At 68.4% G+C, this 44325-nt stretch carries 45 protein-coding genes and 7 pseudogenes; 24 read left to right on the top strand and 28 right to left on the bottom strand.

All coding sequences use genetic code 11. The annotated features are described in order from the left end of the window. The first annotated feature begins 234 nt into the window (after positions 1 to 234). Positions 235 to 555 carry a helix-turn-helix domain-containing protein gene (locus ACZ4EG_RS44320; protein WP_467794729.1) on the top strand — a complete coding sequence of 107 codons (321 nt, stop codon included), beginning with the start codon at positions 235 to 237 and terminating at the stop codon, positions 553 to 555. 62 nt (positions 556 to 617) lie between these two features. Here the strand turns inward: ACZ4EG_RS44320 and ACZ4EG_RS44315 are convergent. Next, positions 618 to 797, bottom strand: a pseudogene (locus ACZ4EG_RS44315) (transposase); the annotation flags it as partial. Positions 798 to 1208: 411 nt separating this feature from the next. Here ACZ4EG_RS44315 and ACZ4EG_RS44310 point away from each other — a divergent pair. Together ACZ4EG_RS44310 and ACZ4EG_RS44305 are read left to right on the top strand one after the other, a co-directional pair. Next, positions 1209 to 1640, top strand: a complete 432-nt coding sequence (locus tag ACZ4EG_RS44310; RefSeq protein ID WP_467794728.1) for an NfeD family protein — start codon at positions 1209 to 1211, stop codon at positions 1638 to 1640. Positions 1641 to 1644: 4 nt separating this feature from the next. Further along, a complete protein-coding gene (locus ACZ4EG_RS44305) occupies positions 1645 to 2691 on the top strand; it encodes an SPFH domain-containing protein (RefSeq protein ID WP_467794725.1) in 1047 nt (348 codons plus the stop codon). Between the two features lie 197 nt (positions 2692 to 2888). On the opposite strand, the pseudogene ACZ4EG_RS44300 reads toward ACZ4EG_RS44305, so the two are convergent. After that, positions 2889 to 4123 (bottom strand): annotated as a pseudogene (locus tag ACZ4EG_RS44300) (IS701 family transposase). A 172-nt stretch (positions 4124 to 4295) separates the two neighbouring features. On the opposite strand from ACZ4EG_RS44300, the gene ACZ4EG_RS44295 reads away from it, so the two are divergent. Beyond that, positions 4296 to 4826 (top strand): hypothetical protein, encoded by a 531-nt coding sequence (locus ACZ4EG_RS44295; RefSeq protein WP_467794724.1) that lies wholly within the window; start codon positions 4296 to 4298, stop codon positions 4824 to 4826. Positions 4827 to 5439: 613 nt separating this feature from the next. On the opposite strand, the gene ACZ4EG_RS44290 is transcribed toward ACZ4EG_RS44295, so the two are convergent. Both ACZ4EG_RS44290 and ACZ4EG_RS44285 read right to left on the bottom strand, forming a co-directional pair. Further along, the gene (locus ACZ4EG_RS44290) at positions 5440 to 5895 is read right to left on the bottom strand and encodes a hypothetical protein (protein ID WP_467794723.1); all 456 of its coding nucleotides are present in this window, start codon (positions 5893 to 5895) and stop codon (positions 5440 to 5442) included. A gap of 390 nt (positions 5896 to 6285) precedes the next feature. Next, on the bottom strand, positions 6286 to 6786 hold the full coding sequence (locus tag ACZ4EG_RS44285; protein ID WP_467794722.1) for an SRPBCC family protein: 501 nt from the start codon (positions 6784 to 6786) through the stop codon (positions 6286 to 6288). Positions 6787 to 6949: 163 nt separating this feature from the next. Here ACZ4EG_RS44285 and ACZ4EG_RS44280 point away from each other — a divergent pair, with 163 nt between their 5' ends. Together ACZ4EG_RS44280 and ACZ4EG_RS44275 are read left to right on the top strand one after the other, a co-directional pair. Further along, positions 6950 to 7231, top strand: a complete 282-nt coding sequence (locus ACZ4EG_RS44280; RefSeq protein ID WP_467794721.1) for an amidase domain-containing protein — start codon at positions 6950 to 6952, stop codon at positions 7229 to 7231. Positions 7232 to 8452: 1221 nt separating this feature from the next. Then, positions 8453 to 9520: pseudogene (locus ACZ4EG_RS44275) on the top strand (IS630 family transposase). Positions 9521 to 9530: 10 nt separating this feature from the next. Here the strand turns inward: ACZ4EG_RS44275 and ACZ4EG_RS44270 are convergent. Beyond that, complete coding sequence (locus tag ACZ4EG_RS44270) at positions 9531 to 9860, bottom strand: hypothetical protein (RefSeq protein WP_467794720.1); 330 nt, start codon at positions 9858 to 9860, stop codon at positions 9531 to 9533. A 269-nt stretch (positions 9861 to 10129) separates the two neighbouring features. Here ACZ4EG_RS44270 and ACZ4EG_RS44265 point away from each other — a divergent pair, with 269 nt between their 5' ends. The 3 genes from ACZ4EG_RS44265 to ACZ4EG_RS44255 are packed head-to-tail and all read left to right on the top strand — an operon-like array spanning position 10130 to position 12378. Then, on the top strand, positions 10130 to 10492 hold the full coding sequence (locus ACZ4EG_RS44265) for an effector-associated constant component EACC1 (protein ID WP_453561614.1): 363 nt from the start codon (positions 10130 to 10132) through the stop codon (positions 10490 to 10492). Continuing rightward, positions 10476 to 12161, top strand: coding sequence for a caspase, EACC1-associated type (locus ACZ4EG_RS44260; RefSeq protein WP_453561612.1), 1686 nt, complete (start codon positions 10476 to 10478; stop codon positions 12159 to 12161). Before ACZ4EG_RS44265 ends, ACZ4EG_RS44260 begins: the two co-directional genes overlap by 17 nt. A 40-nt stretch (positions 12162 to 12201) precedes the next feature. Further along, the gene (locus tag ACZ4EG_RS44255) at positions 12202 to 12378 is read left to right on the top strand and encodes a DUF6207 family protein (RefSeq protein ID WP_453561619.1); all 177 of its coding nucleotides are present in this window, start codon (positions 12202 to 12204) and stop codon (positions 12376 to 12378) included. On the opposite strand, the gene ACZ4EG_RS44250 is transcribed toward ACZ4EG_RS44255, so the two are convergent. Both ACZ4EG_RS44250 and arsM read right to left on the bottom strand, forming a co-directional pair. Next, entirely contained in the window at positions 12356 to 12541 is a 186-nt protein-coding gene (locus ACZ4EG_RS44250) for a hypothetical protein (RefSeq protein ID WP_467794719.1), read from the bottom strand. The genes ACZ4EG_RS44255 and ACZ4EG_RS44250 overlap by 23 nt on opposite strands. Positions 12542 to 12857: 316 nt before the next feature. Beyond that, positions 12858 to 13671: pseudogene (gene arsM, locus ACZ4EG_RS44245) on the bottom strand (arsenite methyltransferase); the annotation flags it as partial. Positions 13672 to 13822: 151 nt separating this feature from the next. Between arsM and ACZ4EG_RS44240 the strand changes: the two are divergent. The 3 genes from ACZ4EG_RS44240 to ACZ4EG_RS44230 are packed head-to-tail and all read left to right on the top strand — an operon-like array spanning position 13823 to position 15942. Next, positions 13823 to 14185 (top strand): MarR family winged helix-turn-helix transcriptional regulator, encoded by a 363-nt coding sequence (locus ACZ4EG_RS44240; protein WP_014173936.1) that lies wholly within the window; start codon positions 13823 to 13825, stop codon positions 14183 to 14185. Beyond that, complete coding sequence (locus ACZ4EG_RS44235; RefSeq protein ID WP_467794718.1) at positions 14182 to 15615, top strand: MFS transporter; 1434 nt, start codon at positions 14182 to 14184, stop codon at positions 15613 to 15615. The genes ACZ4EG_RS44240 and ACZ4EG_RS44235 overlap by 4 nt, the downstream gene beginning before the upstream one ends. Before the next feature lie 33 nt (positions 15616 to 15648). After that, complete coding sequence (locus ACZ4EG_RS44230) at positions 15649 to 15942, top strand: DUF1330 domain-containing protein (protein WP_467794717.1); 294 nt, start codon at positions 15649 to 15651, stop codon at positions 15940 to 15942. Here the strand turns inward: ACZ4EG_RS44230 and ACZ4EG_RS44225 are convergent. The 3 genes and pseudogenes from ACZ4EG_RS44225 to ACZ4EG_RS44215 form a co-directional block, all read right to left on the bottom strand. Further along, positions 15870 to 17645: an RICIN domain-containing protein gene (locus tag ACZ4EG_RS44225; protein WP_467794716.1), complete on the bottom strand. Its 1776-nt coding sequence runs from the start codon at positions 17643 to 17645 to the stop codon at positions 15870 to 15872. The two genes, ACZ4EG_RS44230 and ACZ4EG_RS44225, sit on opposite strands and share 73 nt — an antisense overlap. A gap of 1097 nt (positions 17646 to 18742) precedes the next feature. After that, positions 18743 to 19720, bottom strand: a pseudogene (locus tag ACZ4EG_RS44220) (FG-GAP repeat domain-containing protein); the annotation flags it as partial. A 106-nt stretch (positions 19721 to 19826) separates the two neighbouring features. Further along, complete coding sequence (locus ACZ4EG_RS44215; RefSeq protein WP_467794715.1) at positions 19827 to 20093, bottom strand: hypothetical protein; 267 nt, start codon at positions 20091 to 20093, stop codon at positions 19827 to 19829. Between the two features lie 546 nt (positions 20094 to 20639). Between ACZ4EG_RS44215 and ACZ4EG_RS44210 the strand changes: the two genes are divergently transcribed. After that, positions 20640 to 21614, top strand: a complete 975-nt coding sequence (locus ACZ4EG_RS44210) for an endonuclease/exonuclease/phosphatase family protein (protein ID WP_467794714.1) — start codon at positions 20640 to 20642, stop codon at positions 21612 to 21614. Between the two features lie 526 nt (positions 21615 to 22140). Beyond that, the gene (locus tag ACZ4EG_RS44205) at positions 22141 to 23661 is read left to right on the top strand and encodes a lysyl oxidase family protein (protein WP_467794713.1); all 1521 of its coding nucleotides are present in this window, start codon (positions 22141 to 22143) and stop codon (positions 23659 to 23661) included. Between the two features lie 162 nt (positions 23662 to 23823). On the opposite strand, the gene ACZ4EG_RS44200 is transcribed toward ACZ4EG_RS44205, so the two are convergent. Beyond that, positions 23824 to 24330: an allene oxide cyclase barrel-like domain-containing protein gene (locus tag ACZ4EG_RS44200; protein ID WP_467794712.1), complete on the bottom strand. Its 507-nt coding sequence runs from the start codon at positions 24328 to 24330 to the stop codon at positions 23824 to 23826. Positions 24331 to 24513: 183 nt separating this feature from the next. Here ACZ4EG_RS44200 and ACZ4EG_RS44195 point away from each other — a divergent pair, with 183 nt between their 5' ends. Beyond that, complete coding sequence (locus ACZ4EG_RS44195; protein WP_467794711.1) at positions 24514 to 25212, top strand: recombinase family protein; 699 nt, start codon at positions 24514 to 24516, stop codon at positions 25210 to 25212. A gap of 8 nt (positions 25213 to 25220) precedes the next feature. On the opposite strand, the gene ACZ4EG_RS44190 is transcribed toward ACZ4EG_RS44195, so the two are convergent. Further along, positions 25221 to 25598 carry a hypothetical protein gene (locus ACZ4EG_RS44190; protein ID WP_467794710.1) on the bottom strand — a complete coding sequence of 126 codons (378 nt, stop codon included), beginning with the start codon at positions 25596 to 25598 and terminating at the stop codon, positions 25221 to 25223. Positions 25599 to 25672: 74 nt separating this feature from the next. Then, positions 25673 to 26002: a hypothetical protein gene (locus ACZ4EG_RS44185; protein ID WP_467794709.1), complete on the bottom strand. Its 330-nt coding sequence runs from the start codon at positions 26000 to 26002 to the stop codon at positions 25673 to 25675. Positions 26003 to 26449: 447 nt separating this feature from the next. Between ACZ4EG_RS44185 and ACZ4EG_RS44180 the strand changes: the two genes are divergently transcribed. From ACZ4EG_RS44180 to ACZ4EG_RS44170, 3 genes are all read left to right on the top strand, one after another. Continuing rightward, positions 26450 to 27019, top strand: a complete 570-nt coding sequence (locus ACZ4EG_RS44180; protein WP_467794708.1) for a hypothetical protein — start codon at positions 26450 to 26452, stop codon at positions 27017 to 27019. Between the two features lie 96 nt (positions 27020 to 27115). Next, the gene (locus ACZ4EG_RS44175) at positions 27116 to 27289 is read left to right on the top strand and encodes a hypothetical protein (protein WP_467794707.1); all 174 of its coding nucleotides are present in this window, start codon (positions 27116 to 27118) and stop codon (positions 27287 to 27289) included. Positions 27290 to 28811: 1522 nt separating this feature from the next. Beyond that, complete coding sequence (locus ACZ4EG_RS44170; protein WP_467794706.1) at positions 28812 to 29030, top strand: hypothetical protein; 219 nt, start codon at positions 28812 to 28814, stop codon at positions 29028 to 29030. A gap of 92 nt (positions 29031 to 29122) precedes the next feature. Here ACZ4EG_RS44170 and ACZ4EG_RS44165 read toward each other — a convergent pair whose 3' ends face one another. From ACZ4EG_RS44165 to ACZ4EG_RS44125, 9 genes are all read right to left on the bottom strand, one after another. Next, positions 29123 to 29527: a Ku protein gene (locus tag ACZ4EG_RS44165; protein WP_467794705.1), complete on the bottom strand. Its 405-nt coding sequence runs from the start codon at positions 29525 to 29527 to the stop codon at positions 29123 to 29125. A 267-nt stretch (positions 29528 to 29794) separates the two neighbouring features. Continuing rightward, the gene (locus ACZ4EG_RS44160; RefSeq protein ID WP_467794704.1) at positions 29795 to 30715 is read right to left on the bottom strand and encodes a cytochrome c biogenesis CcdA family protein; all 921 of its coding nucleotides are present in this window, start codon (positions 30713 to 30715) and stop codon (positions 29795 to 29797) included. 7 nt (positions 30716 to 30722) lie between these two features. Beyond that, positions 30723 to 31283 carry a peroxiredoxin family protein gene (locus ACZ4EG_RS44155; RefSeq protein ID WP_467794727.1) on the bottom strand — a complete coding sequence of 187 codons (561 nt, stop codon included), beginning with the start codon at positions 31281 to 31283 and terminating at the stop codon, positions 30723 to 30725. A 119-nt stretch (positions 31284 to 31402) separates the two neighbouring features. Next, positions 31403 to 32122, bottom strand: a complete 720-nt coding sequence (locus ACZ4EG_RS44150; protein ID WP_467794703.1) for a Crp/Fnr family transcriptional regulator — start codon at positions 32120 to 32122, stop codon at positions 31403 to 31405. Positions 32123 to 32310: 188 nt separating this feature from the next. Continuing rightward, positions 32311 to 32796: a hypothetical protein gene (locus ACZ4EG_RS44145; protein WP_467794702.1), complete on the bottom strand. Its 486-nt coding sequence runs from the start codon at positions 32794 to 32796 to the stop codon at positions 32311 to 32313. Positions 32797 to 32910: 114 nt separating this feature from the next. Then, positions 32911 to 33699: a class I SAM-dependent methyltransferase gene (locus ACZ4EG_RS44140; protein ID WP_467794701.1), complete on the bottom strand. Its 789-nt coding sequence runs from the start codon at positions 33697 to 33699 to the stop codon at positions 32911 to 32913. Positions 33700 to 33711: 12 nt separating this feature from the next. Beyond that, positions 33712 to 35265 (bottom strand): radical SAM protein, encoded by a 1554-nt coding sequence (locus ACZ4EG_RS44135; protein WP_467794700.1) that lies wholly within the window; start codon positions 35263 to 35265, stop codon positions 33712 to 33714. Between the two features lie 31 nt (positions 35266 to 35296). Continuing rightward, positions 35297 to 35569: a hypothetical protein gene (locus ACZ4EG_RS44130; RefSeq protein ID WP_467794699.1), complete on the bottom strand. Its 273-nt coding sequence runs from the start codon at positions 35567 to 35569 to the stop codon at positions 35297 to 35299. Positions 35570 to 35588: 19 nt separating this feature from the next. Further along, positions 35589 to 36044 (bottom strand): MauE/DoxX family redox-associated membrane protein, encoded by a 456-nt coding sequence (locus ACZ4EG_RS44125; protein ID WP_467794698.1) that lies wholly within the window; start codon positions 36042 to 36044, stop codon positions 35589 to 35591. Positions 36045 to 36126: 82 nt separating this feature from the next. Here ACZ4EG_RS44125 and ACZ4EG_RS44120 point away from each other — a divergent pair. The 4 genes and pseudogenes from ACZ4EG_RS44120 to ACZ4EG_RS44105 form a co-directional block, all read left to right on the top strand. Then, positions 36127 to 37137: pseudogene (locus ACZ4EG_RS44120) on the top strand (DUF3179 domain-containing protein); the annotation flags it as partial. A 76-nt stretch (positions 37138 to 37213) separates the two neighbouring features. Then, positions 37214 to 37864: a hypothetical protein gene (locus ACZ4EG_RS44115; RefSeq protein WP_467794730.1), complete on the top strand. Its 651-nt coding sequence runs from the start codon at positions 37214 to 37216 to the stop codon at positions 37862 to 37864. 89 nt (positions 37865 to 37953) lie between these two features. Further along, complete coding sequence (locus ACZ4EG_RS44110) at positions 37954 to 39324, top strand: dihydrolipoyl dehydrogenase family protein (RefSeq protein WP_467794726.1); 1371 nt, start codon at positions 37954 to 37956, stop codon at positions 39322 to 39324. A gap of 36 nt (positions 39325 to 39360) precedes the next feature. Continuing rightward, a protein-coding gene (locus ACZ4EG_RS44105; RefSeq protein ID WP_467794697.1) for an IS5 family transposase occupies positions 39361 to 40199 on the top strand; the annotation gives its coding sequence in 2 pieces (ribosomal slippage) (positions 39361 to 39694 and positions 39694 to 40199; 840 coding nt in all). A gap of 14 nt (positions 40200 to 40213) precedes the next feature. Here the strand turns inward: ACZ4EG_RS44105 and ACZ4EG_RS44100 are convergent. Both ACZ4EG_RS44100 and ACZ4EG_RS44095 read right to left on the bottom strand, forming a co-directional pair. Then, positions 40214 to 40561, bottom strand: coding sequence for a hypothetical protein (locus ACZ4EG_RS44100; RefSeq protein WP_467794696.1), 348 nt, complete (start codon positions 40559 to 40561; stop codon positions 40214 to 40216). Between the two features lie 117 nt (positions 40562 to 40678). Beyond that, positions 40679 to 41326 carry a peroxiredoxin-like family protein gene (locus ACZ4EG_RS44095; RefSeq protein WP_467794695.1) on the bottom strand — a complete coding sequence of 216 codons (648 nt, stop codon included), beginning with the start codon at positions 41324 to 41326 and terminating at the stop codon, positions 40679 to 40681. A gap of 116 nt (positions 41327 to 41442) precedes the next feature. Here ACZ4EG_RS44095 and ACZ4EG_RS44090 point away from each other — a divergent pair, with 116 nt between their 5' ends. Beyond that, entirely contained in the window at positions 41443 to 42042 is a 600-nt protein-coding gene (locus tag ACZ4EG_RS44090; protein WP_467794694.1) for a TetR/AcrR family transcriptional regulator, read from the top strand. Between the two features lie 48 nt (positions 42043 to 42090). Here the strand turns inward: ACZ4EG_RS44090 and ACZ4EG_RS44085 are convergent, their stop codons facing one another. Next, positions 42091 to 42522 (bottom strand): SRPBCC family protein, encoded by a 432-nt coding sequence (locus ACZ4EG_RS44085; protein WP_467794693.1) that lies wholly within the window; start codon positions 42520 to 42522, stop codon positions 42091 to 42093. Between the two features lie 280 nt (positions 42523 to 42802). On the opposite strand from ACZ4EG_RS44085, the gene ACZ4EG_RS44080 reads away from it, so the two are divergent. Next, positions 42803 to 43474, top strand: coding sequence for a CDP-alcohol phosphatidyltransferase family protein (locus ACZ4EG_RS44080; protein ID WP_467794692.1), 672 nt, complete (start codon positions 42803 to 42805; stop codon positions 43472 to 43474). A gap of 8 nt (positions 43475 to 43482) precedes the next feature. Here ACZ4EG_RS44080 and ACZ4EG_RS44075 read toward each other — a convergent pair whose 3' ends face one another. From ACZ4EG_RS44075 to ACZ4EG_RS44065, 3 genes and pseudogenes are all read right to left on the bottom strand, one after another. After that, positions 43483 to 43803: a DUF427 domain-containing protein gene (locus ACZ4EG_RS44075; protein ID WP_467794691.1), complete on the bottom strand. Its 321-nt coding sequence runs from the start codon at positions 43801 to 43803 to the stop codon at positions 43483 to 43485. Positions 43804 to 43876: 73 nt separating this feature from the next. Then, positions 43877 to 44077: pseudogene (locus tag ACZ4EG_RS44070) on the bottom strand (heavy metal-responsive transcriptional regulator); the annotation flags it as partial. Between the two features lie 48 nt (positions 44078 to 44125). Beyond that, positions 44126 to 44254, bottom strand: a complete 129-nt coding sequence (locus ACZ4EG_RS44065; protein WP_467794690.1) for a hypothetical protein — start codon at positions 44252 to 44254, stop codon at positions 44126 to 44128. Positions 44255 to 44325 lie beyond the last annotated feature (71 nt).

The following is a 44325-nucleotide window of genomic DNA, read 5'->3' as shown; positions in this document are numbered from 1 at the left end:
CTCGTCCGACAGGATCAACTCGGCCTTCGGCCGCCCAGTACGCGCCACCCCACAACCCTACACATCTGAACAGAATTCCTGACTCAGAAGACTAGGAGCGACGCACGAGGGGCTGACCAGCACGCGCTGAAATTTCGACCCCCGCAAGATGGACGGCCACCCCGATCGCGCCCGGAGCGGTCCGACGCCCACCGCGACTGGCAGGCCGGTCCACGACCGGCCTGGTCCCAGGGAGTGGCACCCTCCCGAAAGGCGCCAAGCGCGCGGGTGCCCTTGAGGCTTCCGAGCCGCTCACGGCGCCCACGTAGCAGTTTCGCGAGGTGCTCGGCGGTCGCTCTGGAGTGGCTGGTTCCGCAGATCGCCGAGGAGCTGAGGTGCAGCCAGAAGACGGTGCGCCGCTGGCTGCACCCCTTCAATCGCTCGGGGCTGGAGGGCCTGGAGGATCTGAGCGGGCAGGGCCGCAAACGAAGGATCACCGAGGCCGAACGCTTGCGGATTATCGGCATGGTCAAGCAGACCTCGCCCGGGCGGCTCGAGGTCCAGCCGTACGAATGAGACGTGGGCGCCAAACGAGGCCGGGCCGGCGGTGTGGCCTCGCTCACCGGGACGTCCTTCGTGCTCTTGATCATGGCGCCGCTCTGGCCGCGGCGGATCCGCTCGGCCCGCACCCAGTTGCGCAGCGTCTCCCGGCTGATCCCCAGGTCCTTGCCGATGCCCTCGAAGGTGTAGCTCGGGTCCGACAGGTACAGCGCGACCGCGTCCGCCTTGAACTCGGGCGAGCAGACCTTCATCACCATAGGAGATCCCTCCTCCCCAGCCCCTGGCGGTGCCGGGCTCAGAGGTGTCCACCACTCGGGGACAGGTCCCAGTCTCCGCAACCTGACCATCGACCTCCATCGGCAAGACGGCCAGAAGAACATCGCAGCCGCCCTCCGACGAACGGCCCGCGACTACCGTCGGCCCCTGGTCCTCCTCGGCCTCACCGGATGAAACCGGACAAGATCACTTCACGTAAAGACCCTGGGCTGAGACCAGCCTCCGAGCCCTGCCGTAACGTACTCGTCTGCATTGGAGGAGCAAATCTTGCGCATATGGGTAAAATTGCAGTAAAAGCGTGAGGTAGTCGCCTGGGTTCGGCAGGTTTTTCACTCCAGGCATTCCGCGGCCGTCCCATGTCGGGTATGCGCACCGCTCAGAAGAGGCACGCAATGGATCTATGGCTGTTCTGGTTGATCATCGCAGCTGTGTTGGCTGTGGCGGAGATCTTCACCCTGACTGCTGCGCTCGGAATGCTGAGTGCGGCCGCGTTGGTCACGGCAGGGGCCGCCGCGGTCGGGCTGCCGCTCCCCTTCCAGTTCTTGGTGTTCACCGTCGTCGCTACGGTCACCGTGCTGTTCGTGCGGCCCATTGCGCTGCGCCACGTGCTCCAGCCCCAAGCGGCGCGATTCGGCGTAGACGCACTGGTCGGCAGGGCCGCCTATGTCGTCTCGGAGGTGACGGGCCTGGGCGGCAGGGTCCGTATTGACGGCGAGGAATGGACGGCCCGCTCCTACGACGAGACGCTGGTGATTCCTGCTGGAAAGACCGTTGATGTCATAGAAATCCGCGGTGCCACCGCGATCGTCTACCCCCGGGACTGAGATCATGGAAACCTCGGCGTTCCTCATTGCCGGCCTGATCGTCGCGCTGTTCGCGGTTTTCACCGTGGTGCGGGCGGTCCGTATCGTGCCCCAAGCGCGGGCTCGTAATGTCGAGCGACTCGGCCGCTACCACCGGACCCTGAATCCTGGCCTCAACCTCGTCATCCCGTACATCGACCGCGTTTATCCGATGATCGACCTGCGGGAACAGGTCGTCTCCTTCAAACCCCAGCCGGTCATCACCGAGGACAACCTGGTCGTCGAGATCGACACCGTCCTGTATTTTCAGGTAACCGATCCGCGAGCCGCTTTCTATGAGATCGCGAATTTCCTTCAGGCGGTTGAGCAGCTCACCGTCACCACCTTGCGCAACGTCGTGGGATCCATGGACCTGGAAAAGACTCTCACCTCACGGGACACCATCAACAGCCAGCTGCGTGGGGTGCTGGACGAAGCCACCGGCAAGTGGGGGCTAAGGGTCAACCGGGTGGAGATCAAGGCCATCGACCCTCCGCAGACCATCAAGGACGCGATGCAGAAGCAGATGCGAGCCGAGCGGGACAAGCGGGCCGCGATTCTCGGGGCCGAGGGGCAACGCCAATCGCAGATTCTCACCGCCGAGGGTGACAAGCAGGCCGCGGTCCTGCGCGCGGAGGGTAACCGGACCGCTGCGATCCTCCAGGCCGAGGGCCAGTCCCAGGCCATCGACGAGGTGTTCCAGGCCGTGCATCGCAACGACCCCGACCCCAAGCTGCTCGCCTGGCAGTACCTCCAGATGCTCCCCCAACTCGCGCAAGGCCCGGGCAGCACCTTCTGGGTGATCCCCAGCGAGGTCACCTCCGCACTCCAGGGCGTATCCCGCGCCTTCAGTGAGGTGCTGCCCCCGTCACAGGCCACCCGCGAGAAGCCCACAGACGACATGGCCGCCCAGGCTGCCAACGACACGGCTCAGGCCGCAGAAGCTGCTGCCGCCGCCCTCGCCGACGCGGCCAAGGCCGAGGCGTCTCCATCGACGCCCTCCCGCCCTGCCCCCTTCCCTGACGGCGGGTGACCATTACCGGACTTCGACATGCCATCAGCCGATCTCGGGCATCAGATGTCGGAAAACAATCCGCTGCGCATAGGGACTTCGACCAATCCGCGAATCACACCCAGAATCGTCAGCGGCACCACGGTGACCGCCAGGACGCCGGTATTCGGGAGCGGCCACTCCCCTTCTCCAAGTACTCCAGTTGTAGATCGCGATCTTCATCGTTGATGGGCTGCCTGCCGTTCGTAGTGGCAGGCCCGGGACCGGGCTTGATGGCGTCGTCGCCAGGCGGACCAGCCGAGGTGATGCGCGGCTGGGCGCACGGTGGTGACGAGTGCGGCGAACAGGTGCTGGATCTCGTTGCAGGTCAGCGGAATCAGCTCGTCTGGTGCCGGGCGGTGGTCGTGTTCGTGGGCGGTGGCTGCGGCCAGGACGGCATGGGCGAGCATCGGGAGGGTGACCCAGCGGTGCCGGGACGTCCAGCGTCTGACCTGGTGCTCGTCCAGCCCGGCCAGGCCCTTGGCGGCCTGGAACGTCTCCTCGACGATCCACCTGCGCCCGGCCACCCGCACCAACGTGGCCAGCGGCACCGGGGTGGCCGAGTAGCAGCGGTAGAAGGCGAGTTTGCCGCTGTTGCGGTTGCGGCGAACGAGTAGATGGCGGTGACCGGGCTGGCCGTCGGCAACGTCGGCCAGGGCCCAGTCGTAGAAGCGGTGCCCCTTGGCGCCGGCGCCTGCGGATAGCTTCCGCCAAGCCCGTTTCGGCAGCTTCTTGACCAGTGCGTCGGCCCGCACCTTGCCCGCCTGGGTGGCGATCTGGTGATCGCAAGCCACCGCGAGGACGTAGCCGACCTGGCGCTCTTCCAGCGCGCCCCGCAGTTGTGGATTGCCTCCGTAGACCTCGTCTGCGGCCACCCGGGCGGCACTGACCCCGGCGTCCAGGGTCCGGTCGATCATGCGGACGGCGAGCGCTGGCTTCGTGGCGAAGCCGACCTCCTCGGGAATCCCGGCCATCCGGCAGCGGGCCGCATCCGTGATCCACGAGCCCGGCACATACAGTTCCCGGTCGATCGCCGCGTGCCCGCGTCGGCTGGAATGGGCGAGGTAGACGGCGACCTGGCTGTTCTCGATGCGTCCGGCTGTGCCGGTGTACTGGCGCTGCACGCCTACCGTGGCGGTTCCCTTCTTCAGGTCGCCGGTCTCATCGACCACCAACACCGCGTCCTCGTCATGCAGTTGCTCGACGACGAAGCTGCGCAGGTCATCCCGGACCGCATCGGCATCCCACTTCGCCTCAACAGCAGATGCCGCAGGCCGTACGGGGTGGCATCGCCGGCGTGCGCGGCCAGCGTCCAGCAATTCTTGCGTGGCAGGTCCGACAAGAGCCCGAGCACGAACTTCCGCGCCCGCCGCCGTGGTTCCACTCGGGTGAACCGTCCCGCGATGCGGCCCATCAGGGCCTCGAACATATCCTGCCAGTGGGCGGGATCTATGCTATGGCCTGCGGCGGCCGCCTGATCTTCTTGTCTTCACACACCGATGATCAACGGTGGCCGCACTTGCGCCGCTCGCCCCCTGTCATGCGGGGGCAGGAGGCGCCTACGTGCGCCGGGCGGGGGGCTCATCATGTGGTCAACCACTTCACGGCCGGTGTTCCGGCGCTTCGTCGGTGCCGTCGTGGTCGGCGTTGCCTTGGCCGCGACCTCAGGATGCACGGTCCCCGTCGATGCCGTTGCCGGCATCTTCGTGACGGGCGACGGCCATCTGCTCGGTGTCATGATGATCTGCGGACATCAGATCGATGGCGCGACCCGCTACGTGGACAGCGATGACGTCGACGAGCAGGTGACGGTCGGTTCATGGATCGCCGATCGCCCCCTCACGGCCGGTCTCGCCACCTGGCCCCTCGATTCTCCCGCTGCCGGCTGGGCCGCGACCAGATCTCTCGCTCGGCTCACCGCCAAGACCTCCTATGTCCTGTACGGCTGGACCAAGGACGACTCGTGGTCGTCGAGCAGCGTCTCCTTCACCCTGGCCGACCGGGACCGGCTCACCTCGGGAAAGGTCCGCTACGACAACATCTCGGACAACGGCGACGAGTCCGCAATCACCGTCTCCATAGCGGAGTTCAAGAGCAGGGCCTGCCAGAACACGTAACGCCACGGCGCCCTCGGTCAGACCGAGGCACTCCCGTTACCGAGAAGCACGCGCTCAACCTTCACCGCCACAAGACACAAGATCACGATCTACAACTGGAGTACAAGGAGGCGACCTGTTTGTCCAAGTCCTCGAGAGCCTCGTCAGTCTGGTTGTCGCGCTGCACGAGTACCGCCAACTGCTCGTCGATATGGGCAAGGCCGATCTATGGCGTAGATCGTCAGGTGGGGGGAACACCGGGGCAAGGCCGTCAACATTTCCGGCGCCATCTCGCGGTGACGGCCGCGGCGCCTCGGCGGGCGGCTGATGCCGCGCCACCCACCAGGCGGACCGGCCAACAGCGCCGTGTCATGCGGCCTGGTACGGGGGACGGCTCGACGACACCTGAGGCATCGTCTGCCGGGGTGGCCGGCGCGGGCAGGGAGACCGGTTGGGCCGTCGACGGTGGGGGGACGGGCTGCCGGGTGGCTTCTGCGCGAACCCAAGCGGCGATGGCGGCGTAGATGTCGCGAGGCATGGTGCATCTCCTGCAGTGTGGACCGGTTACTGGCAGCGCGGTCTGGCCGTTGCTGCGCCCGAGCCGGGCAAGGGGGCAGCGACGCGGCCGGGCCGGTCAGCAGCGCAGGACGGCGTATTGCGGGAGTTGCTCTCCGGCCAGGTGATGAGCCGAGGCTGGTGCGCGTCCTTGGACGCCAAGAGCAGCGGCCCGGGCGAGGTCGTCGCGCACGCCCTGATGCCAGCCCAGTACCGCCAGGCGGGAACGGTGACGGCAGGGCGAGACGATGGACGCCCGGTGGCCTCCACTGCGATGCGGTGCGTCGCGCGCCATGCCGAGGCCGGCGTCCGACGACGATGACGCCTGCAGGGTCTCGCAGGCGTCATCGTCGTCGGACGTTGGTGGCAACGTCTGCGGGAGGTGCAGGACAGCGCTGTCGCCGGTAGCAGACGGCGGCACATCGGAGAAGGCGGGAGTGAACGTCGTGATCAGGAGCGCCAGTACGGCCACCAGCAGCGCACCGCGCACACCGCTGCGGGCCGCGTGCCGGCCGGTGATGACAGCGCTGGACATGCAAGGCCTCCCCAGGGTGTCCATCAGAACAAATCCCCTGGACAAGGGACGACACGCGCGACATAACTCAAAAGGGGACGCACCTATCCGCGAGGGGGTGAGCGGAATCAAACCTCTATGCGCATGCCGATGATTCGGTCGGCCTGTGCTCTGTGACGCGAGCACGGTCACGCGTCACCGCCTGCGTTCTTCGGTCCCGTTCGGTGATGCCGAGGGTGTGCTTGATGTGCAGACAACCCAGCAGGTGCCGTTCGGGCCAACCGCGCCTACGCCCTGCACTGGCTGGTCTACAACGGCGAGACCGCGGTCGACGCCGTCAACTCAGCACGGCTGTCCGCGTACAAGTGAACGTGGTCGGGTAGGGGCAGGGCCCCTCGCTGCAGCAAGCTCTCAGGCTGACACGGTCGACGACGTCAGCTCCTCCAGCTTGTTGAGACTCTGCGTCCAGCCTTCCTCGTGAAGAGCGCGGCGCCGCTCAGTGGCGAAGTCACCCTGGGTGAAAACCAGCTCGACCGACGTACCGCCGATGGCGCGAAGCGACAGCGTCACCACCGTCTCCCGATCCTCGGGATCGGGATCCTCCCATCGGAAGGTGTAGGACAGGCGTTCCGGAGGGTCGATCTCGAGGAACTCGCCCACCAGGTAGAACAGATCGCCTTCCGGAGGCTGCATCGCGATCCGATAACTACCTCCTGGCCGAAGGTCGCTTTCCACACGTGGGGTGGCGAACCCGTCAGGGCCCCACCACTTGGCCAGTTCCTGGGGTTCGGTCAAGGCGCGGAATACGACCGAGCGCGGTGCGCGGAGGACGCGCTGCATGTGCAGCCTCAGCCTGCCACTGTGCGTCATCACGAACCTCCTCCAACCGAAGGCGTCGAGATTGACCAGCATCTCGATCTTAGTACTCCGCCCTCGGACCGCGAGCTCGCCGGTCAGGGGCGGTGCAAAGGCAGGTGCTGCCACCGGTGATCATCGCGTGTTGTGTGGACAAACGAAGATCAGGCGGTGGCCGCAGTCCATAGCGTAGACCCCGCTCGCTGGCTGGACATGTTCGATGCTGCAGCCAGGCGGCTTCCCGGGCTTGGGTACGGGCCGAACGCTACCGGGGCACCGGCCTGGTCATCCCGCACCGCCGTACTGGGACCACCACAACTCTGCGTTCCGTACCTACGGCGGAAACGACTGCACGAACCTCCTGTCGCAGATCATGTTCGCCGGCGACTGGAAGTCCGCGGGCGGCTCCAGCCTCCAGCGCACCAGCAACAAGTACTGGTTCCACGGGCCCACCAGCCTGTGGGCGTCGTACACATGGGGCGGCGCTGAGAACTGGTACTGATTCGCCATCAAACACTCCAAGCGCACCAAAGCCCTCGGCAACGTGTGGAACCTGCTCGCCTCGGACGTCCTCCAGGCCCACTGGGACCGGAACAAAGTCATCGGCCACTCGATGGTCGTCACCAAGAAGTACAACGGCGTCCCCTACCTCGCCTACCGGTTCACCGCAAGGAGGAAGTTTGGGGATGCCTGTTCGGATCGCAGGCGTGTGCGGTTGATGGACACCAGGCCGTACCTGCGGTGCGGGCCGCTTCTGGTTCACGGTCGTCACGACCACGCTGCCGACGGCCCTCGTACCGTTGGCGAGGCTGCGTCGACTGTCTCGGTGCAGATGCGTGGTACACGTCGGGGGAGGCCGGGATGGCGAGTCGGTGAGCGGCCCGCTGCCCGCTGCCGGTGTTGCTCTGCAACCGCTTTCGCTCTGCAGGTCCCGCCGGAACGGGTGTTCGTCCTTCTGCGCGATAGTCCGGCCCTCATGCGTGAGAGGAACACGGTCCATGTTGGCGCACAGACGTCCGGGTGTCCGGGTGTCCGCCACGCCGGGCATCACGGTGTCCTTCACGGCGGATGGCACGAAGCTGCAGATCGTCGCGACAACTGCATCCAACGGGGGCCGTTTCGCGGTCGCCACGGACGGGAGCACGGTGGGCACGGTGATCACGTGGCCGAGGCTCGCGGCCGGGAGGGTGAGGGTGACGGGCCGAGCGGGTGCACTGAACCAAGCCGTACAGGGGAAGAACGTCCGTGCTGATCGGCACAGGTTCGGGCAATGGGTCAGCCGGGGCGGAATGGCCGAGGTGAGCGGCCCTTCGACGCATCCGCAGGGGGTTAAGGCCCGCCCGCCGGAGGGGGCCGGACACGTCCTCACCGGGCGATGAAGAGCAGCACCCCTGAAATGGACCCGCCACCCGCACTCGGCCACTGAGCCTTGTGAGGGACCGCCTCTGACGCCCCACACGGCCTAAGCCGTGCACCATGTCCGCAGACGTGACCACGCCGAGGTGTCCGGATCCCGATCCGCGCGGCTTGGATCCGCCCAGGTCCGCCAGCCTGAGGACAGCGGCCCGCGACGCCGCACAGCCACGAGTGAGCGGGCCGACTCGTAACGGTAACGTTCCGTCGCCGGTGTGCTGGCGGTGGGGCCTTACTGACTTCGGCTCGTCAGGGTGATCTTTCCTGAAGTCCCTGCTGGGCCTGGGGTAGCGGATGTATTCCGTGGTGTGTGAGGTATGCGGATGGGGGCGGGCTGACCCCTGCGGGATGTCAGCGCCGGGAGACGGTACGGATGCAGGCGGCCGAGCTGTTCGAACAGAAGATCAAGCCGCTGGAGGTTGCACGGCGGCTGCGGGTGAGCCCGAAGTCGGCCTACCAGTGGCACCAGTTGTGGCGGAACGGCGGCGTGCAGGCTCTGGCCTCCCGTGGCCCGAGCGGATCGCGATGCCGCCTGTCCCCGCGCTGTCTGGAGAAGCTGGCCGCGTACCTCGATGAGGCCCGGCCGCGCACGGCTGGGTGGAGGACCAGGTGTGGACCGCGGCGAGGGTGGCCACGCTGATCGGCAGGAAGTTCCACGTCTCCTACAGCTCCGGCGCGACGAGGCTGATGCACCGGCTCGGCTTCAGCCCACAGGTCCCCGCGCGGCGGGTCGCCGAGCGCAACGAGCAGGCCGTCACCGTCTGGAAAGAGGCGACCTGGTAAAAGAGCCCGGGCGGCCCGCGGAGGCTACATCTGCTTCGAGGACGAGGCAGGCTTCACCCGCCGGCCGCCCAAAGGACGCACCTGGGGCCGACGCGGAGTGACTCCGCAGGTGACGGTGAGCGGAAGACGTTCGGGACGGCTCTCCGTCGCCGGGCTGATCGCCATGCGGCCCGGCTCCCGGACCCGGCTGTGCCACCGCCTGCGCACCCACCCCGCGGGCAAGGGCGCGCGCCGCAGCATGGGAGAACGCGACTTCATCGCGCTGATCGACGGCACTCACCAGCTCGTCAAAGCACCGATCGTGCTGGTGTGGGACCGCCTGAACACCCATGTCTCCCACGCCATGCGTGAGCTGATCGCCGAGCGTGCATGGCTGACGGTGTTCCTGCTGCCCGCCTACTCGCCCGACCTCAACCCCGTCGAGTGGGTATGGGCGCACGTCAAGCGCAGCCTGGCCAACCTCGCCGTGGTCGCCCTCGACCGGCTCGAGGCCCTCGTCCGCAACCGGCTCAAACGACTTCAGTACCGGCCCGACACCCTCGACGGCTTCATAGCGGGTACCGGCCTGACCCTCGACGATCCAACATCACCCTGACCAGCTGAAGTCAGTAATCGCAGGTGGCGTCGGGCTTGTTGGCGCGGTCGTTGGTGCTCTCGTCGGCGGGCTTGCCGCGGTCCGGGGTGCTCGGATCGGCGCGGAGATGAACGCGGCCGCCGTACGGGAACAGGTTCGAGACCAGGCTGCTCTGGAGCTGCAGCAGTGGGTCCGCCAGGAACGGCAGAAGGCCTGTCTGCAGGTGATGGACATGTACGCCGTCTTCAACAGCGAATCCGTCCGGCGGCGCGAAGAAATGGAGGCGGGCACGGTGCTGGACGAGGCGTCGCTCCAGTCCTATGCGGATCACTCCATCAATCTCATCGCCGCGTGCAGCCACTTGGCGCTCCTGGGACCAAAGACGCCGGATCGCCGGAACCCTCCCGAAGGCTCGGGCGTAGTGCCGTACATGAACCCGATCAACGTGGTGCACGTGAGCGAGCCCGGCCTCCTGGTTGTCGACGGTGTGTTGACTGAACTGATGGCTGTGAATCAGCAGTTCAGCGAGGCTGGTCGCACATCACGGTTCTGTAGCGCGACCAGGCACAAGTCTGGCGCTGCGGCTATAAAATCGCGTCAAGCGGCGAGGTCGGGCCAACGGGGTGGGGAATGGACGAGTTCCGGGTCGTAATCGACGGGCAAGGCGTGGCCGAGGAGCTGCGTCGGCTGACCCAGTGGTTACGGGGTGACGAGTTCGTCGGAGAGACCGCAAGAGTCTCGCTGCCTGTGGCACCGCCCGGTGCAGGGCAGATGGGCTCGGCCTTCGACGTGATCCGGCTGGCCGTCGACAGCGGCTTCCAGGTGGCCAATCTCGCCCTCGCAATCGCGGCATGGCGCAGAAGTCGTCCCTCGCCGCCCGTCGTGGCGATCGAGCACGACGGTACCCGCGTCGAGATCACCAGCAGCGATCCGGAAGTGATCGCCCATGTCGTCGCAGCCTTCGAGGACCGCGGCGATGAGCTCACTGCCTGATCCGAAGCTATCGCGGGCCGTCCTGATCGGCCTGTCCGAATACGACCACCTGCCTGCGCTCCCCGCTGTAGCGAACAACGTCACCGCGCTGCACGGGTTTCTCACGTCTGTGAAGGGGTGGCAGCTTCCGCCGCAGCACTGCGTCGCCATAACCGAGCCACGAACGCCGTCAGACGTCGTCGATCCGCTGCGCCGTGCGTCGGCCGAGGCACGGGACACACTGCTGGTGTACTACGCGGGGCACGGCGTACTCGACGAACGTCTGCAGTTCTACCTGTCCCTATCCGGGTCCCGGCCTGACGAGCCCTGGACCTGCGTCGAGTACGACTGGATGCGCACATTCCTGGCCCAGTCCACGGCGCACCGCCGGGTCGCTGTGCTGGACAGCTGTTTCAGCGGCAAGGTGCACGGTGCGATGTCGGCGGCGACCGACGCGGTACGCGCCCAGACCGCGGCCCGGGGCACCGTGGTCGTGACATCCGCGCGAGACGACCGAGTCGCACTGGCACCCCCGGGCGAGACTTATACGGCCTTCACAGGCGAACTCCTCGCCGTTCTGCACTCTGGCATCCCGGGCGGCTCCGCGGAGATCACGGTCGATCAAGCCTACGAGTGGGTGCGCGGTGAGCTCACCCGTAAAGGCAGACCACGGCCGGACCGCACTGGCAGCGACACCGCGGGCGCGGTCGTGCTGGCCCGCAACCATGCCTTCGACGGCCGTGGGCGGCCCTCGTCAGCACCGATGTCCACAAAAGCCCTGCTACGGCAGCTGGCGCGTCGCCTGAACGTGTCGGATACGCCGCCCGTTGCCGCTACGAGCCCCGCGGACCCCCTCGATTTCGGCAACCGCTACCGAGTGGCGGGGCTGCTGGGCAGCGGCAGCATCAGCAGCGTCTACCTCGCCGCAGACCAGATGCTGGCGCGGTGGGTGGCAGTGAAGTTCATGCGCCCCACGGTGGCGGATCCAGACTTCGACCTTGCATTCCCCCAGGAGGCCCGGACTCTGGCTGCGCTCACGCATCACGTGATCGCCACGGTGCATGACATGGGCAGCCTCGAGGGAGTGCCTTATTTCGTCATGGAGTACGTACGCGGAGCCGACCTACCACAGCTCCTCGACACCGCTGGATGGCTCGGAGTCTCCGAGAGCGCCGCAGTGATTCTCGAGGTGCTCGACGCCCTGGAATACGCTCACGCCCAGGGAGTCATCCACTGTGATGTGAAGCCGAGCAACATCATGCTGACGGCCGACGGCAAGGTGAAGGTCCTCGACTTCGGCATTGCGGCCCTCGCGGCGGATCTGGACTCCGGCCTACATGGGAGAGAGGGAATCCTCATTGGCACCCCGACCTACCTGGCGCCGGAGGCCGTGCATGGTGCCCCGCCGGATGTGCAGCGTGACCTCTATGCCGTTGGGATGACCTTGTACGAGCTGCTCACAGGCCGTAATCCTTTCATGAAACCTGGAATGAGCCCGCTGGACATCGTCATGGCCCAGGTGGAAAAAGCCGTGCCGCCTCCTTCCACAGCCAACCCGGCACTGCCGCCCGAGTGTGACCGCATCCTACTCAAGGCTCTGGCCAAAGATCCGGACGCGCGCTATCGGAGCGCGTCCGAGCTGACCGACGCGGTTCTCAGCCTCCTGCGTTCCTCTCGCTCAGAAAACTGATCAGTTCAGAGAAGTCGCGGCCGCCGACGACGCCACCGCCCTGGCCTTCCAGCAGCTGCTCGCCGATCGGTGGGCGACGTCGCCCGCACAGCACACGACGCGGGACGCCGGCGAGCCCGGCGTACGGCTGCGCAGCTACTTGGACCTGCGCCAGCCGATCAGCCCGGCCGCGCCGGACGAAGCCCTGCCACCGGTCAGCGCAGCCGCATCACAGTGACGACCGCGTGCCGGGTCGTGCCCGCCACGACCTCCACCACCACGTCGCCGACGGCGGGCGTGTAGGAGTCGCCGGCCTCCGTGAACGCCCGCCCGTTCTCGGGGACCAGGCGCGGGCCGACGACGGACGCGAGTGCCGTGGTCAGCCGCTGGGACAGCGCCACCCGTCCGTCGGGCAGCCGTACGGCGAGGGCCCTTGGGATGCAGGGCCGTGCCGGTGAAGCCGACTACGGTGGCGTCGACGGTGTCCGCGTGCCTGACCTTCGCCCAGCCCCGGCCTGCCTTGTAGGCCGACCTGAGCGGCTTGGCCACGATCCCCTCGACACCGTGCTTGTTCGCGCGGTGGGCGTGTCCCGCGCTGGTCGCGTCTCTTTGAGTTGGATCAGCGCGGGATCCGATGTCCCGTTGAGGAGGGCGTTCGTGTCGCTCTCAGGGGCTGCGGGAGGCCACCCTGAGGTGAGGTGTCGAACCGGCGTGCTGTCAGCCGCAGTTGCGACCGGATGCGCTCTTGGCCTCGGCGACCGTGCTGTTCGGGTCGTCGGCCTGTTCAGCGGGAGTGCAGCAGGCGGTGACGCCGCAGCAGGAGTCGCTGCCCGTGCTCGCCTCAGCCTTGTTGCTGGTGGTGGGCTTCGTGGCGCGGACGATGGCGGAGTGCATGCCGTCGGCGACCGCGTGGGTGGGGCTGAGTTCGATGTTGGTGAACCCGGCGGCTTCGAGGCCCTGGCGGTACTCGGCGAAGGAGAGGGCTCCGGCGATACAGCCGACGTAGTCGCCGCGCTCGGCACGCTGATCGGGGGTGAGGGTGTCGTCGGCGACGACGTCGGAGATTCCGATCCGGCCGCCGGGCTTGAGGACCCGGATCATCTCGGCGAAGACGGCGGGCTTGTCGGTGGACAGGTTGATGACGCAGTTGGAGATGACGACGTCGATGGTGTTCGCGGGCAGCGGGATGGCCTCGATGGTGCCCTTGAGGAACTCGACGTTGGTAGCGCCGGCCTTCTGCTGATTCTCGAGCGCGAGGGCGAGCATCTCCTCGGTCATGTCGAGCCCGTACGCCTTGCCGGTGGGGCCGACGCGGCGAGCGGAAAGCAGTACGTCGATGCCGCCGCCGGAGCCGAGGTCCAGGACGCGTTCGCCTTCGTGGAGGTCGGCCACCGCGGTCGGGTTGCCGCAGCCGAGGGAGGCGGCGAGGGCCTCAGCGGGCAGGGTGTCGCGCTCGTCTTCGGCGTACAGGGTGGAGCCGAAGGTGTCGTCGATCTCGATGGTCCTGGGGTCCGCAACAGGCGGTGCCGCCCGCGCCAGTCGACCATTTCCATAAACTATGAATATAAAAATGCTATGCTTCGAGCATGAGTCGTCAAGACACCGCTCCTGGCGCGTCCGCCGCCATCGGGGCAGCCCTCTACGGCCTGGCCACCAGGGCCGCGAGACGCCTGCCCCGGGACATGAGCCTGACGTCCGCCGCCACCCTGGCCACCCTGGACCGGACCGGCCCGCGGCGCATCACCGATCTGGCCGCGGTCGAGGGCGTCACCCAGCCCGCGATGACCGCCCTGGTCCGGGTGATGGAGGAGTCCGGCCTGGTCGAGCGGCGGGGCGACGCGTCCGACAAGCGGGTCACGCTGGTGTGCCTGACCGAGGCCGGCGCCTCCTATGTCCGGACGCGGCGCCAGGCGGGCGTCCACGCGTTCGAGCGGTTGATCGGCGAGCTCACCGGCGACGAGGTCGAGGCGCTGGTGGCGGCCCTTCCGGCGCTGAAGCATCTGGCAGAGCTCGAAAGCCAGGACCGCGAAGGGCCGAAGCAGTGACCGGGCAGCCGGTCGGCGGGGTCGCGGTGAAGGCGTTCCCGGTGGCGCGTTCCGAGGCGCGGCTGCTGGTCCCCGCCCTGATGTTCATCGCTCTGGTCGTGGCGGCGGTCGCCAGCCTCGGGACGCCGCTCATCACCAGCGTGGCGACCTCGTTCCACGTCTCGCTCGGCAGCGCGCAGTGGACGCTGACCGTCGCGCTGCTCAGCGGCGCCGTCGCCACGCCGGTCCTGGGCCGGCTCGGAGCCGGCCCGCACCGGCGGGCCACGATCCTCGCCACGCTGGCGGTCGTCGTCGCCGGCAGCGCGCTCACCGTGCTGCCGCTGCCGTTCGCGTGGCTGCTGGCCGGCAGGGCGGCCCAGGGCGTCGGGCTCGGGCTGACGGCGCTGATGATGGGCGTGGCCCGGGACCACCTCCCCGAGGAGCGCAGCGCGGCCATGATCGCCCTGATCTCGGTGGTCTCGATCATCGGGGCCGGCGTCGGCTACCCGCTGGCCGCACTGCTCGCCGAGCTCGGCGGGGTACGGGCCGCCTACGGCCTCGGCCTGGTCGTCACCGCCGCCGCCCTCCTGACCGCGTGGCGCTCCATGCCCGAAGCCCCCGAAGGCCGCTCCGCCCACGTGGACGTGGCAGGCGCGGTCGTCCTGGCCGCTGCGCTGCTCCTGGTGCTGTTCCTCGCCGGCGAACGGAATCTGTGGAGCCGGCACCTCGCCGTGGCGACGGGCCTCGCCGTCGTCGCGGTGGTGCTGCTCTGCGTCTGGGCCGTCATCGAGCTGCGCAGCACGACGCCCCTGGTCGATGTGCGGGCGGTGCGGCACCCGGCGGTCGCCGGGGCGAACCTCGCCATGTTCGTCGGCGGGATCGGCATGTACCTCCTGCTCACGCTCATCACCCGGTACGCGCAGACGCCGCACGGCGCCGGCTACGGCTTCGGGCTGACGACCTTCGTCGCCGGGCTGGTCCTCATCCCGTTCTCGGTGCTGGGGTTCGTCGCTGGCAAGCTCACGCCGCGGGTCCGGACGCGGATCACCGACCCCCTGCTCCTGGCCGGCAGCGCCGTCGTGGTCGGCGGCGGGTTCGCCCTGTTCGCGGCGGCCCGGTCGGACCTGGCCGAACTGTTCGCGGCGATGGGCGTGCTCGGCTTCGGCGTCGGCGGCTTCTCGGCCGCAATGCCCGGCGTCATCCTGGCCGTCACCCCCAAGAGCGAGACGTCGAGCGCCATGAGCTTCAACTACGTCGTCCGCAGCGTCGGGTACTCCCTGGGCAGCGCCATCGGCGGCCTGATCCTCGCCGCGGGCACCGGCCCCGGCCACCTCTTCCCCGACGACAGCGCCTACACCACCGCGGCGCTGGTCGGCATCGGCGCCATGGCGATCACGACGCTGACAAGCCTCGCTCTCGCCCGCCGACGCTCGTCCGAGACCAACTCGTAAGTCAGATGCACTCATCTCAACACTGGAGGTTCCATGCCCAAGGGCTACTGGGTCAGCGTCTACCGCACCATTTCAGACCCTGAGAAGCTGGCTGCTTACAACAAGCTGGCCCCTCCGGCCGTCAAGGCCGGGGGCGGCCGGGTCCTCGCCCGTGGCGGTCGGATCGTGGCGCATGACGCCGGAATCGCCGAGCGCACCGTCCTGATCGAGTTCGACAGCTTCGAGCAGGCCGTCGCGGCGCACGAGAGTGCGGCCTACCAGGAGGCGCTGGTCGCCCTCTCCGACGGTGTCGAGCGCGACTTCCGCATCGTCGAAGGCATCGACTGACCGAGGTCCAGTCGGATCTTCACTGAAGATCCACCATCTTGGTTTTCGCTGGTGCGGCTGCTGGTGTGACGGGGTTCGTGGGTGCTCGTGCTGGTCGTGGGCGGCTGTCTTCGGTCTTGATCGTCTGTCAGCGGTCGAGTTCGAGGTTCGTCAGGACGAGCGATGGTCGCGCTGTCGCCGGCGGAGGCGCGGGTGGCGGCCTCGGCGGTCTCACCGGCCTTCACGAGCGCTTGCAGCGCGGCCACCGCACCCTTGGTGACCTGTGCCTTCTGCTGACCGACCAGCAGGCCACGGCCTCGCGGCGCGCCCTTGGTATCAGCGATGCCGTAGGCGGCCTGCATGGCCGTGTCCGACGCGGTGGCGGCCTTCTGCGCGGCCGCCAGCTGCGCCTTCAGGGCGGCCAGTTGCTTCTTCGCACCCGCCTGGGCGCCGGTGATGCCGGCCTTGGCCTTGGTGAACTGGGCCTTGTCCGGGTACGACAGCTTGTCGGTTCCGTCATGCCCCTGGGGGACGATGCGGATCTGCTGCGCGGCACTGCCGTTGCACGTGTACAGCTGGGTGTCGTTGCCGTTGGTGAAGGTGTGCAGGTCCAGGCACTTGTCGGTGGCGGCATTGCGCAACTCGCCGGCGGCGCGGATGTCGAACTGCCACTGCTGCGGCCTGCTTCCGTTGCACGACCAGACCTGGATCTTCGTACCGTTGGCGTTGTTACCGCTCTTCACGTCAAGGCACTTCGCTGCCTTGGCGTTGAACAGGGCGTAGCCGCCCTCGTAGGAGCCCCAGAGCTTCCACTCCTGGGCCGCGCTGTTGTTGCAGGTGTAGATCTGCACCGGAGTGCCGTCAGCCGTGTTGCCGCCCTGGACGTCGAGGCACTTGCCCTGGGCTGCCTCGACCCTCATGGTCAGTGAGGAGTCGCCGATCCAGCCGATGCCGCCGGGGCTCCAGTAGTCCTGCCAGCGCGTGAGGTGGTCGGCGACCCAGGACTGGCCCAGCATGTCGCCGAGGGCCTTCGCACCCTTGGAAAGGGCGTCGACGGCATTCTCGTTCGCGTCGAGGATCTGGTTGCGCTGGGTGGCCTGGGAGGCGACCTCCTGCTGCCACTCGCCGGCCGCGGTGGCGGTGATGTCGCCCAGCACGTTGTCGGGGTCGAGCGGGTCACGCCAGCCGCACGCGGCGAACCGGGACTTCACGTCCTCCACGGCGATGCGGTACTCCGGCGTGCCCGGCTGCGGGGCGGTGCGCGGAAACCCGCCGGAGGAGAGGAAGATACGGGCGTCGTCAGCTCCCGCGTTGGCGCCGGGACCGCCGTGCATCCACGCGAAGGCGTCGTGCTCGGCGAGCGCACGGTTCCACTCCGCCTGCGTCATGCCCTTCGGGTCGGGGTCCTTGCCGTAGACGGAACTGCCCAGATCGTCGACGGCCTTGAGGGTCTTCGCGTCGGCCTTCGGGGTGGAGTCCTCGTAGAAGCCGTCGTCGGTCTTCCAGAACCGGTCGGCGACCCAGGCCGACAGACCGGTCTGGGTGTAGAAACTCTTGTCGCCGTCGGGCGGCCAGTGGAAATCGGCGACCGTGAATCCGCCGGGAGTCTCCAGGCCGTCGACGGGCTTCGCCCACCCGTCCCGGAGAGGGCGAGATCGTCCAGCTCCTTGCCCGCCGCGTCCCGGTCCTTCTTGTATGCGACGGCGAGCGGCGTCTGCTCCCACTTCTTCCTGTCCGCCAGGGCATGGAGCTTTTCGGCGGGCTGGTTGAGGCCGTCCTGGGCGGTCGCGGCCATCGACGTGCCGCCCAGCCGCAGCACGTCGGCCATCAGGCACTGGTCCTGCCGCAACTGCTCGGCGGCGGTGTCCTCGTACCAGAGAGAGGAGTCCCCACCCGCTCGGCGCCCAGGCTGGTCAGGCCGGGCTGAACCGCGAGACCGGCCAGGACGGCCAGGGCGGCGACGGAGGTGACAGCGGAGGTGAGTTTTTGTGATCTTCGCGTTCCGGGCAGCCGGAACCACGGTCTGGGGTGCAAGGAAGCATCCCTTCCTACTGCTTGGGGGTGGGCCGGTGGAACGGCCGGACAGCAGAAAGTGGCGAAATGCTCCTGAGGGATCCTCAGGAGCGCGCTCCAACGCATGCCTTACATGCCTTGATACGTACGGACGGCCCGTACGACGGCAGGACGGCTGCAGCCCCTCCCCGTGAGCGACGGCGTTCCCCCGGTCGCTGACTGATGTGCGCGAACACGGAACTGGTCAGGTTCCGTCACGCGCGGCGCAACCTTACAGCGATCGCAATCGAGTGCGCACAGGAGTTCGACCCGCTCACGCGAGTACTGGCGCGAAACCTCCCGCCACCCGACCAGCGGTGGCACGGGTCCACCACCCCGGCGCGTCATGGATTTTCTGTGTGCTTCCTGTGTGGGAGGTGCGGAGTGTGATCCGTGTTCGTCCGCCAAAATATGGCCGGTTTTCGACTCCGCCCACGTGACCTGCGTGGAGCGTAACCGCGCAGGAACTCGTCGCCGATCCAGGCGCCGATGGCAGCCCAGCAGCCGTGATGAGCCGCCAGCGGTGCGGCACACGGCGTGAACAGTCCGGGCCGCTGCGGTGCGGCATCAAACGGTGCTGGCCAAGGAGGGGCGGACAACTGCTGCTGCGTGAGCAACGGGCATCGCCCACGTTGCATGCAACGCAAATGGCAACGATGTACAGGCGGGGAACTCGGGCGAGGGTTGTGAAACGCACAGTGCCCACCGCATAACGGCGATGGGAACTGTGCGACCTTACCCCGAGGTGAGCCTCGCTCACCTGCGGTTTTCAGCCGCAGATGTCGTAGTACTGGAAGCCGGCGCCGACCGAGACCCGTGCGGCAAAGATCCCGGTGGTCGCCTGCCCGGTGCCCTTGTAGAGGTAGAGCGTGCCGCCGGGGGTGCGGGCCAAGAAGTCCGCCAAGCCGTCGCCGTTGACGTCACCGACCGCGTCGAAGGCGTTGTAGCCGGTCCACGCGCTGCGGACCTTGATGCGGGTCGAGAAGGCGCCAGTGCCCGACTTGCCGGTGCCCTTGTACAGGTACAGGTCGCCGGTGCTCTTGTTGCGGGCGAGCAGGTCGGCCCTGCCGTCGTCGGTGAAGTCGCCGTGGCCGCGCACGGAGTTGTACTGGTTCCAGCCGGTGCCGACGCTCACCCGCGAGGCGAAGGTGCCGTTGCCCTTGCCGGGGTAGATCCACAGTGTCCCGCCGGAGTCCACCGACAGGATGTCGGGCAGGTAGCCTCCGGTGACGTCGCCCGGCGCGATGATCCGGGTGCGGGTCTTCCAGCCGGTGAAGATCTTCGTGTCGGTCCAGGAGTCGTCCGTCCGGGCACTGTTGAGCACGAAGTGCTCCCAGTACACGTCACCGGTGGAGCTGACCCGGTAGATTAGGTCCTGGTAGCCGTCCCGGTTGAGGTCCGTCTGGAGGACCAGGTTGACACCACCCCAGTTGCCCCAGGAGGCGCGGGCGCCGAAAGCACTACCGCTGGAGTCCTTCTCGTAGCCCGTCTTCGTGGAGGATTCCGGGACAAAGATGTCGGCCTTGCCGTCGGCCTTCTTGTTGAAGGTGCTCAGGTTCGTGTCGTCGATCTGGGGATACGCGGTACCGAGGAAGGCACTCATCTTGGTGAAGACGCTGTAGTCGCCCTGTGCCACGCAGTCGTTGTAGCGGCCCCAGGAGGCCACGCCGACGATCCTGCCGCCCACCACGAGCGGACCGCCGTAGTCACAGTCGCATATCGCGCTGGTACTGGTGTCACTCCCGCTCTGACGCGAGGCGCGTCCCTTCCGTCTCAGCGCCAAAAGATCGACCCCCGTCACAGGGCATTCACTGAGCATTTCCAGCGAGGTCTACGTGTGATGGAGGCGGGTGTCAGCCGACGAACGTGAACCTCTGGTAGGACAGGGCGTTGTATCCGAACGTGCGCAGGCCGAAGTCGGTGCTGTCGTCGATGCAGCGGCCAGTGTTCTGGTTCTGGAGGGCGTAGTAGTAGATCTGGCCGTCGGCGATGGCCGGACCCTTGGGCTTGGGTGTGACGGCGTGCGCGGCCGTGGTGCCGGTCAGCAGCAGCGCCGCAGTGGCGAAAACAGCCGCCACCGGTCTCGCGGTGGCGGTAGCGAGGGCAGTGCGCAGGCTCATGATGGTCCTTCGTTGGTGGTGGCCCGCTGTGGTCGGAGGGCGGGCATGGGTGCGCGGCCGTGTGCTGTGATGCGGGGCATTACCCAGCCGCGGATGCCTCGCACACGCTATGGGTCAGTCATGAACACTTCAATCCGATGTGCGACGTACTATCCGATATGGCCGGTTCTGCATGGTCTGATCCCTGTCAAGGGAAATCCGCTGACCCTACGGGCGATGCCTCCGGTCCGGCGGCGCCAGAGCGGCTGTAGCTGGCGGTGCACGGCACGGATTTCCAGTCGCAGCTTCTCGTGCTGCGCGCCATGCACGTAACGCTGGAACCGGTCTGCTGTGCGAGCAGCAGTTTGTCAGGGACTGCGGCTGCTGCACGGGCGGCTCGTGGTCCTGCTACTCATATCCCTGGCGGAGGCTGTCGTGCTGCGGCGCAGCATTCGCAGGGTCTGGGCAGCCGTCCAAGGGGTGCCGGGTCACCCGCATGGGGTCTTGTTCAAGTCGGGCGTGAGAACGCACGCTCGCGGTCGCAGCTCCCGTGTCGAGGAGGACCTTGTGCCCGCTGAAGCCGACGTCCTGGCCCCGCCGCAGACAGTGGCCGCGCAGGTGGCCCAGTGGGAGGCCGTCCTGGATGACGCCGTACCAGCGAAGTCGGACGGCTCGAATCTTCTGGTGGCGACCTGGAACCTGCGGGCCTTCGGTGACCTGACGAAGGCGTGGCGGATCCCCGAAGGCGCCTCGCCGAAGCGGAACTTCACCGACGTGCACCTCATCGCCGCGGTGATCCGCCGCTTCGACGTCGTGGCCGTGCAGGAAGCGCGCGGCAACCTGCGGGCCCTGCGCCACCTCCTGAAGGTTCTCGGGGAGGACTGGGCGTTCATCCTCACCGATGTCACCAAGGGCGATGCCGGCAACAACGAGCGCCTGGCGTTCCTCTTCGACACACGGCGGGCGAAGCCGTCCGGCCTGGCCTGCGAGCTCGTGGTCCCGATCGAGGAGAACGCGGGCGTGAGCGCGGGGCAGTTGCGGCGGCAGTTCGCCCGCACCCCTTACGCGGTCAGCTTCCTCTTCTCGGACCAGACGTACACCCTGGTCACTCTGCACGTCGAAAACGGTGATCAGGCCAGCGACCGGGTACCGGAACTGAAGGCGATCGCGCAGTGGCTGGCCGGCTGGGCGGAGCAGGAGTTCGGCTGGGACCACAACCTGATCGCGCTGGGTGACTTCAACATCGACCGGGCCGGCGACCCGTTGTTCGAGGCTTTCACCTCCACCGGACTCACACCTGCCCCTCAACTGAACGGGCTCTCGCGCACCATCTTCGACAAGCCCGGTGCCGAGCACTTCTACGACCAGATCGCCTGGTTCACCACGGGTCAGCACCGTCCCGTCCTGCGACTGGACGCCGTCGCAGGAGGCCGGATCGACTTCGTCCCCGAACTGCGCGGCGAGCGAACTCTCAACGAGCTGTCCTGGCACATCTCCGACCACTACCCGCTATGGATGGAGTTCGCCATCCCTGCAGGCTGACAGGTCTCCCCGCGGCTTCGAACCCCACCCTGAGTCCGGCGTACAGTCGCGTCCGCCGAAGCGCCTGGGCACCGTCACCGAGTGATGTGCCCGGGACGCAGCCGGCTGCTTGGTGGCCACAGGCCCGGTCCATCCTGTCCGCCGACATCGTCCACCCGGCTTTGTACGCGAGTCACGTCGCCATTTCGACACGACTCCGGGAGTCGCATGCCCTGCGGGGAGGCGATGTAGGCGGCTTCGGAAGGCACCCCGACCCCGGGGACGGGGCAGTCGGCAACAGCACGGCCACGACCGGTTGCCTCCGCGCCCGCGGGGTGATCCCTACTTCATCGTCCGCGGACGCTGCTGCAGTCCTGGTCGTCAATCACCGAGTCGCCGCGGCAACGAGCGGACATTCAGGGCGACTTTCGATTGCCGGGCAACCTGCATCGACTTCTCACCCTTTTCACAGATGGCACACAAGGATCTCCTTCCGTGCCTGCAAGACGTGCGCGACTTGTCCCGACCAGACGCAGAAAGAGCACCCATGACCAGACACCACCCTTATGCCTTACGGCGTTCGGCGATCATCGCCGCTGCCACCCTCACTGTCGGCGCTGCCGGAACCCTCGCCGCGCCCGGCGCGGGAGCAGCGATGCCGGCGGGCACGCCGAAGCTCGAACTGATCGCCGCTTCCCCCGCGGTGACCGTCGACCGATGGGAAGGCGAGCCTGGGGTCTACCTGGACCTCGGCACCTACGTCACGGTCGACGGCGGACCGCTCGAACTGCGGGTGACGCGCAAGTCCTACAACGACCCCGTCGTCGCGTCGCAGGTGATCCGCTCTGGCGGCCGGACGCTGACCAAGACCCTGCCGAAGGGCCTGGTGAAGGACTTCTCGGGCCTGTCGGGCTTCCTCAAGGTCAGCATCAGCGACGAGTCGGGCGCGAAGGTGGCCGAGACCACGCAGTCGTTCTGCCCGAACAACCGGACGGGCCGGATCCGGCCGGATGCCCCGGCCACCTCGAAGTATCCCGGCGGCTGCTCCGACAACCCGTTCGCGCTCGGCGGGGTGTGGGGTGTCGAGAAGGGCTGGGCGGCAGCCACGTCCCAGGGCTTTCGTGGGGACAACGCGATCGACCTGCCGGCCGGCATCTACACCGCGAAGGTGTCGGTGGCGAAGAAGTACCGCGACGTGTTCGGAATACCGGACAAGACCCAGACCATCAAGGTGACGGTCCACCAGCAGGACTCCGGCGGGGGCCAGGGCCTGGCCGGCGTCAAGCGCGGGCAGAAGAACGCGTCGAAGAGCCCGAAGCCGGCCGCCGGGCGCCCGGTCGGCAGGGTGGCCGTCCCTGCCGACATGCCCAAGCCCGACCTGCGTGCCCTCCCCGCGTACGGCATCGCGATCACCAACGGGGACGAGGGTGGACAGGGTGCCGTCCCGGGCAAGGACTACCTCGCCTTCAGCGCCACCGTCTGGAACGGCGGCCCCTCGCCGCTGGTCGTGGACGGGTTCCGCAAGCCCGGCGCGGAGAAGATGGACGCGTACCAGTACTTCTACGACGCCAAGGGGAAGCAGGTCGGGTACACACCCACCGGGACCATGGAGTGGGACCCGCGGGACGGCCACCAGCACTGGCACTTCAGCGACTTCGCCAGCTACCGGCTGCTCGGCGCGGACAAGAAGGAGATCGTCCGCAGCGGCAAGGAGGCGTTCTGCCTGGCCAACACCGACGCCATCGACTACACGGTGAAGAACGCCAACTGGCACCCGTACAACACCGACCTCGCCACCGCCTGTGGTGAGCAGACCGCCGTCTCGGTGCGCGAGGTGCTCGACGTCGGCAGTGGCGACACCTACAGCCAGTATCGGCCTGGTCAGTCCTTCGACGTCACGGACCTGCCGAACGGCACCTACTACATCCAGGTCATCGCCAACCCCGACAACCGGCTCAAGGAGCGGAGCACGGCCAACAACGTCACCTACCGTAAGGTAGTCCTCGGCGGCACGCCGGGGGCCCGCAAGGTGACCGTGCCGAAGTTCGGCCTCATCGACGCTCCCTGATCACCCGGCGGGCGGGGGCAGGCGCCTCCGCCCGCTCAGCGGCAGGACGCCAGGCGCTGGTTGTACGGCACGAAATGTGTCCGGTGCCACGGGGCGGTGAGTCGAGCCGGTGGGCCGTGCCGTGGAGGGCCCAGCCTTCTCGCCGGGCGGGGGCAGGGTCAGTCAGCGGTCGAGGTCGATCGTGAAGCGCCTCGTGCCCGTACCGATCGTGTCGGCGTGGACCCAGCCACGAGCCCGGTCGAATGCCCCGGTGCCGCCGGTGATCGCGTTGTCGAACGAAGGGGGAGGGCCCGGGTCGAGAATGCCGAAGACCATCCCCTGCACGGTGAGTTGGCCGCCCGGGAGGTTGTAGTTCACGACGCACTCCTCTGCTCCGCCGTTGTCGACCCGGGTGGTGGTGCAGGTGCCGCCGGTGTCGCCGACCTGGTTGCCGTGCTCGTCGAAGAGGTCCGAGCGGAAGACGGTCCGATCGCCCTGGGCGGGGCTGCCGCCGGGGTTGACGGGGAAGCGCGTCTGCTGCGCGAGATGGCCGATGAGTGTGATGACTCGGTCTCCGCCCTTGGCGTGGGCGAAATCGGTGTCCGTCGCGCCGGCCGCGACAGGGGCGCAGGCGAGAAGGGCGACCAGCGCAGTGGCCGTGCCGAGACAGGCTGCCCTGATGGGGCGCATCGTGTGGCTCCTGAGGTTGATGTTCATGGATGTTCAGGTGCCGTATTCATAACCTCGGCTCTGTCGCCGCCCGGAACGTCCCGGCGCGACCCACCGTCAGATCCGACCAGTCGGACCAACCCCGTGACAGTGCAGGCTAGCGCGTTGGGGGCGATCAGATGCGGCTCGCGTTGGTACATCCGAGTGTCGACCGGCAGTCAGCTGGACGGGTTCGGGCTGGAGGACCAGGAGCGCATCGTGCGTCGCTGGACCCGCGAGCACGGCCACCGCCTCGTGAAGCTGTTCGTGGAGAATGCGCAGTCCGGCACCATCGCCGGGGACGAGCGGCCCGAGCTGGCCACCGCCCTGCTCTGGGTCGAGGAGAAGAAGGTCCAGGGCATCGTGGCGCCCAACCTTGACCGCCTGGCCCGTGAACTGGTGGTGCAGGAGGCAGCCCCGGCCCAGTGCTGGAAGCATGGCGGCCGCGCGTTCATGGCCGACCAGGGCGAGATCCTGCCCGACGACCCCGAGGACCCAATGCGCACCGCCATGCGCCAGATGATGGGCGTCTTCGCCCAGCTGGACCGCGGCATGACCGTAGCCAAGCTCCGCCGCGGCCGCCGCATCAAGGGCGAGAAAGGCCAATACGCCTACGGCGCCCCGCCGTACGGATGGCACGCCCACAAGAAGGAGCTGACCGAGGAGGAGTTGGAGCAAGCCAGCCGAGCCCGCGCCCGCCAGCTCCGGAACGAGGACGAACTGTCCTTCCGCGAGATTGCCGCTGTGCTGGAGGCCGAGGGTATTCGCCCGAAGCGCGGTGAGCGCTGGCACCCGGAGACGGTCCGCCGGATGCTCGCCAACACCACCGACCAGCCGCCGACCCTGCGGCAGCGCACCGCATAGCCGCGCCCTCACCGATGGCGCATCCGGTACGCCTTCTGACGACAGGCGTTGGAGCAGTACCGACGAGGGCGGCCGCCCCGGCTCCCCAGTCTCAGCCCCTCCGAGGCATACGGGTGCCCACACTGGCTGCACACCGGGGCGAACTCCGCCAGTCGCCACTTGCGGATCAGCGCACGCAGGCCATCGTCGATCACCAACGTCTGCGAGTCGGCATCGAAGTACGCCTGCCAGGCTTGGGCCCACATCGGATGACGCAGCATCGAGACGCCCTTGCTGATCAGCACACGTACCCGCTCCGGCATAACGCCGAGTCGTTTCCCAATCTCCTCCTCAGACGCCCCGTACAGCACCTGGGCTAAAACGGCTATGGCGGACTGCTCAGGCATGGACGACAGCACCTGATCCAGCCCGACAATCCGCTCAACTCGAAGGCGGGGTTCGGCACCCCTCCAGTAACCGCTCACACGTCCCCCGTCTGCGGCAAGGAAGCGCTGGCCGTCTCCTCGCGCACCAAAACCACGGTCGGCGCTGCCGCCTCCGGCTCTGACCCACGCGGCTGCGGGAGCGCCGACGGGGGAGACGGCTTGCCCCACGGCAGGAGTCCGCACAGCGCGGACACCATGTGGGCCAGCCCCAACAGAGCAACCGGTACATCCGCCCGGTCGACCCGGCGCAGGACGATCCAGGAAATGACCGCAACCAGAAGCAGCATGGCCACAAGCACGACAGCAGCACAAACGGCCAGCGAAACTGGCACACCGAACACGGCGCCGGAAAGAGCGGACAGCAAGGTGGGACCCTCCGAGAACGAGAAAGGCCCCCGGGGCATCGCTCCGGGGGCCTAAGTCGGGAACGAAAAAGGCCCCCGCTTCTCAACCGAGAAGGAGAGCCCTAAACGCGAACGGGACACACGAGTGGTGTCCCGAGAGGAGGGTGCCACAGTCCGTGAGGAGCCGTCAAACTCCGCGTTTCCCCAGGCCAATGACGTTGCCGAGTTCTTGGCACCAGGGGTGCAGAGTTTCGTAACGGTCCGAGCCTCCGCCTTGCCCTCCTCATAGCGGACACCCTTGTTGGACACCTTCTTCAGGCAGCTTGTGCAGGCGGACCCCGTGTTCAGCAACCGATCGGTTGTTGAACGTCGTGTTTGTCCGTGGCCGCCACCGCTCACATATGCGGCGTGCATGCGCTACAAACTGCGCTACGAACAAACGGGCGTGAGGGACCTTCAGGGGAGACCATGACAACTGCGGATCTGTCGGTCGCTACGAGCACCACGACCCGTCAGGCCGACGCCGCCACCCGCCCCGGCCGGTTCGACGCCGCCACCGAGACCTGGCTTGCCGACATCGACCGCGACGCCACCCAGCACGTCGACGCGCAGCGCCCGGAGAACACCTGCGACGCGTACGCCGCCGACTGGAAAGTCTGGCTCAGGTTCTGCGCCGAGACCAACCTGCCCCCGCTCGCCGTCCGGTCTGGCACGCTCGTGCTGTTCGTCGAGTGGTGCTGGCTCCAGCCCGCCCGGCCGCCCAAGCCCGGTCGGCCCCCGGGTCGCCTCACCGCCCCGTCGACCATCGACCGCCGCGTGTCCGGCGTCGTCGTCACCGTTCGCCGCGAGCACAAGGCGCAGCTCCAGGAGGACATCGCCGAGGAGGCCCGCGCCCTCCTGAAGGCGAAGGTCAAGGAGATGGGAAGACCGGCGAGGCCCGCGGCCGCGGGCCCGCCCCCGCCCTGCTCGTCCGGCACATGGAGAAGATCGCGGCGACCCTGCCGTCGGGCCGGTCCGGCATCCGCGACCTGGCGCTGATGACGATGCACTTCGCCATCGCCGGCCACGAGCACGAACTGGCGTGGCTACGTACCCGGGACATCACCGAGGGACCCCGAGGGCCGCGGGCTGATCGTGGACGTCCAGGTCAGCAAGGTCGCCCCGCGCGTGGTCGAGGTCCCCTACGGCTCGCGCGCCCACCTGTGCCCCGTCCGCGCCTGGCGCCGCAAGGAGGCGGCCCAACTCGACGCCGACCCGGACAACTTCGCCTTCCGCCGCCTGCACAACCGCTGGCATACCGTCATGTAGGCCGGACTCGACGACGAGTCGATCGGTGACGTCCTCACCCGCCTCGGCGCCCGCGCGAAGCTCGACATCCGGCCCACCGGCCACAGCCCCCGCCGCGGCCTCGTCACCGCGTCCTCCCGCGCCGGCAACCCCGACGCCGTGGCGGAGAAGCAGGGCAGATGGGCCCCCGGCTCCAAGGTCATGCGCCGCTACCGCGAGGCCGACGACGGCTTCCGCGAGAACGCCCTGCACGGCGTGCTGTGGAGGTGACCCAAGTCACAACCTCGCCGTTCGGGGCTTGGGCCCAAGGCCTCTTCAGCAACTCATCATTCGAGCTGACCTGCGCAAACATAAATGCCATCTAATTCCGGGTTGCTCGGACAACCGGTAATGGGGCACCCGAAAAGTTCAGCTCAGCCGAACTCAAGGGAACTCAAAGGAACTCTGTCGGCATCCCCCGCCCCTCCGCTGGTGTACGGTATTCGCTATCCCTGACGGATGACTGCCGAATGGTAGTCCTGAACACCTGAAGGGAGGTCAAGACGCATGCCCGGACCTGATCCAGATGAGGACAGGCCGGCGAGGACCAAGCTTCGCCGTATCGTGCGGATCATCATCCGCATGCTGCGGCCCGTGGTCATCGTCCTGCAGGTCGTCTACTACGCGGTACGCGTAGGGCGCCTGATGGACTGACCTGCGGAGAAGCGCTGAGGGCCCACCCCGTTGCACCGGGACGAGCCCTCCGTCCACGTCGAGCCACGTGGGTCCCGTGCAGGTTGGTCTGGTGCGGGACCCACACCCATGTGTGGACTGCTGACCGCTACGGTAGCACGAAACTAAATCCAATTAAGCAATGTCTCCGGCGGAACTTTGGGCGGAAGTATTTCGCGTCTCATTACCTGGTATCAAAAGCTACGCGAAGTATTTCGGAGAGATTCGCTGGCAATGTTGTTCCCGTCAAAGAGTCTGCTGTCAGCTTTGACGGCATCACGAAACATGCCGCGAAAAATGCTTCCGGCACGAGGGCCCAAGTCGCCGTCGTCGACGGTGCCGAGGATGGCGCCCACAGGTCGTGCCGATGTGGCCGGTGGAGGTGTAACCGGCTGCGACCGGTATGACCTGCTGCGCGCGGGATCGCTGTCATACCGGCAGGTCACCGCCGGGATGAGTGGCGGGATGACCGCTGGTATGGACGGGCATGCCTGCCGGGATGGGCCGGGGGAGGGCCGCCGCACTGGTTGCGTCACAGCCCCGCGCCGGGTACCCGACGAATTACCTGCTGACCTGCGGAAAGAGAGCATGGAGGGCTCAACTCAGAGCTGCTCATTCACCCTCCAGAGGGCATCCATCCAGAGGCATCGACAGTCGGCCTCGGCTGGCCCGGGTGGGTTGTCCGGGCAACCCCAGATCCGGGAATTCCGACTCATAGAGGCAGCTCAGGAAGCTGAGGAGCCGTCAACCCTGAACCCGCGCCGACAGCCCCGCCATCGAGGACCGTGTCCGCACCCTGCGCACCGAACTCGACATCGCGGGCCTCACCTCCATGACGCCCACCCTCGAAGTCGCCGTCGCCTACCACCAGGCCGTCCTCGACGACCACGAAGCGCTGAACGCCACCATCGCCCGGCTCCGCGAACAGACGAGCGACGGCACACACGCCTACTGCACCGACATCGCCCACTTCATGGCCAACCTGCCGCTGCCCGCCGACCACACCCCGCCGCGCTGGCTGGACAGCGAACCAGCCACCCGCGCCCGGTGACGCGCCATGGTCACCGCACGACGCGACCTGCTGCACACCGCACGGTAGCCACCGAGGCAGAGACCCGCTCGACGGCCGGGCCACCGCGGGTACTACGGACTCCTGTTGCCGTGGGCGGCGCGGATGCTTGCCTCCAGCGCCGCCATCAGGTCCTCCGGCGGCTCCCGCGGCCCGGCAGGTGCCGCCAGCTCCCGGCCCGCGCTGACCGCGGCCACGAGTTGTTGCAGAGCCTCGGCGTAGTCGTCGTGGACGGCCTGAGCATCAATACCCTGCAGCTGGTTGAGCAGCAGCTCGGCCAGTTCCAGCTCCCGCTCGGTCACCGGCCCGGCCGGGGCGGGTCCCGGCTCGCGGATCTCATCCGGCCAATAGACGGTGTGGACCACCAGCACGCCGTACCGGGGATGCAGGACCGCGAGCCGCTCCCTGGAGCGCATGGCCGTCTTGGCGATCCCCGCCAGGCCGGTGCGGGCCAGCGCGGCGACCAGTTTCCCTGTCAAGTTGAAGTGTTCAGGATCTTTGGGTCGTGACAGTGATGCGTGGGGGGACGAGCGGCGAGGACGAGTGCGCAGGTGCAGGGATGCTGGAGGTTGCCTTGTCATGAGTGGCTTGCATTGAAGGAAACCTCAGCAGTGTGTGGTCGGACGACGCGGGTTCCGCACGATCGGCCCCGTCGTGGTGCCGTTGTCTATTCGACAACGTCGAGTTCACGCCTCCTTGCTTGCGAAGAGACTCTGTTCACGACCGGGCTGGGGTCGGGCGCTTCGTCAGAGCCCGCCCGGCTCGCGGCGGCTTGAGACCGGGCGCTTGGGCGCAGAGGATGAACCGAGACCCATGCAGGCGGACCGGCGTGTGCGCCTGCGCTGATGGATCAGCAGTGCTGCCAGGAGCAGGACCGCGAAGAGGATGGCGATCACGGCCGGGCCGGTGGTGTCCAGAGCGTCGGCAACGGTGCGCTGGATGGTGGCCGCCGCGTCGATGACAGGGTCTGTGGCGGCGGGGTCGTCTTGGGCGCGGATTTCGTACCAGCCGTAGTAGGCGACGTAGGCGCCGACGAGGAGGAGCAGTCCGCCGCCGAGGCGCGGGGCGATCGCGCCGAGTCGGCGCAGCCGGGTGACGGCGGTGGTACGGGTGAGGGCGACGGTCAGGGAGGCGGCGCCGACGATCAGGCCCATCCCGGCGGCATAAGCGGTGAACAGCGCGATGCCTTCACCGGTGGAGCCGCTGCGGAAGGCGGAGACGACGATGGCGAGGAAGGGGGCGATGGTGCAGCCGAGGGAGGCGGTGGCGTATGCCATGCCGAACAGGGCCATCGAGGGCAGGGAGCGGGTGACCTTCGGAGCGCGCCGGAGTTTCGGGGCCAGGGTGGGCAGTTGGCGGCCGACGAGTAGCCAGGTTCCGGCGGCGGCGATGAGCAGGCCGAAGGTGATGGTGAACCAGGGCAGGTGCTGTTGGACCTGTCCGGCGACGGGCTGGATGGCGAGGCCGAAGATGCCGAAGAGGGCGGCGAATCCGGCGGTCATCGCGGCGGTGGCAGTCAGAGCCCGGCCGACGGCGACGGTACGGCTGGGTGTGTCGTCGCCGAGGACGAGCAGGGAGAGGTAGGCGGGGAGCAGGGCGAAGCCGCACGGGTTGACGGCGGCGAGCATCCCGGCGCCGAGCGCGAGAGCGAGAGGCAGGTCGGCCATGGCGCGTTCAGCCGGTTACGGCGGCGAGCTTCTCCGCCAGGCCCTTGCCACCGGGGAGCACACCCTCGTAGGCGGTCTTGCCGTTCTTGTCGAGGATCACGTAGTGGCTCTGCTGGGTGACCTCGAACCGCTTCCACACCTCGCCCTTCTCGTCGGACAGGTGAGGGAAGGAGCCGGTGGCGGTGTCGGCGACGAAGTCGCGCATGGCGGCGTTCGTGTCCAGGCCCGTCACCCCGACGAGGTTCGCCTTGCCCTGGTAGTCGGCGGCGACTTTGGCGGTCTCGGCGGCCTGCCCCTTGCACGTGGGGCACCAGGGTGCCCAGAACCACAGCACGGTGGGCTTGCCCGCGAGGGTTTTCGCGTCGAACGGTTTGCCGTCCACCGTGGTGGCGGTGAAGTTCAGCGCCTGAGGAACCTTCTCCCCTTCCGCCCCGCTGCCGCTCTCGTCGGAGGCGACCGGCGACTGGGCAGGGGTGGAGGCCGTCGAAGGGGAGGCACCCGCCTTGCCGGCGGAGTCGGAGCCGCCGTCGGAACCGCATCCGGTGACGGTGAGGACGGCGGCGGCCAGGACGGCAGGGAGAAGGACGCGGGCGCGTATGGACGATCTCCTGGGTTGTCGGGAGCGATGCGAGAGTAGCTCTGCCGGAGCGATCGGGCAGCGGGCTGCGGCCTTACGGTTCGGTGACGTCAGCCCGCGGCGTCCTTGAGCCGTTCGGCATCGAGGACGGTGATCCGCCCGCGGGCCAGGCGGAGCAGGCCGTGGTCGGCATAGTCGCGCAGCACCTTCGTGCAGGTTTCACGGGAGGTGCCGGCGAGGGCGGCGAGCTGTTCGTGGGTGAGGGCGATCTGCGGGTGCCGTCCGACCGGCCGGAGCGGGCCGGCCGGGGGCTGGGCGCTGGTGAGTGTGGTCAGGGTGGTGGCGATGCGCTGGGCGACGGTCTTGAACACGCTGTCGGACAGGCGCTGTTCGAGGTCAGCCAGGCGGCGGCCGAGGATCGCCGTGATCCGAGCGGCGATGCGGGCGTCGGTCAGCAGCAGCCGTCTGACGTCGTTGCGGCTCATGACGCACACGACGGTGTCGTCGAGGGCTTCGGCGTAGTTGTCGTACATGTGCTGTCCGAGCAGGACCATCTCGCCGAAGATGGTGCCCGGGGAGATGATCGCGGTGGTCAGCGCGCGGCCGTCGGCGGAGACCCTGAAGACGCGGACCCGGCCCTTCTTGAGGATGAACAGCACCTCGGAGGGCTGGGTGGGTGAGAAGAGGATCTCGCCCGCGTGGTAGTTCTTCATCGGCGCCGCTTGGGCGATGGCTTCCATCTCCTGCTCGGACAGATCGCAGAAGATGTCGACCTCGGCCAGGCACCAGGTCCGCTCCGCTGCCTCGTCGCCTGGTGCGGCGTCGGTCATGGTGTGTGTCTCCTCGCGTCGTCCGGGGGCCCACGGTGGTGGTGCGGCGCCCCACGCCGGGCTGGCCAGCGCCTCGGCACCGTTGGCCAGACAGTAGGGCACCGCGCCATCGACCGGGCCTGTGCGACGCGGGGCTACCCCCGGCAGGGGGGTGCCCGGGCCGGGGACTGACGCGGCCGGTGTGGGGCTCATCGGCGGACGGAGCCGGTGCGCTGGCCCATCGCCTGGGCGATGGACGCGAAGGTCACTCCGGCGAGCAGGCCGAAGACGAGGTGGGCGCCGAGGCTGGAGGCGGTGACGTCGTTCCACTCGAAGACGGGCATGCCCAGGCTGGCGGGCATGATCCACAGCGCGCCCAGAGTCCACCACACGGCGCCGTAGGCCAGGCCGAGGACGACGGCGGGGGCGAGGCGCTGGGCGAACTGGCCGAGCACGACGCCGAAGGTGACGCCGGCGAACAGCGCGATCGCGAGGTGGATCAGCCAGCCGGCGAAGGCGTTGGTCGAGCCGAGGAGACCGGCGACCATGGTGATCATGGCGGTGTCCATCATCGGCCGGGACACCGACATCCAGACGCCCATCCCGATGCCGCCGACCAGTCCGGCCGCGGCGCCCCAGACGGCGTGGACCGGGATCGCGGCGGTCTTCGGGGATACCTGCACGGTGGTGGCCATGATGATCGTCCTCCCTTTTGCGGTGACTTTCCGCTCTTGGCTCTGACGCTAGGACGCAGGGCACATGCAGGTATGTGAGGGCGCTTACGTACCCGGGGGTAGATCGCTGGGCCGTCAGGGTGATTTCACGGCGGTCAGCAGGGCGTAGCCGAGCACGCCATCGGTGACGGCGGCCCGAGCCGCGTCCAGGACGGCCGGGGCCGCGGTCAGGTCCACGCCGGCGTCGGCGAGGCGGGCCGGGGCGGTGATGCGCAGCAGGTCCAGCCGGGCCTGGATCTGGTCGATCATGCGGAGCATCGCCTGGTCGTGCCGCTCCGTCATGAGGGTGCGCAGCCCGGCCGTGGCCAGGGTCTCGGCGTACTTCTTGAGTGGGCGGGCGTCGGCGATGCAGGCGATGCGGGCGGTCAGCCCTTGCAGCTCGGACGGGAGACGGCTGGTGTCGGCGGTGACGTCGGTGATGCCGAGGCGGCCGCCGGGTTTCAGGACGCGGGCGAACTCGGCGGCCGTCTGTGCCTTGTCGGGGAAGGTGCACAGGGCGCACTCGCAGACCACGGCGTCGAAGATGCCGTCGTCGTAGGGCAGGTGCTCGGCGTCGCCTGTGGTGAAGACGGCACGGTGGGCCAGCCCGGCGGCTTCGGCGGCCCCCTGCGCGAGGGCGGTGTTGGCGGGCGCGTAGTCGACGCCGTCTGCCTGCACGCCGTAGGTGTCGGCGAGCAGGAGTGCGGTGGTGCCGCGGCCCGAGGCGACGTCCAGGACACGCATGCCCTGGGTGAGCGCGAGACGGTCGGCGAGGCGGCGTGTCAGAGCGGTGCCGCCAGGGTGGTAGGAGTCCCCGAGCAACATCGCGACGATGTCCTTGGAGTAGGCGTCGGCGCAGCAGGACTTGATCTCCTCGTGGGTCACGGCCGGCGCTCCTCAGGATTCGGTGCGGGTGGTCTTCGAGCCGTACGGGGTCGTCGTCAGCCGGCCGACCAGGGGCAGGGCGTTCGGTGCGACCGGGGCGACGGGGACGCCGGACATTTCGGCGCGGACCTGTTCGCGGTAGCCGACGGAGTTGTAGGCGCAGAACGGGATGAGGCGACCGTCGGGGGTGATCTCCTCGACGCAGCACTTCATCAGCTGCTTGACGTTGAGGGTGTAGGGGTCCTGGAAGTCCTGCACGACGATCATGAACGCCTTGTCGTTCAGCTGCTTCACGGCCTCCGGCAGGTCGATGCCGCAGGTGTCCGCGCAGTCCAACGCCTCGGCGGTGGCCCGCAGTTTCTCCTCGGTGGTGGTGGTGCCCATGAACGCGGAGGCCGACCACAGTTTCTCCAGGGCCTCGCGGATCCCGGCGTCGGGCATGACGCGGTTGGTGACGTAGTCGAGGTAGTCCTCGACGTTCAGCAGCCGCGGGATCGGGACGACGGTGCGGTTGCCCGGTTCGCCGTCCACGAGGAGGTAGGTGATGGAGCGGCAGGTCGGAAAGCAGCACGGGACGGGGAAGAAGTCGCCCTTCTGGAACCAGCCCGGCCGCTGCTGGTTGATCAGCTTGATGACGTCGGGGTTGGTGAGCCGGTTCAGCGGGTCGAAGGCGACGTGCCGGCCGGAGTGGGTGACCGGCTGGAAGGCGACCGAGCGGACGGCTGGGTGGTCGATGCCGTACTCGATGATCTCGCCCAACTCGTGCTCGTTCAGGCCGCGTTCGACGGCGGCGACCAGGGTGACGGTCAGGCTGGCCTCGGCGCAGTTGTCCAGGGCCCGCTGCTTGAACGTGCGCAGGTCGCGGCCGCGGATCTCAAGGTGGGTGCGCTCGTCGAAGCCGTCGAACTGCAGGTAGATGTTCACCGAGCGGCCGGGCACCTGGTTGCGTTTGCCGAGTTCGGCGACGAAGTTCTTGTCGGTGGCCAGGCGGATGCCGTTGGTGTTGAGGTTGACGTTCTTGATCGGGCGGGTCTGAGCGAGGTCGATGAAGTCGAGGATGTGCTTGTGGATGGCGGGCTCTCCACCGGAGAACATCACCACCTCCGCCTCCCCCTCGGAGGCCACGAACGCGTCCAGCATCCGCTCGCACTGCTCGTGGGTGATCGAGTAGCCGTCCGGCTGGTGGCCGGAGTCGGCGAAGCAGATCGGGCAGTCGAGGTTGCAGCCGGTGTTGACCTCGATGATGCCCAGGCAGGCGTGCTGCTTGTGCTCCGGGCACAGCCCGCAGTCGGAGGGGCAGCCGTCCCGCACCTCGGTCTGGAAGGCGAGGGGGATGGTGCCGGGCTTGTTGAACCGGGCCGAGGACAGGTACTCCTCGGCGTCGCCGTACACCAGCGCCTCGAACTCGCCGTGCTCGCGGCAGCGTTTACGCAGATAGACCTTGTTGTCGCGGATGTTGACCTGCGCGTCGACGGGCGTTTTGCACAGCGGACAGATCGACTTGGTGAACTCCACGAACACCTCGTCCCGGTCCTGTTTGCGGCGGGGCGCCGGCGCCTGGGTCATTGAGGAACTCCTTTCCCGTAGGGGCAGCCGTTCAGCGATGGCCGCCGTCCGGATCGACTCTTTCGTGTGGCTGGGGCTCGGCCGGTGCGGTCGGGCAGCAGTCGTCCAGTCCGGCGCCCCTGCGGCGACGGGCCCGGCATGTCAGGGCGTAGCCGGTGCCGGCGAAGAACATCACCGCGCCGACGGTGACCAGCCACGGGTTGGTCAGAGCCCCGCCGACGGCGCCGAGCGCACCGCCGGCCACGAGCAGCGGGCCCGCGCAGCACACCACCATCACCAGCGCGGCACCTACGGCCGCCGCCATGCCACCGAGACCAGAACGTTCACGGGATGCGGACACCGCGGCTCGCCTCCTCCTGGTCGGTGTGCGAAGGGGCGGGCGCCCGGCGGGCGGAGTGGATCAGCACCGCGGCGTAGAGCAGGGTCACGGCGTCCTGGAGCAGCACGAACCAGCTCAGCCGCTGCGTGAGGTAGATGCCGAAACAGCCGCAGTTGGCCACCGTCAGGCCGCGTGCGTACGCCTGCGCGGCCAGCACCGTCCACACCACCGACACGCCCGTGTACACCCACACCGGGGCCAGGGCCTTCGACCTGGGGCGGGCCAGAAACCAGCTCCCACACACCAGCTCGCCCGCGATCAGCGCCGCGGCCAGCACGGTCGCGGCGCCCCCGGTCACCAGTCCGTACGCGGACAGAATCCGCGGCATGTGCTCGAAGGAGGCGAGCTGGCCGGCGGCCATCGCGGTGTACACCGTCCCGAGCAGGATCCTGAGCACCATGATCCGACCGTAGGCCGCCAGGGAGGGCGAGAACTGTAAGCGCGCTCACCGAACGGTCTCCTCGCCCGCGGCACGATCGAAGGTGCGAGGCGGTGTTCGCCGCCGCGCGAGCCGGTGTCCCGTGACGCTTCGGGAGGTGCCAGGTGAACGGTCAGCAGTCCCTGCGCCCGGCGCGGCGGCAGGCCTCAAGGGCGCGGGAGTGATCGGTGCGGCCACCGTGCTGCTCGTGGGCGGGGGCGTGATCGGCTGGCAGACCCTCTCCGACCGCCCGGAGCCGGTGACGGCTGTGCAGGCGGGCCAGAACCCGTCGCTGGAGGCGCTCGCCGATGCCGCGGTGTCCGGCGGACCGGGCAAGGACGGGATCCCCTCCATCGACAAGCCCCGGTTGGTGCCAGCCGACGACGCCGGTTTCCTTTCCGATGACGAGCCGGTGTTCGGCCTGCAGTATCGGGGCGAAGTGAAGGCGTACCCGCAGCAGGTGCTGGTGTGGCACGAGATTGTCAACGACACCGTCGGCGGCGAGCCGCTCGCGGTCACCTACTGCCCGCTGACCGGCACGGTCATCGGCTTCTCCGCCCCGCCCGGCGTCCATGACCTGACGGTCGGCACCACGGGCAAGCTCGTCAACTCCAACCTGCTGATGTACGACCGGCAGACCGGCTCCCAGTGGCCCCAGCTGCTCGGCACCGCAGTCAGCGGCCCGCTCAAAGGCACCCAGCTCGACACCGTCCCCTTGGTGTGAACCACATGGAAGCAGTGGCGGACCGCGCACCGCGACACCGAGGTGCTGTCCACCGACACCGGCGCCCTGCGCTCGTACGGCAGCGACCCGTACGGCTCCTACGACTCGTATCCGGACCGCGGCGGCTATTACGCGAAGGGGCGGCCGATCTTTCCTGTCCTGGCCACCAGCGACCGCTTCGACGACAAGGACGTCGTCGTCGGCGTACGAGCAGGCAACCAGCGGCTGGCCATAGACAAGGATCTCGTCCGCACACAGCGGATCGTACGGGCACAGGTCGGCGGTACGCGGGTGGAGGCTCGGTGGGACGATCGTCTCGGTACCGCCCGCGTCTTCCAGCGGGTCGGGGACCGGTGGGAGCCGGCGGACTTCCTCGACGCCATGTGGTTCGCCTGGTACGCGTTCTCCCCCATACCCAGGTGCGGACATGAGCAGGCTGCTGACCGTACTCGCCAGGACGGGCGATGCCTGGGACACCGCCGTTGCCGCGATCGCTGCCACGCCCCGCCGGGTGCGTGCCGCCCTCGCCGTACGCCGCCACCGCAGGGCCGCGCTGATCACCGCGGCCCTCACCATGCTGGTGTACCTGTTCTCCATCGGGGATCTCGCGGTATCCGGCTCGGGTCGGTTCACCGGCGCCCCAGCCGTGCGGGCCGCACCAGAGCAGCTGTTTCCGGCGCGGGCGCCCTACCTGTTCGAGCCGGTCCTCGCCTGGCACCCCACCAGCCACGTCGCGGTCTTCGTCAGCCCGGTCAACTGGCTGCTCGCCGCGGTCGTAGCGGGACTGGTCGGCTGCAACATCGCCGTCGCCGCCCACACCGCCCGGCATGCCACCTCGTGCCGGCGCACCCGCTACGCCCGGCTGCTGGGCGTGCTCCCGGCGTTCCTGCTCGGATTCGCCTGCTGCGTGCCGACCTTTCTGCTCGTCCTCGGTGCGAGCACCGCCGCAGCGCTCCTGCCGGTCCTGATCCCGCTGCGCCCGGTCTTCTACCCGCTCACTCTGCTGATGCTGACCGGCACGCTGGTGTGGGGCACATCGCGCACCGGCCTCCGGGCGGCGCACCCGCCACGCGAGTGACACCGGCGACGCGGCGTCGCCAGCACCCCCTCCCCTCCCGGATACGCAATGACCAGGGCCCTCGGGCTCGGTCGATGAAGGAGGCTCTGATGGCTCGGGTACAGGAATTCGATGTCGTGGTGATCGGCATGGGGGTGGGCGGTGAGCATGCCGCCGAACGGCTGGCCGAGGAAGGGCTGGACGTGGTCGGAGTGGAGGCGGAACTGGTCGGCGGGGAGTGCCCGTACTGGGCGTGCATCCCGAGCAAGATGATGATCCGCGCCGGGAACCTGCTCGCCGAGGCCCGGCGCATCCCCGGCATGGCCGGAGACTCCCAGGTGGTTGCAGACTTCGCGCCGGTCGCGTCCCGGATCCGGGATGAGGCCACCGACGACTGGAACGACCAAGTGGCCGTGGACCGGTTCACCCACAAGGGCGGGCACTTCATCCGCGGCCGTGCCCGCCTGGCCGGCCCCGGCCGCGTGGAGGCCGACGGACAGGCGTTCAGCGTCCGGCGCGGGGTGGTGCTGGCCACCGGAAGCGGCCCGCAGTTCCCGCCCGTCCCGGGCCTGGAGCAGGTGCCGTACTGGACCAACCGGCAGGCGGTCTCGGCCAAGGAACCGCCCCTCTCGCTGCTCGTGCTCGGCGGCGGCGCCATCGGGGTGGAGCTGGCGCAGGCGTTCGCCCGCTTCGGCACCGCGGTGACCGTCGTGGAGGCGATGGAGCGGCTGCTGCCCACGGAAGAACCCGAAGTCGGCGCACTGCTGGCTGACGTGCTGGAAAAGGAAGGCATCAGCGTACGCACCGGAGCGCGCGCCACCGGAGTGCGCCACGCGGGCGACGCCTTCCGGCTCACCGTGGACGACGGGACGGAGGTCACCGGGCAGCGACTGCTGGTGGCCACCGGGCGCCGACCTCATCTGGCCGGGCTCGGCCTGGAGAGCGTCGGCCTCGACGCGGAGGCCCGCGCGCTGGCCGTGGACGGGCAGATGCGGGCCGCAGAGGGGGTGTGGGGCGTCGGTGACGTCACCGGACGGGGGCTGTTCACGCATGTGGCGATGTACCAGGCCGAGATCGCCGTACGCGACATCCTCGGCCGGCCGGGGCCGGACGCGGACTACCGGGCCCTGCCGCGCGTCACCTTCACCGACCCCGAAGTCGGCTCCGTGGGCCTGACCGAACACGCCGCTCGCGAACAGGGACTGCGGGTACGGACGGGAACTGCGCGGGTGCCGTCCTCGGCACGCGGCTGGATCCACAAGGCCGGCAACCAAGGTCTGGTCAAACTCGTCGAGGACGCCGACCGCGGCGTCTTGGTCGGGGCCACCTCCGCCGGCCCGGCGGGAGGAGAAGTCCTCTACGGAATCGCCCTGGCCGTCCAGGCCGAGATCCCGGTCGACCGGCTGCGCCACATGATGTTCGCCTACCCCACCTTCCACCGCGCCGTGGAAGACGCCCTCGCTGGCCTCGGCCACCGCTAGGCCGTTTCTTTCAGATCATCGGTTCGTTGATCTGGGGTGCCATTAACTGATACGCAGTGGGCGCGAATCGAGCCATTGCTGCCCGACCGGACGCCGAAGCGAGGTGGGCGTTGGCGTGATCACCGACAAGTGATCGACGCGATCGCGTGGAAGTTCCAGACCGGTTCGCAGTGGGTGCACCTGCCTGCCGAGTACGGGTCCTGGAAGGGCGTGTACACCCGTCTGCGGAACTGGGCCATCGACGGCACCTGGGAGCGAGTGTTCACAGCCCTGCTGGCCCAGGCCGACGCTGAGGGCGACGTGGAGTGGGTCGTTGCGGTGGACTCCACCATCGTCCGCGCTCACCAGCACGCCGCCGGGGCCCGCAAAATGGGGCCCCGGCCGGCGAGCCGGTCGACCACGCCATCGGCCGCTCCCGCGGCGGACTGTCCACCAAGATCCACCTGGCCGCGGACAGCCGTTGCCGACCCTTGTGCTTCCACCTCACCCCCGGCCATGCCGGGGACGCACCCGGCTTCGGCCACGTCATGGCGGCCATCCGCGTCCCTCGCGGAGTAGGCAGGCCGCGGACCCGGCCCGACGTCGTGCTGGCTGACAAGGCCTATTCGTCCCGGTTCATCCGCGAACACCTGCGCAGGCGCCGGATCCGCGCCGTAATCCCGCCCCCCTCCGACCAGGTCGCCAACCGCAAGCGCAAGGGCCGCAACGGTGGCCGACCGCCTGGCTTCAACCGCGACGCCTACAAGCAGCGCAACACCGTCGAACGCTGCCGACTCAAGCAGTGGCGTGGGCTGGCCACTCGCTATGAGAAGACCGCCACCGTCTTCAGAGCAGGGCTCCACATCACGGGCATTTTCCTCTGGTCGGCCCGCTGATCGAGATGCGCGGCTCAGAATCGCAGGGTTTCTCCCTGCGGATCAAAGCAGATGAGTCCATGCTCGCGAGCCAAGGCCGCCGCATACTCGGATACTTCTTCAGCCCTGCTGTAGGACATGAGCAGATAGACGATCGGGCCCGATGCCTCATCGATGACCGGCGGTGACGCCCAGGGACTGCCCTGGACATCGTCGGGATACCGCTCGACGAGCGCCTCGACATAGGCCTCAATACGAGGCGACGGCTCCGCCACCACGTCGTCCGAGTCCAGGTAGCGTTCGTAGAGCTCGTCGAAGACCGCGCCCGCTTCGTCGTTGTCGCGGGGCGGCTCACCATCCCATACGACCAGGTCATAGCTCACGGCCGAATGATCGCAGGTGCCGACTCGGCTCGAGCCAGCAACCCCTGCAGCCAGCCAATCAAGATCCGTAAGAGAACTCCTAGCTCCTGTCGGTGAGGGCGCGACTGAGGAACCCGCTCAGGCGAGCGCGTCCAGGGCGGCGAGGACGTCGGCCGGTTCGGCGCGGGCGGTGTAGTCAGTGTCGACGAAGGCCCAGCGGATCGTGCTCTCGCGGTCGATCACGTAGGTTGCGGGAACGGGCAGGGTGCGCGCGTGGCCAGCGTTGGACCGGTGAAGGTCGGTGCCGATGCCCTCGTAGACGGCGGCCAGGTCATCGGGAAGGTCGAAGGCGAGACCGTACTGCTTGGCGGTGTCGCAGCCGAGGTCGCTCAGCACGTCGAACGCGAGCTCGTTCTTCTCCGCGAAAGTGAGGGACTCGTCGGGGATCTGCGGGGATACGGCCACCAGGCGGGCGCCACGGGCGGTGATGTCGTCGTGGTGCTGCTGCAGCGAGCGCAGCGCGATGTTGCAGTAGGGGCACCAGGCGCCGCGGTAGAACGTCAGCACCACCGGACCCTCGGCCAAGAGCGCGTCCAGGACGATCGTTTGCCCGGTCGCGGAAGGCAGAGTGAAGGACGGGGCCTTGGCACCCACGGCCAGAGCGCGTCCGGCCTGGCCTGAGGCGGCCAGGTCCTCGGCGGCCCGCCGCATGACGGCCCGGATGTCCTCGGGAATCTGCTCCTGGCGGCTTGCGTAGAACGCGCGCAGCTCGGCGTTGACGCTCATGGACTTCCTCCGAGAAATCTTGGAACGGTCGTTTCAAGATAGAGGGTCGAGTGCGCTCCCCGTCAACACCGAAGGCGGTATCTTGGAACTCTCGGTTCAAGACGGCGGGGTGAAGCATGCCGGACGTCAAACACTTCGACCCGGACGCCGTCCTGGAGACGGTGGTCCGGCTGTTCTGGCGGCAAGGCGCAGCCACGACCGGCGTCCAGGACATCGTGAACGCGACCGGACTCAACCGCTCCAGCCTATACGCGACCTTCGGCGGCAAGCAGGAGCTGTACCGCGCCGCCCTGGAACGCTACGCCGAGCTCCGCTCCCGCCTGCCCCTCGGCCGGCTCACCGAAGACGACCGCGGGCTGCCGGCCGTCGCAGAGTTCTTCGACACACTGATCGACACCCGCTGCACGGGCGAGTACGCCCAATGGGGCTGCATGATCTCCAACGCCCACGCGGGCACCGAGAACAACGACCCCGCAGTGCGCGCCATCCTCGACCGGCAGCACCAGCGACTGCGCGACGCCCTGCACACCGCGCTCCTCACGGCTCAGCGGCAGCGGCAGCTCCGTGAGGACGCAGATCCCGAGTGCGCGGCCGACATGCTGGCCCTCCTGGCGCACGGCGTGAACCTGCGCTCCCGCGCGGGGGCGGACGCACAGGAACTGCGGAAAACCGTCACGGCGGCGATCGCAGCAGCGACCGGCACGGCCGGGACCTGACGCGCTCGCCCCGCAGGAGCCGGTGGGGCCGGCCCGCAGGTCTGCCCCTCAGCCGAGGGCCGCGCGCCGCTCCGCTTCCTGCTTGACTGCCTCCAGCGTGGCCGTGACGGCCGCCTCCCAGCGCGGGGCGACCGCACCGCCCCACCATCGGCCCAGCGCCCACAGGTCGGTGCCCAGCTCGCCGCGGTACACGAACCGCGTACCCCCCTGCTCCTCGGTGAGTTCAAACGTCTCGGTGACCGCCGGGACCGGCCCGCGCACCAAGCGGAAGTCGACCCGCTCGGGGCGGGTGAACCGCACTGTCTCCACCGTCGTCGCCGTCAGCCGTCCACCGGCGACGGGGGTGTGATGGGCGGCGAGCACCATGTCGGATCCTCGCTCCAGCACCTGTACCTTCCCCCGCATCGCGCGCGTGGCCCGGCCCAGGTACGGCTGAGCGATGATGTCGAACACCACCTCGCGCGGCGCCGTGATGTCCACTGTCTGGGGACCCAGCGGCCGGCTGCGCCGTCCGACCCCTACATCAAGGGGCAGTGCCCCCGTTACTAGCCCCAGATACCCGGCCGCGGCACTTCCGCCCGCCACGGTTACAGCCGCCAGAGCACCGATCCACACCATCGCCCAGACCTCTCCACCCGTCCGCCGCTGTCCTCCCCGACGCTAGGCCGGGAAGCCCCGGCGATCAGTGAGCGCGCTCACCGTTCTTCCGGCGCGTCGGCCCCTACCGTGAACGCCACCACCTGGTGAAGGACGGAGGAGCGTGGAGCCCGTATCCGACATGGCCGACAGCCGCGCCGCCACGAACGTGCTGCTGGCCGAACTGCGCGCAGGGCACCCCGCCCCGGCAGCCGCCGTGCGCTTCCTCGGGCACGCTGCCCGCCGGTCGCTGCGCCAGGCCTCCCGACGCCCGCGAGCCCTGGCCGAGCTCACCGCCCTGCACGGAGCCCTGTACGCGCTGGCCGCCGGCAGACGGCCCGGACGACGCTGGGTGACCACCAGCTGGGTCCTCGCCGTCCTGCACCTGGGGCTCCTGGAGCACCGCACCCGCCTGGCCACCGCGGACGTGCTGACGGTGATGCGTGCCAACCTCCCTGCGCTGCCCGGCGGAGCCGGCCGCGGCTCCGGGGTGCTCGCGATCAGCCTCGATCTCGCCGACGGACGCCTCGCCCGCCACCAGGGAACGACCTCCCCCTTCGGGGAGTACGCCGACACCTTCGCCGATGCCGCCTACTGGATGTGGCTCACCCTGCGCCACGAACCCAGCCGCACCCTGCGGGCCGCAGCGGTCGCTGCCTGGGCGCTCCCCGTCGTCGCCGTCACCGGCCTTGCGCTGCGCCGCGGCACCATGCCCGAGAGGCCCCGCCCCGTCCTGCTGCGACCGGCCGCCGCCCTTCAAGCCGTCGTCGCGCTGCGGCACCTGACCCGCCGCTGAACGCCCTGTTACTTCCCTGCGTCTGCGGGCCGGTCCGGCTCGGGTGTGCCCTCCACTCGCACGCCCTGCCAGAACGCCACATGGTCCTTGATCTTCCGGGCCAGAGGGCTGGGCTTGGGGTAGTACCAGGCGGCATCCGGATTCGTCAGCCCATCGACTTCGAGGCTGTAGTAGCGGGCCAGCCCTTTCCAGAAGCACAGCGACCTGGTTCTGCTCGGCGTGAGGTACTGCCGGTTGAGCGACTCGGGCGGAAAGTAGTGGTTGCCCTCGACGATCATCGTGCGCGGGGTCTCCGCGATCACTTTTCCGTTCCACACCGCACGCAGCATGGCCTTGCTCCTCACTGTGAACGGGGGCGGTACGCCCCGGGAGGTTCACACTAGGCAGGCCCGACCGGCCCCTTCAGTGAGGGCGCTCACCGTCCACATGGTTCTTCGACCCTGTGAGGATGCGGCACACCTCGGCGTCGGTGCAGTCGGCCGGATCGGTCACCGCGGCCCGCTCCGCCAGAGTCCGCAGGACCGCCTTCGTGGCGCGGAGCTCGGCCAGGCGCCTGTCGATGTCCTGAAGGTGCCGGTCGACGAGTGTGGTGACGTGGGCGCAGGGGGAGGTGCCGGCTGAAGTTTCCCCGTGATCTCGGACACTCGTTCGTTATGCCGCGAGGGCGTGCTGGTGCCGTTGCCTGGTCTCGGCCGGGGTGAGGTAGCCGAAGGTCTTGTGTTTCCGTAGGCGGCGGCGGTTGTAGAAGGTCTCGATGACCCTGTTGCCCAATTGGTTCATGTGGCGAGTTCGAGGGCCGCGAGCCGGGAGGTTCTGGTCTGGGCGAGCGGGGTGCCGGTCCACCAGGCGTC

It is taken from the genome of Streptomyces sp. NPDC025638 (genome assembly GCF_055558775.1).
Note: the sequence above shows the minus strand (reverse complement) of the source record. Positions and strands in the feature narration are given on the sequence as shown.

Bases quoted from the DNA above. Each gene is read 5' to 3' on its own strand.
- ACZ4EG_RS44310 (WP_467794728.1), top strand. From the start codon at position 1,209: ATGGATCTATGGCTGTTCTGGTTGATCATCGCAGCTGTGTTGGCTGTG.
- ACZ4EG_RS44305 (WP_467794725.1), top strand. From the start codon at position 1,645: ATGGAAACCTCGGCGTTCCTCATTGCCGGCCTGATCGTCGCGCTGTTC.
- ACZ4EG_RS44295 (WP_467794724.1), top strand. From the start codon at position 4,296: ATGTGGTCAACCACTTCACGGCCGGTGTTCCGGCGCTTCGTCGGTGCC.
- ACZ4EG_RS44290 (WP_467794723.1), bottom strand. From the start codon at position 5,895: ATGTCCAGCGCTGTCATCACCGGCCGGCACGCGGCCCGCAGCGGTGTG.
- ACZ4EG_RS44285 (WP_467794722.1), bottom strand. From the start codon at position 6,786: ATGCTGGTCAATCTCGACGCCTTCGGTTGGAGGAGGTTCGTGATGACG.
- ACZ4EG_RS44280 (WP_467794721.1), top strand. From the start codon at position 6,950: ATGCTGCAGCCAGGCGGCTTCCCGGGCTTGGGTACGGGCCGAACGCTA.
- ACZ4EG_RS44265 (WP_453561614.1), top strand. From the start codon at position 10,130: ATGGACGAGTTCCGGGTCGTAATCGACGGGCAAGGCGTGGCCGAGGAG.
- ACZ4EG_RS44260 (WP_453561612.1), top strand. From the start codon at position 10,476: ATGAGCTCACTGCCTGATCCGAAGCTATCGCGGGCCGTCCTGATCGGC.
- ACZ4EG_RS44240 (WP_014173936.1), top strand. From the start codon at position 13,823: ATGAGCCTGACGTCCGCCGCCACCCTGGCCACCCTGGACCGGACCGGC.
- ACZ4EG_RS44230 (WP_467794717.1), top strand. From the start codon at position 15,649: ATGCCCAAGGGCTACTGGGTCAGCGTCTACCGCACCATTTCAGACCCT.
- ACZ4EG_RS44215 (WP_467794715.1), bottom strand. From the start codon at position 20,093: ATGAGCCTGCGCACTGCCCTCGCTACCGCCACCGCGAGACCGGTGGCG.
- ACZ4EG_RS44205 (WP_467794713.1), top strand. From the start codon at position 22,141: ATGACCAGACACCACCCTTATGCCTTACGGCGTTCGGCGATCATCGCC.
- ACZ4EG_RS44200 (WP_467794712.1), bottom strand. From the start codon at position 24,330: ATGCGCCCCATCAGGGCAGCCTGTCTCGGCACGGCCACTGCGCTGGTC.
- ACZ4EG_RS44190 (WP_467794710.1), bottom strand. From the start codon at position 25,598: ATGCCTGAGCAGTCCGCCATAGCCGTTTTAGCCCAGGTGCTGTACGGG.
- ACZ4EG_RS44180 (WP_467794708.1), top strand. From the start codon at position 26,450: ATGACAACTGCGGATCTGTCGGTCGCTACGAGCACCACGACCCGTCAG.
- ACZ4EG_RS44170 (WP_467794706.1), top strand. From the start codon at position 28,812: ATGACGCCCACCCTCGAAGTCGCCGTCGCCTACCACCAGGCCGTCCTC.
- ACZ4EG_RS44160 (WP_467794704.1), bottom strand. From the start codon at position 30,715: ATGGCCGACCTGCCTCTCGCTCTCGCGCTCGGCGCCGGGATGCTCGCC.
- ACZ4EG_RS44150 (WP_467794703.1), bottom strand. From the start codon at position 32,122: ATGACCGACGCCGCACCAGGCGACGAGGCAGCGGAGCGGACCTGGTGC.
- ACZ4EG_RS44145 (WP_467794702.1), bottom strand. From the start codon at position 32,796: ATGGCCACCACCGTGCAGGTATCCCCGAAGACCGCCGCGATCCCGGTC.
- ACZ4EG_RS44135 (WP_467794700.1), bottom strand. From the start codon at position 35,265: ATGACCCAGGCGCCGGCGCCCCGCCGCAAACAGGACCGGGACGAGGTG.
- ACZ4EG_RS44130 (WP_467794699.1), bottom strand. From the start codon at position 35,569: ATGGCGGCGGCCGTAGGTGCCGCGCTGGTGATGGTGGTGTGCTGCGCG.
- ACZ4EG_RS44125 (WP_467794698.1), bottom strand. From the start codon at position 36,044: ATGGTGCTCAGGATCCTGCTCGGGACGGTGTACACCGCGATGGCCGCC.
- ACZ4EG_RS44115 (WP_467794730.1), top strand. From the start codon at position 37,214: ATGAGCAGGCTGCTGACCGTACTCGCCAGGACGGGCGATGCCTGGGAC.
- ACZ4EG_RS44110 (WP_467794726.1), top strand. From the start codon at position 37,954: ATGGCTCGGGTACAGGAATTCGATGTCGTGGTGATCGGCATGGGGGTG.
- ACZ4EG_RS44095 (WP_467794695.1), bottom strand. From the start codon at position 41,326: ATGAGCGTCAACGCCGAGCTGCGCGCGTTCTACGCAAGCCGCCAGGAG.
- ACZ4EG_RS44090 (WP_467794694.1), top strand. From the start codon at position 41,443: ATGCCGGACGTCAAACACTTCGACCCGGACGCCGTCCTGGAGACGGTG.
- ACZ4EG_RS44075 (WP_467794691.1), bottom strand. From the start codon at position 43,803: ATGCTGCGTGCGGTGTGGAACGGAAAAGTGATCGCGGAGACCCCGCGC.
- ACZ4EG_RS44065 (WP_467794690.1), bottom strand. From the start codon at position 44,254: ATGAACCAATTGGGCAACAGGGTCATCGAGACCTTCTACAACCGCCGC.